Below are 56104 nucleotides of genomic sequence, written 5' to 3'. Positions count from 1 at the left end.
GCACTGGTCGACCAGTTCACGGCCTCCCTGGGCCCCGGGGGCGCCGACGACCTGCTCGACGGCGCGTGCACGCTCATTTACATGTTCATGACGTGGCTGCGCAAGGCGCACGAGGACCACGGCAAGGACGTCATCGAGTACGTGGTCCCCAACCTGGTGGCCACGCTGCGGATGATGCCCAGAAGCGTCCGCCCGGAGGCCGTGCCCACCATGGCCGGTCTCGTCATCGCGGCGGGCACGGGCCTGAGTCCCAACCTCTGGCGGAAGCAGTACGGGGACTGGACCGAGGCGGAGCTGACGCCGCTGGAGGCGACCGCCTTCCTGCTCGCCGAGCACATCAACCGCATCACCGAGGACACCGACTTCGCCACCCGCATGATCAGCGAAGCGCTGACGAGCACGGGCGACGCCTGAGCGGTCACACGTCCTCGCCGGACCCCGGGCCCCCACCTCCGTCCGGCTCCCCACGCACACGCCACTGGTCCATCGGCGGCATCCGCCGGCGTGCCGCGTGCCCTCGCCGTCCGGTCCGCCGTTGACCACGGCGAACGTGACGGCGCGGGTTCGGCGGGTGTGAGGTGGGCGATGGCGGCGGGCTACGGACTGCTGGTGGCGGGCGCGGGATCCCACGGCGGGGCGACGGCCCTGGCGGGCGTGCCGCCGGCCGCGCTGCTGGGCGCGTCCTCAGGACGCGTCGTCCTCCTCGACGCACCGCCGTGTCCCTCGACGGTGGCGGCGGCGCTGCGGACGGCGGCCGCCTGCCCCGGGCTCCTGCTGGTGGGTGTGGCGGGCATGCTGCGCCTGGACGGGCCCGGGGGTAAGCCCTACGTCGCGCTCGGCGGCGCGGCGGGACCGGCCGCGGACCGGGGGCTGCCGTGGGCGTGGCTGGCCTCCGCGTCCGCGTCGCGCCCCTGCGGCTCCACCACCGTCGTCGTGGACCTGGCCGCCGTCGAGGACGGTGTCGAGGCGGCACCGGAGCGGGAGGGCGGACGGCTCGACGTGCCCGGCGCGGCGGTGCTGGGGGTGGTGTGCGGGCCGCGCCGGACGGCCTCGGTGGGTGGGTACAGCGCGGCGCTGGCCGCGATCCTGCGCCGTGACGGCGGCCCCGTGACCGTCGAGGCGCACGAGGCGGCCCTGACCCGGGCCGCACTGGCGGACCGCCCCGGGGTGCGGGTTCTGCGGTCAGCGGCCGTCGCCGCGGAGACCGGGCGCGGCGGCTGGGCAGCGCCTCCCCGGGAGCACGCCGCGCGGCCGACGCCCGCGAGGACCTCGTCCCCGACCGTCCCGGACGCGCAGGCGCGTCGTGCCCTGTACTCCGAGCTGGCGGCGGGCCGGTACAGCGCGGCGGTGGCCATGGCGTCCGCGCAGGAGCGGGCGGCCCTGCGGACGGGCGGTGCGCGCAGCGCGGAGGCCCTGCACTGGCTGGAGGTCAGGGCGGACCTGGCGCGGCTGGCCGGGCGGTGGGCGGATGCCGCCCGGGGGTGGCTGACCTCGGCGGAGCGGCGGTTGCAGGCCGGAGCCGCGCCGGCGGACCCCGCCGTGCGGGACGCGGTGGACCGGGCCCACCACTGCTGGCACCGGTGCGGTGAGGACGGCGGAAGCAGCGGGGACGCCAGGGACACCAAGGACACCAGGGGCGCCAGAGATACGGCCTTTGTCGAACTGGGCCAGGCGCTCGCCGAGATCCGGCGCCGGGTGCCGGGACCGCGCGGAGCGGCGCCCGACATCCGCCGCCGCCTGGCCGACGCCGTCACCGGGTGAACTCCGCGGGGCGGTCGCGTCGCGCACTCCTGAGGACCGACTGTCAGTGGTGGGTGAGACGGTCGGACCATCGATCGCGAAGTCGGGGAGGCCGTCGTGTCCGGGAAGCAGAACTACATCAACCACGTCGCTCTGGTGCTGGACGCCAGTTCTTCCATGTCCCGCCTCAGTCGCAAAGTCGTCGAGGTGGCCGATCAGCAGATCGCCTACCTCGCCCGCAGGTCCGAGGAGTTGGACCAGGAGACGCGGGTCACGGTCTACGTCTTCGCCGACGACGTGCACTGCGTCATCTACGACAAGGACGTCCTGCGGATGCCGTCGTTGGAGCGGCTCTACCGGGCCGGCGGCATGACGGCCCTGTTGGCGGCCGCGCTGAAGTCGCAGCGGGAGCTGGCGCAGACGGCGCAACTGTACGGCGACCACAGCTTCCTGACGTTCGTGCTGACCGACGGGCAGGAGAACGCGAGTCACCGCTGCGCCGACGCGCCCGCCCGGAACCCGCGGGAGATGGTCGAGGCCGTGTCCCGGATGATCGCGACACAGGAGGACAACTGGACGCTGGCCGTCCTCGTGCCGGACCAGCGGGGCAGGCGCGAGGCCATGCAGTGCGGTTTCCCCGACGACAACATCGCCATCTGGGACGCGACGAGCACGCGGGGCCTGGAGGAGGCCGGGCAGGTCATCCGGCAGGCCACGGACAAGTTCATGGAGGGGCGCGCGCAGGGGATCCGGGGTTCGCGCGCGGTGTTCTCCGTGGGGGCGGAAGCGGTGAACCGGGACACCATCGAGGCGGCCGGCCTCACGCCGGTGAATCCCTCGGAGTACGCCCTGATACCCGTGGCCCGTCCCGCGGCGATCCGCGAGTGGGTGGTCGAGAGCGGGCACACCTACCGGACCGGCGGCGCGTTCTACCAGCTCAGCAAGTCGGAGAAGATCCAGGCACGCAAGCGGATCGCCGTGCTGGAGAAGGGGACGGACCGGGTCTACACCGGCCCCGAGGCGCGTGCCCTGCTCGGCCTGCCGGACGTGGAGGTCCGGGTCACGCCGGACCACAACGAGGACTTCACGATCTTCGTGCAGAGCACGAGCGTGAACCGGAAGCTCGTTCCGAACACCCGTCTGCTGCTGATGGGCTGACGCCTGGGGGCGCGAGCCCCGGCCGGCCGTCGCCGCCCCGGGAACCACCCGGCCACCCGCGTCGTCCTGGACAGGACGAGGTCGAGCGGACGGGATTCCAGGTGGGACGGGTGTACGGCGGTGTCGCGTCGAGCGTGCGGGCGTCGGTCGCAGGTGCGCGCCGCCCCAGGGATCGCCGGGATGCGGTCCCCTCGGTGTGGACGAGGGGCCGGGCGACCGCCGCGTGCGCCCTGTCCACGGCGGCGCTCCTGGTCTTCCACGGGCTGGTGCCCAACTCCCCCGGCCGACTCGGGAGCCTGGTGGAGTCGCTCCTGCCGTGGCTCGGCGCGATGGTCGCGGTGCTCTTCGGTGTGGCCTTGCTGCGGCGTTCGGCCGTCGCCCTGCTGGCGCTGCTGCTACCGGCGGCGGCCTGGACCTGGTCGTTCGGCGGGCTCCTCCTCCCGGAGGGAGAGCGGCGGGCGGGCGACCTGCTCGTGGTGCAGCACAACGTCAGTGACGAGAACCCCGACCCCGTGGGCACGGCCCGTGCCCTGGCCGCGGCGGAGCCCGACCTCATCGCACTCCAGGAACTGCTGCCGCGGGCGCTGCCCGCCTACGAGAAGGAGCTGGCCTCCGCCTTCCCGTACCACGCGGTGCGGGGCACGGTGGGGCTGTGGTCGAGGCACCCGTTGGCCGGGGTCCGGACGGTGGACATCAAGCCGACCGGGATCACCGGGCCGTGGAGTCGCGGGCTGCGCGCGGTGGCCGAAGTGCCCGGTGGGGAGGTCGCGGTGTACGTGGCGCACCTGCCGTCGGTCCAGCTCGGCGCGAGCGGCTTCCGCTCCTCGCGGCGCGACGCCGGCGCGGAGTTGCTGGGCAGGGCGGTGGGGGCCGAGCCGGTCGGGCGGGTGGTCCTGCTGGGGGACCTCAACGGGACGGTCGACGACCGCGCGTTGACGCCGCTGACCTCGCGGCTGAACGTGGCCGAGCGCGGCTTCGCGTACAGCTTCCCGGCGGTGTTCCCGGTGGCCCGGATCGACCAGGTCATGGCCCGCTCGGCGACGGTCGCCCACCTGCGCACCCTGCCCGCGACCGGGAGCGACCACCTGCCGGTGGCCGCGAGGATCACCCGCGACTGACGTGCCGTCGGTCATCCGCCCTCGGTGACGTACCGGCCCGCACAGGCGCGGGCGTAGGCCACGGCCGGGGAGCAGGTCAGTTCCCTGGCGACCCGGGCGAGCCACGCGGCCTCCGCGTCGAGGGAGTCGCGGACGACGTCCGTGCGCTGGGCGGGTGGAGCGCCGATGACCTCCTCGGTGCGCGCGTCGGCGGCCCGCCCGCGCAGTCGGGCCGCGGCGCATTCGAGGGCGACCGCGATGGCGGCGGCCTCGACGGCGGCCGCCCGGCGTGCGGTGGGCACGGGGTGGCGGTCGAGCGCCTCGGCGGTCCAGCGGGCCGTCCGGGGATGGAGGTAGGGGCGCAGCGCCAGGTAGCCGTCCCGGATCTCGATGACCCGTCGGTAGCGGGCGAACATCACACCCCGCCTGGGCCCCGCGAGGACGGCGTCCTCCGGGAGCACGGCCCGCAGCGCCGCCCACAGCGGACGCAGCATCAGGTGGTCCTGGTACGCGCGCAGCCACCGGACCGGGCGTGCGGTCAACGGCCGCCAGCTGGCGGCCGTGGCGCCGAGACCGCCGAGCAGCAGGCAGGCGCTGCTGAGCCAGACGGCCACCGGGTCCTGTCCGGCGCTCTGCTGCCCACGGGCGAGCATGCCCGCGACGGAGGTGAAGCCCCACCCGGCCCACAGCAGCCCGACCAGGCCACCGGCGACGATCAGGCGCAGCCCGGTACGCAGCGCTCCCCGTCCCAGCCCGCGGGCGTGGCGGTGGACGACGAGCACGAAGACGCACAGGCACCACAGGCTGTACAGCGTGAAGACGGTGTCGAAGACGGCCACCGCGATCCGTCCGGAGCCCTGGGCGCTCACGTGCTCCCCCGTGGACCGCGCCCGGCCGAGGAGGAAGGTGACCGTGCACAGGGCCAGTGCGGCCGCCGTCAGGCACAGGTGCCGGCGGTGGGTGCGGTGCCGGGTCCAGGAGGGGCTCGGGCCGGGGAGCTCCAGCGCGAGGACGGCGCGGACCAGGAAGAAGAGCGCCAGCATCTCCAGTTCGCGGCCCACGAGGTAGCCGAGCACGCCGGGCCACGGAGAGTGGACCGGGAGCTGGGCGAGCGCCACCCGCGTGGGGGGTGCGAGCAGGGCCGTGGCCGCGCCCATGGCGAGGGCGAAGAGGCACAGGGCCCGTGCGGCGGCGGGCGAGGTGGACGTCCGGTACTGCCGGAACTCGTACGCGCCCACCGCGAGGGCGAGGACGGTGGGCAGGTAGGACAGGGCACTGGTCACCCGGTCGGCCGCTCAGCCGGCGTGCTGCGGTCCGGCGACGGCGCCCACCAGCGGCGCCGCGGCGCACCCCCCTGGCGTGGGGGGTGGGAGTGCGGCGTCGTTGCGCAGCGCGCGGTGGCGCAGGAGGGACGCCAGCAGTTCGGCCTCGCGCTCGAACGGTTCGGGGTAGGCGGTGCGCCCCAGGACGCGGCGGACGAGGTGCGGTGAGAGGTGGCCGATCAGGGTGCGGGGCAGCGGTGTGTCGTGGACGGAGGCCCGGTCGTGGCCGAGGAGCAGGTGGGCGGCCTCGTGGAGCAGGATGTGCTCCCGGTGCAGGGTGGTGGTGTGCGGGGTGTACATGATGTAGTCGGCGCGGTCCGTGGTCACGAGCAGCCCGCACGGGCCGGTGTGCGGCAGTTCGACGGGCAGGATGGTGACGGGGCGGCCGCGCCGTTCGGCCAGGTAGGCGATGAACCGTTCGGCGTCGAACGGGGCGGGAAGGGTGAGCTCGTCCGCGATCCGGCCGGCTCGTCGCCACATCCGTCTGTCCTGCCGAGCGACGAGCACGGCATGCTCCTCTCGGTGCGGGACCGGGCGCCGTGTCGGGGGTGCGGTCCGGAGGCCAGGAGGTCGGTGTCGCCGCACGGCCGCCGTGGGCTCGGGGACGTGTCGGACCATGTGAGCGTATCGGCCGGTCCAGCGGCTGGCGAGGGTGTCGACGGCGTCGCGGGGCGGACCCATCGGGTTTCGGCCACGACGGCGGTCTTTCCGGACGTCGCGTGTGGTGGCGTTCCGCCCCGAGCCTCGGGACGGGGTCGGGAAGCGGGACCGGCTCAGCCCGACGAAGCGGCCGCCGCGGGGTCCGCGGCCTCGGGAGGAGCGGCGGCGCGCATCCGGCGCGCGGCCCGGACGGCCGGTGGAATGGCGACGGCGACGACCCCCAGCCGGAGGAGGTTCAGGGCCCACAACGCCGCGTGGACGCCGATCCACTGCCCCAGCAGCCCGCCGGCCAGCGCGCCCAGGACGTTGGCCCCCGCGACGAAGACCTGTACGGCGGCCATGGCGCGTCCGAGCTCGGCCTCGGGCACGTCGACGGTCAGCACGGAGCCCAGGCCGACGTTGGCGATCGCTCCGAAGAAGACCGGCAGCGAGATGCCGAGTGCGGCGATGGAGGCCGCCAGGGGAACGGGGCCGACGGCCATGGGGAGCAGGAGGGCGCAGCAGGCGGCCAGGGCGAAGCTGAGGGCGGTCACCCGGCGGGCGTCGCCGCCGGGGCGCAGCACCCGGCCGGCGACGAAGGATCCGGCCATCCCGGTGACCCCGGACAGGGCGAACACCAGGCCGTAGGCGGAGTCGGGCAGCCCCACGTCGCGCAGCAGGAAGATGCCGGTGAGCGCGGTGACGCCGGAGAGGCAGACGGCGGAGGAGAGCAGGAAGGTGAGGAGCGAGCGGTGGTAGGTGTGACCGAAGAAGAACCGCAGCCCGGCCGTCGCGCCCCGGGAGCGTTCGCCGGGCTTCCTCCGGCCGGCCGAGGAGCGGTCGGGGGTGCGCATGGCCAGCAGCGCGGCGGCGCTGAGGACGTAGCTTGCGGCGTCGACGGCCAGCGCGGTCGCCCCGCCGAAGACGGCCACGGCGGGCCCGGCCAGCGAGCGGCCGACGAGCGACGCGCCGAACTGCCCGGCCTGCAGGCGGGCCCGTGCCGGTCCGACGCCGTCGGCGCTGACCAGTTCGCGCAGGTGAACGAAGTAGAGGGCTCCGGCCATGCTGCCCAGGGCGGCCCGCACGGCGCTGAGGCAGGCGAGCCAGACGAGGGTGACGGAGCCGGCGGCCAGCCCCAGGGCGACGGTGCCCACGGCCAGGGCGGATGCGGCGTCGAGCGCCACGAGCGTTCTGCGGGGGCGGGTGACGCGGTCGGCGAGGGCGCCCAGGGGCAGCCCGAGCAGGAGTACGGGCAGCATGCCCGCCGCGCTGAGGAGCCCGGCCTCGGCGGCCGTGGCGTCGAGTTGGACGACGGCGATGAGGGGGAAGGCGATGGCGGTGAAGAAGGAGCCGAAGGCGGAGGTGGTCTGCCCCCACCAGTACAGGGTGAGATCGTGTCGCACGGTCGTCCTCCGGGGGCTCAGGCCGGCGTGAGCGCGGAGGGGGCGGCCAGGGCGTCGACGGTGAGGAGCGCGTCGGGCCGGGGGGCGAGCAGCTGGGCGAGGAACAGCAGCACCCCGGCCGAACCGCTGTACAGGTCGGCGCTGTAGCGCAGTGACTGGTCGCCCAGGAACCGGATTCCGCTCTCGTGCGGTATCGCGTACTTGAACAGCCCCCGGGCCGCCCGCACGGCGGCGGCGCGGGACACCGGATCGCCGGTGAGGCGGGCGTGGTCGGCCAGGACGAGGCCGTAGCCGGACAGGCCCTGGTAGAGGCCGGGCATCACGGTGGTCAGCAGGTGCAGGGGCGCGAGCAGCCGGGGCAGCGCGTCGGTCAGGCGCTCGTCGTCCACCAGGCCCAGGTAGCGGTCGAGGGTGTGGGCGAGGCCGGCGGAGCCGGAGAACAGGTAGGCCACGACGCGGCTGTCGGCGGCCGAGACGGGGAAGGTCAGGTCGGGGGCGCCGGGGTCGGTGGCCCGGTCGAGCTCGGCGTGCAGCAGCCGGACGCCTCGGGCGAGGTGTGCGGTGTCGCCGGTGACGGCGGCGAGTTGCTGGAGCAGCAGGGCGACGCCGCAGGGGCCGTGCAGCAGTCCGGTGGCGCCGTCGGGTCCGAGCCGTTCGGCCAGCGCGCCGTCGTCGCGCGGCAGGGCGTGGACGAGTGCGAGGGCCCGGTCGACGTGGTGGGGGTCGCGGGTGTGCCCGTACAGCGCGAGGTGGGCCAGTGCGAGGCCCGCCGAACCGCCGTACAGGGTGGCGCAGTCGGCGGTGAGCGGGTGCCGGTCGGCGGCGGCCAGCAGGTCCGTCGCCTCGGTGAGCATGCCGTGGTCGGCCAGGACCCGGGCGATGCCGGCCGTGCCGACGTAGAGCCCCGGGGCGAGCGCGTCGGCGGCGCCGAGCGCGTCCTCGCGCAGCCGGTGCAGGACGCCCTCGGGCAGGGGCCTGCCCGCGCGGCTGAGCGCGTGGACGACGCCCGCGGTGCCGTAGGCGACGCACAGGGTGTTGGTCTGGTACCCCTCCATGATGGTGGGGAAGACGCGCCCCGGGTGCGCCGGGTCGGCCATCGCGAGCAGCGCGTCGCCGACGCCGTCCCGCAGGGCGGTCAGGTGGGTGAGGGGGTCGGCGGCGACCTCCTCGGGGCCGGGCAGGGGCGATCGTCCCCGCGGACGGTGGTAGCGGGTGACGCGGTCCCACAGCGGTCGGGGGACGGGTGCGCTCCGTGCCAGTTCCGCGTGCTGGTGGGTCAGGGCGTCGGGGTTGCGCCGGGCGACCTGTTGCAGGGGGCCGAGGAGGAGGTGGGTCAGCGCGCAGAGGCCGTAGGTGTCGTAGACGGTCGGGTCGTCACCGCGCAGGGCGGGGGGCGGGCTGTAGCCGGGGGTCCCCAGCGGGGTGAAGGCCGACCCGACGGGCCGGGCCGCCTCGAAGTCGACCAGCCGGACGCGGTCGTCGCGGTCGATCAGGACGTTGCCCGGGCTGACGTCCACGAAGAGGTATCCGGCGGCGTGCAGGTCCGTCAGGGCCCCTTCGATCGCCGCGACGATCCGTTCGCAGCGCTCGTAGTAGGCGAGGACGTCCGCGCGGGTGGCGGTGACGCGCAGGAGGGGACTCGTGCCCGACATCCAGTGGGACAGGGGACGGCCGTCGATGAGCTCCGTGACGAGGAAGTCGTGCTCCCAGACCCGGAAGCGCTCGATCGGCCGGGGTGCGAGTCCGGGGGCGTCGCGGTGGAGACGGCACAGGGTCTCCCACTCGGTGTCCAGCGCCTGCGGTGCCGTGGTGCCGTCGGTGGCCACGCCGCAGTGGGCGCGGGCCTCCTTGATGAACACCGCACGTCCGGTGGCCACGTCCCGGCCGCGGTAGGTGCCGCCGGCGTTGCTGAAGCGGATGGCCTCCTCGAAGGCGAACCCGCCGAAGGTGGGCGGCTGGTCGGTGCGAGCGCTCCCCTCGGGCCGTCGTGCCCGGGCCGCCCGGCGCGGTCCGGTGGGCCGGAAGGGGTCGGTCAGGCCGTCGGGGAGGAAGAACCCGAGGGCGCGGCGGTCTTCGACGAGGGCGCCGTGTCCGTCGCGGACGAGGTACCGCGTGGTGCCGTCGGGGCGGACTCGGCGGCGGGGGACGAAGGCCCCGTAGCGGTAGTGGACGGTCCGGGAGGTGCCGAACCGGCGGTCGGTGAGGATGTACGGCCCCTCCTCGCCCTCCAGTTCCGCGCTCAGGTGCTCCATGAGCCGCCGGGCGGCGGGCGCGTCGGGCGGGTAGGCGGCGACGAACTTGCCGTTCTGGACGCGGGAGGCCTGCTTGGCGTGCGTCCAGTGGTGGAAGGAGCGGCCGGACAGGTGCTTGAAGTGCACCGCGTGGGCGAAGCACACGCGGGCCACGGTGTCGAGGACCGGGACGAGCCGGTCGGGGCGGGCGGAGACGTGGACCTTCCACCCGTCCTCGGCGCCGTGGTGCGCGGCGCGCCGCCACACCGTCCACGGTCCGGACACGGTGCCCTCCCACCCGTCGGGCACCGCCGCGGGCCGCAGGGGATCGCCCGGCTCGGTGGCGCTCTCCAGGGGCGCGTAGAACTCCCGGTCCGCGACGACGTACGCGAAGGGGTTCTTCTTCATGACGTTCCGCCACCTTGTTCGTCGTCGTGGTCCGTCGCCGTGCGAGCGGCCCTCAGGCCCTGGACAGGGGGACGGTGGTGTGCCGCGGCCTCGGGCGCCGGTACGGCACACCACCCCCGTTCTGCGGATCAGCGGGTGTGGCCCGGTGTCAGCAGTCCCCCAGGCTGACGGTGCTGATCAGCGCGTCGTCGGGCGCGTCGGCCGACAGGTCCTGGAGCTCCCTGACGGAGTGGGCCTCGACCTCGGCCTCCTCCTCGCTCTCGACGCCCGGGGTCTCGTCGGGGGTGGGCTCGTTGATCTCCGACATGGTCGCTCTCCTCATCCGCTCGGGGATGGCGGTCACCTGCGGGTTCCGCCTGTGCCTCGACGTTAGGTCGAGGCCGTTCGGCGACGGCTTGGCATCGGTATGGCCTCGGTATCCCGGCCAGGTCCGGGCGGTGAACGGGGGGAGAAGGAGCCGTGCTCCGGCCGTGCGCGCTCCCTGGCGCTCGTCCGGCGGGTGACCTACGCTCCTCCAGGCATCAGCTGAAATGAATGACTTGCACAGTCTCGTTGCTGCTGGCAGGGGCCACGGTCCCGCCCGAGGGGGAACGCTCATGGAAGCTCAGCCCGCCCGGCCCCAGGTGACCTTGCGGTTCACCGTCCTCGGCCCGCTGACCGCCCGCTGCGGCGGGACGTCCTTATCCCTCGGTCCACTCAAGCAGCGTCTGGTTCTGGCCATGCTGCTGTGCAGCCCCAACCGCGCCGTTCCCGTCAGCACGCTCACCGAGGCGGTGTGGGAGGACGCCCCGCCCCGCACCGCGCGGAAGAACCTCCAGGTCTACGTGTCCACCCTGCGGGGGATCCTGGCCGACGCGGGCGCCGGCGACCGGCTGACGCACCAGGCCGGCGGGTACCACCTGAGCCTCCGTCCGGACGAGGTGGACGTGCTGCGCTTCAACGAGCTGGCCCGGGCCGGGAGGAGCGCGGCGGGCCAGGGGGCCCCGGCCGCCGCCGCACGGCTGCTGCGCAGGGCACTGGACCTGTGGCAGGGCCCGCCGCTGGCGGAACTGAGCGGTTCACCGGCCGTCGCCGCCGAGGCCGGACGCCTGGAGGCGCGCAGGGTCCAGGCGCACGAGGACTGGGCGGAGGCCGAGCTGGCCCTGGGCAATGCCGGGGACGTCGCCGACGTCACCGCCGAACTGACCGAAACACACCCCCTGCGCGAGCGGTTGATCGCCGCCCAGATGAACGCGCTGTACGCCACCGGCCGTCAGACGGAGGCGCTCGCCGTCTACGACGGGCTGCGGCAGCGGCTCGCCGCCGAGCTCGGTCTGGAGCCGAGTCCGCCGCTGGCCGCGCTGTACCGGTCCATGCTGTCCGGCGACTGCGCCCCGGCCGGCGCGCGGCCGCAGCGCACCGCCCGGTGCCTGCTCCCCGCGGACCTGCCGGACTTCACCGGACGCCGGGAACTCGTCGAGGAGCTGACGGACGTCCTGACCGGCGGCTGGTGCCGACTGGCCGCGCTGACCGGGCCGGTCGGCGTCGGCAAGACGGCGCTCGCCGTGCACGGGGCCCACCGGCTCGCGCGGCGCTTCCCCGACGGAAGGCTCCTGGTGCGGATGCGCGCGGACGACGGCGCCCGGCGGCCGGCCCGGGACGTGCTCGCCGAAGCGCTGCGGTTCGCCGGGCTCCCCGAACCCCGCCCCGGCCACCCCGAGGAGGCAGCCGCCCGCTGGCGCGAGTGGCTCGCCCAGCACCGCGTCCTGCTGGTGCTCGACGACGCGGCCGACGAGGCCGCGGTGCGCCCCCTGGTGCCCGACGGCGGCGAGAGCGCCGTCCTGGTGACCGCGCGCTGCCGGCTGGCCGGCCTGGCCGGCGCCTACCGCCTGGACGTGCCGCCCTTCACCCGGGGCGAGGCGCTGGAACTCCTCGGGCGCCTCATCGGCCCGTCCCGGGTGTGCGGTGACCCGACGGCCGCCGACACCATCCTGGCCACGGCCGGAAGGCAACCGCTGGCGGTCCGCGCCGCCGGGCTCAAGCTCGCGGTGCTGCGGCATCTGCCGCTGCGCGAGTTCGCCGCCCGGCTCAGCGCCCCGGAGGCCCTGCTGGACGAACTGGCCGCGGGAGACGTCGACGTCCGGCGCCGGGTGGCCGAGAGCTGGCGCGACCTGTCGGAGGCCAACGGGGCGCTGCTGCGCCGCCTCGGCGCGCTGTCCGGCCCGGTCTTCACGCTGCACCAGGCCAGTACCGCGCTGCGGTGCGACGCGGAACCGCTGCGCAGACGGCTGGAGGCGCTCATCGACGCGGGGGCCCTCAGCGTTCCCGACGTCGAGGTCACCGCGCACGCGGTGCGCTACGAACTGCCCTGCCTGACCCGTCTGTACGCCGTGACGAGCAGCGCCCATACCGGTTCCGAACCGTCGGCCGCCGCCGGTTGAACCCGCCCCGGCCACAGTGGGCGGGGCACCGCGCCGAAGGGAGGCCGCCGTGGAACTCGCCGAGCTCATGGCACTGCGCCCCGAGCCCGCCGCCGGGCTGCTGATGATGCTCACCCGGCGCTGCCCGCTGAGCTGCGCGCACTGCTCCACCGACTCCACGATGGCCGCCGGCGGGCCGGACCCGGACCGTCTGCTGCGGTTCGTGGGCTCCTTCACGCCGCAGGACCGGCCCGACGTGCTGATGATGACCGGCGGCGAACCGCTGATGATGCCGGAGCTCAGCGCCGAGCTGGCCGTCCGGGCCCGTCGGGCCGGGACCCGCAGCGCGCTGCTGACCGGCGCCTTCTTCGCCCGTGGCGCGGCCCGCGGCGCGTCCCGGGCCCGGGAGGTGATCCCCACCCGCGTCCGTCGCGCGATCGACGCCGTCGACCACCTGTCGGTGAGCGTGGACGCCTTCCACGAACGGGAGGTGGCCCGGGCGGACGTCTTCCGGGTGGTGCGCGAGGTGCTGGAGTCCGGGACGTCCGTCAGCCTCCACCTGGTCGGCACGGACCCGCTGGACCCCTACCTGGCCGAGACGACGGCCGCCGTGCGGCGGGCGTTCGAGGACCGCGTGCCGATGCTCGTGAACACCGTCCGCCCGGTGGGACGGGCCGCCGGGCGCCCCGGCACCCGCCCCCCGGTCGCGGCCCCGCTCGACCCGCTGCGCTCCGCGCCGTGCTCGATGGCCGCCTGGCCGGTCGTGACGGCCGACGGCACCGTGGTGGCCTGCTGCAACCAGGACGTCGTCGACCGCCGCCCCGTCCCGGCGCACCTGCTGCTCGGCCACGTCGCCGAGGACGACTGGGGCGCGGTGCGGGGGCGGACGCTGGCCTCGCCCGTGCTGCGCTCGGTACGCAGCGGCGGACCGCTGCGGCTGCTGGCCCGCCACGGTGGCCCGGCGGCCCGGGCGGCCGGTGAGGCGGGCACCTGCGCGGGCTGCCGCGCGCTCCCCGAACATCCGGAGGCGCTCGCGGGCGCCGCACGGGTCGCGTCCGGGCCCGCCGGGGCGCTGCTGGACCGCCGGGCCGCCCGGCGGCGGCGGGAGGCCGGTCCGGTGGCGTACGTACGCCGCCACGGGTGCGCGGCCTACGCCGACCTGGTGGCACTCCCCGGGGCCGCGCCGTGACCACGCCCCGGCACCGCCCGGCCGCGGGCGAGGCGTTGCGCGCGCGGCTGCGGCTCACCGAACCGGCGGTGCGCGCGGCCACCGCCGCGCTGTGGGACGCGCCCGGCCTCGCCCAGCGCTACCCGCAGTACCTGCGCGTGATGCACGGGGTGGTGCGCGCCTCGGTACCGCTGATGGAACGGGCCGCCGCCCGCTGCGCCCGGCTCGCGGGGGCGCCCGGGCCCGATCCGGTCGCCGAGCCGCTGGCCCGGTACCTGGCCGGCCACATCGAGGAGGAGCGCGGACACGACGACTGGCTGGCCGACGATCTCGCGTCGCTCGGCCACGACCCCCGAGAAGCCCTCGGCCGGCCACCTCCGCCCGCCGTGGCGGCACTGGTCGGCGCCCAGTACTACTGGATCGAGCACCACCACCCCGTCGCCCTGCTCGGCTACATCGCGGTCCTGGAGGGCAACGCCCCGGCCCCCTGGCTCGCCGACCGGGTGGTCCGGGACGCCGGCGTGCCCGCCGCCGCCCTGCGGACCGTCCGGGCGCACGCCGCGCTGGACACCGGCCACAGCGACGACCTCCACGCCCTGCTCGACGCCCTGGACCTGACTGCCGGTCAGGTGCACACCGTGACGGTGAGCGCCCTGTTCACGGTCGACGCCCTGCTCGGGCTGTTCGGCACCCTCACCCGCACGCCCCGCCCCGGTGCGCCCCACGGCCCCCCGGCAACCGCAGGAGGTACGCCTTGACGGAGCCAACCCGCCCCGCGCCCGACCCCGTCCCCGAGGCGCCCGACGTGCTGGGCGAGCTCCGGGCCCAGGGCTTCGACGTCGCCGCCCTCACCGAGGACCAGCGCACGCTCATCCACGGCCTCAGCGTCGACGAACTCGCCCTGCTGCTGGACATCAAGGCCCGGCTGGAGGACGCCGGGGACGAGGTCCACGCGCACAGCGAGATCGCCGGTGGAGCCCTCTTCTGACGGGACGGGGAACAGCAGTCATGCACTGTGCCTCATGCGGCCACCCCACGCCGGCCGACGCACGCTTCTGCCCGCGGTGCGGCTCCTCCTGCGCCCCGACGGCGCCGCCCGAGGAACGCCGGGTCGTCACCGTCGTCTTCTGCGACCTCGTCGGCTCGACCGCGCTCTCCGGCGCCCTGGATCCGGAGACCCTCCGCGCCGTCACGCTGGACTACTTCGAGGCGGTGCGCGGCTGTGTCGAGGACTTCGGCGGCACGGTGGAGAAGTTCATCGGGGACGCCGTCATGGCCGTCTTCGGCATCCCGGTCATCCACGAGGACGACGCCCGCCGCGCGCTGGGGGCGGCGTTGGCCATGCTGGCGGCCGTCGAGGAGCTCAACACCGGGTTGAACGCGTCGCTCGGCGTCCGGCTGCAGGTGCGCATCGGGGTGAACACCGGTCCCGTGGTGACCAGCTCGGACGTCTCCACCCGGCAGAAGCTCGTCTCGGGCGAGACGGTGAACGTCGCCGCCCGACTGGAGCAGAACGCCGGCCGGGGCGAGATCCTCGTCGGGGAGCCGACCCTGCTGGCGGCCGGATCGGCCGCCCGTGTCGCACCGGTGGGGCCGCTGCGCGTCAAGGGCAAGGAGGACCCGGTCACCGCCCACCGGCTGCTGGCGGTCGAGGAGGACGACCCGGAGCGGCTGCGTCGCTTCGACGTGCCCTACGTGGGGCGGGCCAGGGAGCGGGCCGAGTTGGGCCTGGCCCTGGACGGGGTCGCCGCCGACGAGTCCGCCCAGCTCGTCACCCTCTACGGGGAGGCGGGGGTCGGCAAGACCCGGCTGCTGCGCGAGTGGCACGCGGGGCTCGACACCCCCGTCGCGTTCGGCGCGGGCCGCTGCCGCCCCTACGGCGACCACGGCAGCCTCGCGCCGCTGGCGGAGGCCGTCCGGCAGCTGCTCGACGGGCCGATGTCGCCGGCCTGTACGGCCGAGCGGGCCGAGGTGCGGGGGGCCACCGCGGTGCTGGAGGCGGGTCTGCTGCGCGACGGCACGCCCAGCCCGTCGGTGGAGGACACCTGCTCCGCGCTGGTGGCGCTGCTGGCCGCCCTGGCCCGGGCACGGCCCGTGGTCCTCGTCATCGACGACTGCCACTGGGCCGGTGAGCTGCTCATGGACGTGCTGGACCGGCTGGTGGAGGAACTCGACCTGTCGGCCGTGCTGTTGCTGTGCGCCGCGCGGCTGGACCTGCTGGACCGCCGCCCGGGCTGGGGCAGCGGACGGCCGCGCTCGCGTTCCCTGATGCTGTCCGGGCTGCCGCCCGAGGAGTCGGAGGCCCTGGCCGCCGTGCTCACCGAGGTCAGCGCGCACCGTTCGGCCGTTCCGGCCCGGGCCGTGGAGGCCGCCGGGGGCAACCCGTTCTACCTGGAGCAGCTGATCGCCACAGCCGACGGGCCGGGGCCGGACGGGGACGCCTCGCTGCCGCCCTCCCTCCAGGCGCTCCTCGCGGCCCGCGTCGACGCCCTGGAGCGGCCCGAACGCGCGGTGCTGGACCTCGCGTCGGTGCTGGGCCGGGACTTCACCGCCGACGAGCTGGGCGCGTTGGCCGCCGCCGAGGGGGCGGAGCCCGGACGGGAGGCCCGGGAGGTGCGGCCGGAGGGCACGGCGGCGGCCGACGACGGTTCCGTGCGTCCCGCACTGACCCGGCTCAGCCGGCGCAGGCTCGTGCAGCCGCTGCGCCGGCCCGCCGCCGAGGACCGCCCCTACCGGTTCAGCAGCGGGCTGGTGCAGGAGGTCACGTACCGCTCCCTGGCCAAGCGGGCCAGGGCCCGGCACCACGAGCAGGCCGCCGCGCTCCTGACGGCCCGGCGGGCGGGCGACGCGCGGGTGGCCGACCACCTGCGCCACGCCTACCGCTACCGGGTCGAACTGGGCCTGCGGGACGAGCACACCGAGACGCTGCGGCACCGGGCCGCGGAGCTGCTCACCCGCTCCGGCGCCCTCGCGCTGGCCCGCGCCGACCTCGCCCGGGCCGGCGTCCTGCTGCAGGGGGCCCTGGACCTGTTGACGGAGGGCGAGGACGGTTGGACGCGCGCGGCCCTGCCGCTGGCCGAGGTGCGGCTGGCCACCGGCCGGTCCGAGGAGGGGCTCGACCTGCTGCGCGCGGTGCCGGACCGCGGCTGCGCGCCGGTCGAGGCCGCGCACGCCCGGCTCGCGCTGGCCGTGGCCACCGCCCCTCCGGGCGAGGTCGTGGCGGCCGCCGAGGAGACGCTGCCGGTCTTCGAGTCCGCCGGGGACCACCTGGGCCAGACCCGGGCCCGCGTCCGGATCGCCCAGGAGTTGCAGCTCCAGGGCCGGCACGGGCGGGCCGACGGTCAGCTCACCCGCGCGCTGCGGCACGCGGAACTCACCCGCGCCGAACCCGAACGGGCCGTCGTCCTGGGCGCCATCGGGATCTCGCTGTGGCGTGGACCGGAGCCGGTGGACACCGCCGTGGCGCGGTGCCGGGACCTGCTGGCCGCCCACGGCGGCCCGCGGCCGACCGTCCGGCTGACCCTGGGGTGTCCACTGGCCGTGCTGCTGGCGCTGGGCGAGGACTGGTCGGGAGCCCGCTCCTGCCTGGACGACGTCCGGCGGCTGGCCGAGGGGTTGCACTACGCGGAGAGCAGCGTGGTCGTCCCCCTCTTCGCGGCCTCGGTCGAGTCGCTGGCGGGACGCCCCCTGGAGGCCGCCGCGCTCTTCGCGCGGGCCGCCGCCGCCGCGCGGCGACTCGGCGCCGACGCGCTGCTGGGCGCGGCGCGACGCGAGTCCGCCCGCCTGCTGCTGGACGGCGGCGACGCCCCGGGGGCGGCCGGGCACCTCCCTTCGGAGCGCGCCGGTGGCACGACCGGACCGCTCCCCCGCGCCGACGCGGCGGACCTGGACGGGCTGCGCGCCCGGCTGGCCGTCGCGGCGGGCCGGTCGGGGGAGGCCGCACGGTTGGCGGAACGGGCCCGCGCGGCGGCGGAGGAGACCGACTCACCGGTCGTCCGGGCGACGGCCGCCCTGGACGCGGCCCTGGTGTTCGGGGAGCTGGGCGACTGGGCGCGGGCCGCGCACGCCGCGGGCCGGGCACGCGCCCTGTTCCGGGCCAAGGGCCACCTGCCGGGTGCGCGCCGTGCCGAGGAGCTCCGCGCACGCGCCGCGGCCCGCGGAGCGGAGGTCGCCCGGTGAGCGGGGCGCCTCGGCGGTCGGCGGCCCGGCTCAGCTGGAACCTGCGCGGCAAGGGGCCGGACGACGTGGCCGTCGTCGCCGACGGGGAGCCGGTCACCCCGGCGTGGGCCTTCGAGGGGGGCGCCGGGCGAGGGGTCCGGGTGTGCGTGGTGGACTCCGGAGTCGAGCACGACCATCCGCTGGTCGGCCGGGTGGACGGCTCCTGGGGCGTCGTCACGACGGAGTCGGGGCCCGAGGTCCGCGAGAGCGCCGACGGGGACGCCTGCGGCCACGGCACCGCGTGCGCCGGCATCGTCCGCCGCGTCGCGCCCGAGTGCGAGCTGTACAGCGTGCGGGTCCTGGGCGAACGGTTCACCGGGACCGGGGACATGCTCATGGCCGGTCTGCGCTGGGCGGTCCGGCAGGGGTTCGACGTGGTCAACCTCAGCCTGTCGACCACCCGGGCCCGCTTCGCCGCCGAGCTCCACGCGCTGGCCGACGAGGCGTACTTCCGGCGCACCGTGATCGTGGCCTCCGCGCACAACATGCCGGTGGAGAGCTACCCCTGGCGGTTCGCCTCGGTGATCTCGGTCGGCAGCCACCAGGAGGACGACCAGGACCTCTACCTCTACAACCCCGCGCCGCCGGTCGAGTTCTTCGCCCCCGGCCAGAACGTGACGGCCGCCTGGCTGGGCGGCACGACGATCCGCACGACGGGGAACAGCTTCGCCACCCCGTTCGTCGCCGGACTGTGCGCCCGGGTCCTCTCCAAGCACCCGCGGCTGACCACGTTCCAGCTCAAGAACGCCCTCTACCTGTCCGCCGCCAACGTCCACATCGGCACCGGAGGTGCTCCGTGACCGAACCCCACCCCGACGCGGCGTCCGATCCGCTGTCCCGGGAGCTGCTGCAGTCGGTGGTCGAGGTGGCCCGGGCCATCTTCGGCGCCCAGGCCAGTTCCGTCTTCCTGTACGACGAGGCGGCCCACGAGTTGATCTTCCAGGCCGTGTCAGGTCGGGGCGAGGACCGTCTCGTGGGGCGGCGCTTCCCCGCCGGTCAGGGCATCGCGGGGTGGGTGGTCTCCTCGGGGGAGCCCATGGTGGTCGACGACCTCGCCCACAACACCGTCTTCGACCGGGAGTTCGCGGAGTCGACGGAGTTCGTGCCGGACGCCATCATGGCCGCGCCGCTGCTCCACGGTGACCGTGTCCTCGGGGTTCTGGAGGTCCTGGAGCCGGTGCCGCAGTCCCGCTCCAGCCTCGGTGAGCTCGACCTGCTGGCCCTCTTCGCCGAGCAGGCCGCCACCGCCCTGCGGGTGGTGCTGGAGCGGCGGGTCGACGCGCCGCGCGCCGCGCGGGAACGTGCCGAGGCGCTCGATCTGGTCGGCAGTCTTCAGCGGCTCCTGGAGAGCGGGACGCCGACGTCGTGAGCGTCCGGTCCGCCGGGAGCCGCCCGCGTCCCGTCCGGGCGCGCCGGGGCGCGTCGCCTACCATGAATGCGGGCGCGGCACCGGCCGGTTGACGCGTGCCGGGCGGGGACGCGACGAGGGAGGGCGGGCGGTGACACAGCCGGAGTCCGGAGCTTCGAGCCTGGCCGGGAAGATCGACGCGCTCTTCCGGGTCGTCCGCCGGCCCAACCGCGAGCAGTACAGCCACGAGGAGGTCGCGCGGGCCTGCCGGGAGGCCACCGGGGAGAGCTTCTCTGCCACCTACCTGTGGCAGCTGCGGACCGGGCGACGCGACAACCCGACGAAGCGGCACCTGGAGGCGCTGGCCCAGTTCTTCCAGGTGCCGGTCTCCTACTTCTTCGACGACGCGCAGGGCGCCGAGATCGCCCAGGAGCTGGAGCTCCTCGGCGCGCTGCGTGACGCCGGGGTGCGCAGCGTGGCACTGCGCGCGGTGGACCTCTCCCCGGAGGGCGTGGACACCATCAGCGACATGATCGACGTGATCGCCCGCCGCGAACGGGGCTCGGGCGCACCGCGCTGACCCCACCGGGCAGCCCGCGAACGGGCCCGCGCGCCGACGCCTGCGACGTCCCGCCGGCTCCGTGACCGGCGGGCGCCCGCACGCCCCGCCGCCGACCGCTCGCGCCGGGCGGCGGGGTGCGCGACCACGCGCGGGCGCGGGTCAGGTGCCGGAGGGGGGCGGGGGGTCGGTGCCGGGCCGGGCCTCGGCGTCGAGTTCCGCGTCCAGCGCGGTGAGGAAGCGCAGGACGACCTCGATCTCCTCGGCGGTGAAGCGGCGGCGGACGGCGTCGGTGCGCCGGGCCAGCGGGCGGAACGCCTCCCGGGCGACGGTACGGCCGGCCGGGGCGTAGTGCAGGTGCACGACCCGTCCGTCGGCGGTGTCGCGGGTGCGGGTGATGTGGCCGCCGCGTTCGAGGCGGTCCAGGCAGGCGGTGACGGCGCCGGAGGTGAGGTTCAGGTGGGCGCGGAGGCGGCCCGGCGTCATCGGGCCGCCGTGCCCGTCCCCGTCCAGGATCGCGATGAGGGCCAGCAGGTCGGTGTGGTGCAGGCCGTGGCTCCGGGCGAAGTCCTGTCCGGTGCGCGTGACGCTGGCGGTGATGCCCCGCAGCCGGACGGCCAGGGCGAGCAGGTCGGGTCCGGGTCGGTCGGGTCCGGGTGTCGGTGCCCCGGCGGGGGGCCGCTCGTCGGGTGTGCTCACACCCCCACCCTAAGAGTCTCTTGATGATTGAGATATCTTGGTCGCTGTCCGAGGCGGCGTGTGCCGCGTACCCGACCGAAAGGTGTGCCATGCGACTCACGTCGCGCGCGCCGCGCTGGCTGCTGCCCGTCGCCTTGCTGCTCGTCTGGCTCGTCGTCGGAGGGGTCGCGGGGCCCTACGCGGGGAAGCTGGGCGAGGTCGCCACCAACGACCAGACGGCGTTCCTGCCCCAGGGCGCCGAGTCCACCCGCGTCCTGGAGGCCCAGGAGGGCTTCCGCCAGGACGACACCGTCCCGGCGATCGTGATCTGGACGACGGACGGTGAGGCCGTCTCCTCCGCACAGCGCGAGCAGGTCGAGGCCGCGTCGAGCAGGCTGGCCGGGACGGAGGGCGTCACCGGCCGCCCCTCCCCCGTGCTGCCGTCGCGGGACGGCGAGGCGCTGCAGACCGTCGTGCAACTGAGCGGTGATCTGGGCGAGGAGACGGGTACGGCCGTCGACGCGCTGCGGGAGGCCGCCGGGGGCGTCTCCGGGACGACCGTCCACGTGGCCGGTCCGGCGGCCACGCAGGCCGACCTCGGAGAGGCGTTCGCCGGGATCGACGAGCTCCTGCTGTTCGTCGCCCTCGGCGTGGTGCTGCTGATCCTGCTGCTGGTCTACCGCAGCGTGCTGCTGCCGCTCGTCGTCATGGCGGGGGCCGTCATGGCGCTGTCGGTGGCCAGCGCCGTGGTGTACCAGCTCGCGGAGCGGGACGTCGTGCGGGTGGACGGCCAGGTGCAGGGCATCCTGTCCATCCTCGTCATCGGAGCGGCGACGGACTACGCCCTGCTGCTGTCGGCCCGCTTCCGGGAGGAGCTCGCCGGCGGGCACGACCGGCCGGCGGCGATGACGGCGGCCGTGCGGCGTTCGTCCGGAGCCGTCGTGGCCAGCGCCGCGACCGTCGCGCTCGGCCTGCTCGCCCTGCTGCTCAGCGACCTCACCAACAACCGCGCGCTGGGCCCGGTGGGCGCGATCGGCATCGCCTGCGCCGTGCTCACCACCCTCACCTTCCTGCCCGCGGCCCTGGCGCTGCTGGGACGCGCGGCCTACTGGCCGGCGCGTCCCAAGCAGGCCGGCACGGGTCGGCAGGGCGTCTGGGAGCGGGTCGCCTCCCTGGTCGACCGCCGGCCGCGCCGCGTGGTGGCGGCGACCCTGGTGGCGCTGTGCGCCGCCGCCGCGTTCTCCGGGACGCTGCGCACCGACGGCGCGCCGCTGAGCGAGACGTTCGTGGGGGACGCCCCGTCGGTGGAGGCCCAGGAGCAGCTCAGCGAGCACTACCCCGGTGGCTCCGGCAACCCGGCGGTGATCATCGCCGACGCCGACGCCGCCGAACAGGTGACCGAGGCGGCCCGGGAGACCGAGGGCGTCGCCGAGGCCGGCCTGCTCACCGAGGGGCCGCGCCCGGGCGCCGGTGCCCCCCTGGTCGTCGACGGCCGGGTCCTGGTCAACGCCACCCTGGAGGCGCCCAGCGACAGCGACGCGGCGCAGCGGACGGTGCAGCGGCTGCGGGAGGCCGTCGACGTCGCGGGACCGGACGCCCTGGTCGGCGGGTACACCGCGCAGACCTACGACACCCGCACCACGGCCGAACGGGACCGTGAGGTGATCACCCCGGTGGTACTGGTGATCATCCTGCTCATCCTGACCGTCCTGCTGCGGTCGCTGTTGATGCCCGTGCTCCTGGTGGCCACCGTGGCGCTGAACTTCTTCGCCACCCTCGGCGTCTCGGCGCTCGTCTTCGAGCACCTGCTCGGGTTCACGAGCACCGACCCGTCGGTGCCGCTGTACGGCTTCGTGTTCCTCGTGGCCCTGGGCGTCGACTACAACATCTTCCTGATGACCCGCGTGCGGGAGGAGACGCTCAGGTCCGACACCCGCACGGGCGTGCTCACCGGGCTCACGGCCACCGGCGGCGTCATCACCTCCGCCGGTGTCGTGCTCGCGGCCACGTTCGCCGCGCTCGCGGTCATCCCGCTCTCCTTCCTGGTCCAGATCGCCTTCATCGTCGCCTTCGGCGTCCTGCTGGACACCCTCGTCGTCCGCTCCCTGCTCGTCCCCGCCCTCGTGCGGTGGATCGGACCGGCGGTGTGGTGGCCCAGCCGCCTGCGTACCGACGGTCCGGCGCGCGCACCGGGCGGGTCGGCCGCGAGGACACCGTCGGAGGTGCCGGACGGCGGCTGAGGTCACCCGCGGGGGGACGGCGTCAGGCGGTCCTGGTGAACCGCCAGACGTTGTCCCCCCGCGTTCCCGGTACCCCGTCCGGCGAGGGGTGGTCACGCTTGACCTCTTCGAGCGTCTCCACCCGCCACGTGGCGGGAAGCGCCAGCTCCCCCAGGACGTCCTGGAGGCTCGGGAAGTCGGCCGCGAACGGGTGGTCGTGCTCGCTCTGCCAGGAGGGCCAACTGGCGTGCATGGCCACGAGCAGCGTCCCGCCGGGCGCGACGACGGAGGCCGCCCAGCGCAGGACGCGTTCGCGGTCCAGCTCGACCGGCGACTGGAGGAACTGGGCGCTGACGAGGTCCCAGCTCCCCTCGGGGAACGTCCGCCCCAGTTCGTGCCGCTCCCAGGTGACGCTCTCGCCCACGCCCTCGGCCTCGGCGTGGGCCGCCGCGCGGTCCAGGGCGGTCGTCGAGATGTCCACCCCCGTGACCCGCCAGCCGTGCGCGGCCAGCCAGACGGCGTCGGCGCCCTCCCCGCACCCGAGGTCCAGAGCGCGGCCCGGCTCCAGGCCGGCCACCTCGCGGACGAGCAGGGGGTTCGGGTTGCCGCTCCACACGCGGTCGCTGTCGCGGTAGCGCTCCTCCCAGAACGCGCGGGCGTCCTCGGGCGTACCCGGTGCGGCGGAGTCGGCGGACGTGGTCGGTTCTGCGGACATCGGCACTCCTCGGCGAGGTCTCGGTGGTCTCGCACGCCAGGTTCACGCGGGGCCGCGCGGCGGTCAAAAGAGCTTGCCGGAACCGCAAAACACCGCAGCACGGTGGACGCACTCCTCCACCTGGCGTAGCACCGGCGGTGTGCGCGGGCGGCCGGACGGCGCGGGTGGGACGGTCGTGGGACGACCGCACCGGCGCGGCGGGGCTGCGGCCGCGTGGACGCCCTCGCCGACCCGTTCGCCGAGAACTTTCGAGGAGTGCTTCATGGAGATGCCCGTCGTGCGGGAATGCACGGTCGAGGAGTGCGTCTACAACCGTGACCAGGCCTGCCACGCACAGGCCATCACGGTGGGCGACATGCGCCACCCCCACTGCGACACCTACCTCAACGCACCGGCGAAGGGCGGCGACCCCAACTCCACGGGCCGCGTCGGCGCGTGCAAGGTGGCCAACTGCCGGCACAACGAGCAGTTCGAGTGCCGCGCCCCGGGCATCACCGTGGGGCACGTCGAGTCCGCCGTGGACTGCATGACGTACGCGCCGGCCTGAGCCGGGGCCGCGCGACCGCCGCGTGGCACCGCCCGGACCACCACGAGCCCTGCCGGGTGAACCCGGCAGGGCTCGTCGGCCGCTGCGGCGGGACCGCCGAGGACCGCCTCGGCGCCGGTGGCCCCCGCGCGCGACCGTGCGCCGGTCACCCCGGGCGGCCGGGCGGGCACGCGACGAAACCTCGGCGCGGACCGGGAGTCCGGTGGCGCGCCACGGTCGGCCCGCGAAGCGTATGGTCCTGGTATGGGCGACAGGTACGGCGCCGGGTGCCGCGCCGCACGGCCACACGGGACCGCGAGGCGGCGGGCCCGAGCCGTCGTGACGGGCCGCGGCGAGGAGCCGGCCCGCAGTGGGACGCCCTCCGTGGGTCGGCCGGGGGGCCACGGTGCCCGGCCGTGATGAGGGGCTGAGCGGGCCCGGGCTCCTGGGCGACGCGCTGGCCGACACCGTGCGGCGTACCGGGGCCTCCTCCGGCGCCCTCTACCTTCTGGACGACGCCACCCGGACGCTGTGCCTGGCCGTGATATGCGGGATCCCCGAGGACGTGACCTCGCCGTGGCGGCGCATCCCCCTGGCCGCCCCCGCACCGGTGACCGACGCCGTCCGCGACGGGCGTCTGGTGTGGATGGGCTCCCAGGACGCGATGGCCCGCGCCTACCCGCGCGCGGCGGCGACCCTGCCGTACCGCCTGACGCTGGCCGCCGCCCCGCTGACCGGCCGGTCCCGCCGCTGGGGCGCGCTGCTCCTGCTGTGGCCGGCCTCCCACCCGGACACCGCGAGCGACCGGGAGCGCGCCAACATCACCTCGGCGGCCCGGCGCATCACCCGCGCGCTGGAGGAGGCCCCCCAGCCGCCGCTCGTTCCCGAGCACCCCTTCCACATCCCGGTCACCGGTTCCCGCCCACGTCGCGAGCGACCCAACCAGGCCGCTGCCGACTACGCCGAGCGGCTGCCGGAGGGCGCCGTGGCCCTCGACCTCGAAGGGCGGATCACGTTCCTCTCCACCACGGCCGCCGAGCTGCTCGGCCTCGACGCCGGCCAGCTGCTCGGCACCCGGCCCTGGCAGTCGCTGCCCTGGCTGGAGGATCCGGTCATCGAAGACCACTACCGCAGCTCCGTCGTCAGCCGCGAGCCCGTGGCCTTCAGCGCGCTGCGCCCCCCGGACCGCCCGCTGCGCTTCCAGCTCTTCCCCGACGTCAGCGGCATCAGCGTGCGCATCACCCCCGAGACGGGCCCCGGCCGCCCCGGCGACGACCCGCCCGCCGCGGCGGCCGGCCGTACCGCGCAGGCGGGACGGCTCTACCAACTGGTGCACCTGGCGGCGGGGCTGACCGAGACCGTCGCCGTGCGCGACGTGGTCGAACTCCTCGCCGACCAGGTGCTGCCCGCCTTCGGGGCCGACGGCCTGGTGCTGTCCACGGCCGACGCGGGCCGACTGCGGATCACCGGTCACCACGGCTACCCGCAGGAGATCGTCGACCGCCTCGACGGCCTGGCCCTGGACACCGCCCTCACCCCGGCGGGGCAGGTCCTGGCCACGGGCGCGCCGCTCTTCTTCGCCGACCGCGCCGAGATGGCCCGCGGCTACCCGAAGGCCCCGAAGATCAGCGACAAGGCCGCCTGGGCCTTCCTGCCGCTGGTCGTCTCGGGACGCCCGGTGGGCTGCTGCGTCCTGTCCTACGCCCGTCCGCACGTCTTCGCCGCCGACGAACGCGCCGTCCTCACCTCACTGGCCGGGCTCGTCGCCCAGGCGCTGGACCGGGCCCGTCTCTACGACGCCGCGCACGACCTCGCCCACGGCCTCCAGCAGGCCCTGCTCCCCCGGAGCCTGCCGAGGCTGCCCGGGCTGGAGATCGCCGCACGCTACCTGCCGGCCAGTCACGGCATGGACATCGGCGGCGACTTCTACGACATCATCCGTCTCGACGCCACCACCGCCGCCGCCGTCATCGGCGACGTGCAGGGGCACCACGTCGCGGCCGCCGCCCTGATGGGCCAGGTGCGCACCGCCATCCACGCCACCGCCGGGGCGCCGCCCGCCCAGGTGCTCCACCGAACGAACCGGGTGCTCGCCGACCTGGAGAGCGATCTGCTGGTCTCGTGCCTGTACGCGCACCTCGACCTGAGCCGCCACCAGGTCACCATCGCCAGTGCGGGCCACCCGCCGCCGCTCCTGCACCACCCGGGGTGTGCGGCCGAGGTCGTCTCGCTCGACCCCGCCCCGCTGCTCGGCATCGACCTGGGCAGTCCCTACCCCGTCACCCGGCTGACGCTGGAACCGGGCAGCACCCTGGCCCTCTACACCGACGGGCTCGTCGAGGCGCCCGGAACGGACATCGACCGCACCACGGCCGACCTCGTGCGGCACCTGGCCGCCCACGGTGGCGAGGGCCTCGACCTCCTCGTCGACGGGCTGATCCGTCGGGTGTGGCCCACCGGCCGGTACACCGACGACATCGCCATGCTGCTGCTGAGGACCGACGCCGCCGCCTGACGGCCGCCGCGCCAAACGACGGAGGCGCTGTGCCTCGTCCGGGCCTCACTCAGCGGATGGTGGGGGCGTGCGGCCGGGCCCGGTCGAGGACGGCGGCGACGTCCACGCCGGTGGGCAGGGTGCCGAAGGCGACGCCCCAGTCGGCCCCCAGCCGGGAGGCGCAGAAGGCGTCGGCGACGGCCGGGTCCCCGTGGCGCTGGAGGAGCGAACCCTGCAGGACGAGCGCCATCGTCTCGACCGTGCGCCGGGCCCGGTAGGAGGCGTCCTCGGGACGGGCGAGGTCCTTGCGCAGCCGGGCGACGGCCGCGTCCAGGTGGCGGTCGGCTCCGGCCGCGAGGTCGACCTCGGCGACGTACGCCTCCACGGTCTCGGGCTGGCGGGTCATCGCGCGCAGGGCGTCGAGCGCCGCGACGTTGCCGGAACCCTCCCAGATGCCCGCCAGGGGCGCCTCGCGGTAGAGGCGGGGCATCCCGGAGTCCTCGACGTAGCCGTTGCCGCCCAGGCACTCCAGCGCTTCGGCGGCGTGGGCGGCGGCCCGCTTGCACACCCAGTACTTGCTGACGGCCAGAGCGATCCGGCGGAACGGCTCCTCGGAGGGGTCGCCGCAGGCCGCCCGGTCCACGGCACCGGCCAGCCGCATCGCCACGACCGTCGCCGCCTCCGACTCCACGGCGAGGTCGGCCAGCACGTTGCGCATGAGCGGCTGGTCGAGGAGCCGGTCGCCGAACGCCCTGCGGTGCGTGGCGTGGTGGACGGCCTCCACCACGCCGCGCCGCATGCCGGAGGCGGAGGCGAGGGTGCAGTCCAGCCGCGTCATGTTGACCATCCGGATGATGGTCGCGACCCCGCGCCCCTCCTCCCCGACCAGTTGGCCGAGAGCGCCCTCGTACTCGATCTCGGAGGAGGCGTTGGAGCGGTTGCCGAGCTTGTTCTTGAGCCGCTGCAGCCGCAGCGCGTTGCGTTCGCCGTCCGGCAGGACGCGCGGCACGAGGAAGCAGGAGAGCCCGCCGGGCGCCTGCGCGAGGGTGAGGAAGACGTCCGACATCGGGGCGGAGGTGAACCACTTGTGCCCCGTCAGGGCGTACCAGCCCTCCCCGGCGGGCTCGGCGCGGGTGGTGTTGGCGCGCACGTCCGAGCCGCCCTGCTTCTCGGTCATGGACATCCCCGCGATGAGCCCGCTCTTGGCGGTCGGAACGCGCAGCCCGAAGTCGTACACGGAGGACGTCAGCAGGGGCTCGTAGACCGCGGCCAGCTCCGGTTGCGCGCGGAGGGCGGGCACGGCGGCGTAGGTCATGGAGATCGGGCACAGGTGGCCCGGGTCGGTCTGGCCCCAGACGACCATCTTGGCGGCGCGGGCGACGTGTGCGCCGGGACGCTCCTGCCGCCAGGGTGCGGCGTGCACGCCGTGGGCGGTGGCGACCGTCATCAGGTCGTGCCAGTGCGGGTGGTACTCCACTTCGTCCACGCGGTGGCCGTAGCGGTCGTGGGTGTGCAGGACGGGCGGGTGCTCCTCCACGAGCCGGGCCCGGTCCTGGGTGGCGCGTTCCCCGGCCAGGGTGCCGAGCTCGTGCAGTTCCTCCTCGGCCCAGCCGGCGCCTTCGCGGTGCAGCGCCGCCAGCAGCGCGGGGTCCGCGGCGACATCGTGGCCGGTGAGGGGCGGGACCTGGTTGACGACGTCATGGGTGGCCGGCATCGGGGACTCCCAGGGCTCGGGTGACGAACGCGGTCAGTGCGGACAGGGTGGCGGGGCCGGCGTCCTCCCCGCAGAGCGGCCCGACGAGGGCCTCCGCACCGGCGCCGACGAGTGCGGAGGCGGTCAGCCGGGCGTCCTGCGGGGGCAGCACGCCAAGACGTACGCCGACGGCGATCCGCTCGGCGAACACGTCGCGGAACGCGGTGCGGAACAGGAGCCGCTCCCGGTCGACGGCGGGGTCCACCGGCTCGGCGAGGAGGGCGTAGGCCAGCCGCGGGGCCCTCAGGGCGCGGGAGGCGAAGGTCTCCACGACGGCCACCACGGCGGCGACGGGGTCGGGGTGCGCGGCGGCGGCCTCCGTGACCGCCGCGACCTCCCGCCGCACGACGGTGCGGAAGAGTTCGGCGGCGAGGTCGGCCTTGGAGGGGAAGTGCCGGTACACGGTGCCGGTGGCGACGCCGGCGCGGGCTGCGACGGCGGACATCGAGCAGCCGCCGTACCCCTGCTCACGCAGGAGTCCGACGGCCGCTGCGAGGACGTCGGCCCGCTGGGCGTCCAGGCGGGCCTGGACGGCGGGCGTACGGCGGTACGGCACGTCAAGAAGTGAAGCAGCGGTTCACTTCTTCGACAAGAGCCCGTGGGCACCGGCCCGGCTACTTGACCGATCCGGCCGTCAGACCCGACACCACGTGCCGTTCGATGAGGGCGAAGAGGACCACCACGGGCACGATGGCGACGACCGACGCGGCGAACAGGTAGTTCCACTGCACCGAGTAGTTGCCGATGAAGCCGTTGATCCCGACCGTCAGCGGCTGGCTCTCCGGGGTGGTCGCGAGGGTCAGGCCCATGACGAACTCGTTCCAGGCCGTGATGAAGGTGAAGATCAGGGCCGTGACCACACCGGGCACGGCCAGCGGCAGCGTGACGCGGACCAGGGCGCCGAAACGGCCCGTCCCGTCGATCATCGCGGCCTCCTCCAGCTGGACGGGGATCGAGCCGATGTAGGCGGTCAGGATCCACACCGCGAAGGCGAGGTTGAACGCCGCGTTGCACAGGATCAGCGTCCACACCGAGTTGAGCATGTCCAGCTGGTGGAACTGCCGGTAGAGGCCGACGAGCAGGGAGGTGGGCTGGAACATCTGCGTGACCAGCACCAGCAGGAGGAACGCCTTGCGACCGCGGAAGCGGGTGCGTGCCGTGTAGTAGGCGGCGGGCAGGGCGACCAGCAGGACGAGCAGGGTCGAACCGCCGGCGACGAGCAGGCTGACCTTCAGGTTCTGCCCCAGCTCCGACTCCCGCCAGACGTCGACGAAGTTGGACCAGGCGAGCTCGCCCGGGAGGTAGGTCGCGTCGCGCAGCTCGTCGGCGGGGCGCAGGGCCGTGATGACCATCTCCGCGTACGGGAGGAGGAACACCACCGCGAGCGACCAGGCCACCGCGGCGATGAGCAGGGTGCGCGGGGAGAACCGGCGGGGACGGCGGGGCGGCGCGGCCGGGACGGCGGGCTCGGTCGCGCCGCGGGTGCGGCCCGCACCGGGCGGAGCGGTGGTCGTGCGGGGGCTCATCGCGCCTCCTCCTTGCTGTCCGCGTTCCAGCGGCTGACCTTGAGGAACGCCACGACCATGAGCACCACGAGCGCGAAGTTCACCACCGACATGGCCGCCGAGAGGCCGATGTCGGAACTCTTGAGCTGGTACATGAACACGGTGCTGGTGGCGGTGTCGCTGGCCGGCCCGCCCCGCGTCATGGCCCAGATGATGGGGAACGAGTTGAAGACGTTGATGAGGTTGATCACCACACCGACGAGGAAGGCGGGCCGCAGCAGCGGGAGCGTGACCAGCCGGTAGGTCTGCCAGGTGGACGTGCCGTCGACCCGGGCCGCCTCGTAGACCTCGCCGGGGATCGTCTGGAGCCCGGCGAGCAGGGTGTAGGTGGTGAACGGCAGGGAGACGAACACCGCGACGCACATCATCCAGGGCCAGGCCGTGGCGGGCGAGCCCAGCCAGTCCCGGGGGGCGTCGATGAGGCCGAGGTCCGTCATGAGGGTGTTGAGTACGCCCGCCGTGCGGTCGAGCATCCAGGAGAAGCCGATGGCCGTCATCAGCACGGACGCCGCCCACGGGGCGATGAGCGCCCAGCGGGTGAGGCGGCGTCCGGGGAAGCGCTGGTTGAACAGCTGGGCCAGGGCCAGGGAGAGGGCCATGGTGACGCCGACGACGGCGACGGTCCACACGACGGTCGCCGTCAGCACGCCGGCGAGGTCGGGTTCGTCGAAGAGCCGGCGGTACTGCTCCAGTCCGGCCGAGCCGCGGACGAAGCCGCTGATGCTGATGTTCAGGAAGGAGGTGCGGACCATCTCGTAGACGGGCCAGAGCACGACGAGCACGATGAGGGCGACGGCCGGGCCGATCCAGGGCAGGGGGCCGAGCCGAGCCGCGATGCCCGACGGGCGGCGCGGGGCGGCGCTGCGGGCCGCGCGCGGGGGACGCGGGGTGGTGTGGGTGGACACGGGGTGCCTTCCGGGTGCTGGCGGTCCTGGCCGCCGAGGTGAACCGGGTGGGGCCGCGGTGGGCGTGTGGGGCCGGCCGCGCCCCGCCCCGGTGCGCCGCCCCGGACGCCGCTGCGGGACGGGCGTCCGGGTGCGGGCGGGCCGGTGCGTCAGCGCTGGTCGGAGACGATGTCCTCGGCTTTGCGCTGGAGGTCCCCGAGGACCTCGGCGGGGTCGCCGGCGACGGCCGTCCCGCCGCTCTGCTTGATCTCGGCGGAGACCGCGTCCCAGGTGACGTCACCGAGAGGGTAGAAGGAGGCTTCGGGCAGGAGTTCGAAGAAGAGCTCCAGGTCCGGGTGGTCGCCGCCGGTCCGCATCCGCTCCAGGGTGTCGTCCGTGACGGGCATCAGGTTGTACCGCTCCATGAAGGAGAGCGTGTGCTCCTCGGCGTAGGCGAAGTCGAGGAACTCCCTGATCTGCTCCTGGTGACCGTTGTCCTTGAAGGCCATCATCCAGTCCGCGACGCCGAGGGTGGACTCCAGCGCGCCGTCCCGGCCGGGGATGGGGGCGACACCGTAGTCGACACCGCCGTCCTTGGACATCTGGATGAGCGAGGGGTGCCCGTTGAGCATGGCGGCCTTGCCCGCCGCGAAGTCGGCGAACGCCGTCTTGCGTTCCGTGCTCTCGGGGTTCGCGTACGTGAGTCCCGGGTCGACGAGGTTGGTCTTCAGCCACCGGAAGGTCTCGACGTTGGCCTCGCTGTCCAAGGTGTAGGCGCCGTCGGCGTCGGTGTAGCCACCGCCGTTGCCCAGCTCCCAGATCAGGGTCTCCCCCTGGGCCTCCTCCGGGCCGAGCGGCAGCGCGTAGGGCGTGACGCCGGGGACCTCGGACTTGATCCGCTCGGCCGCCTCCCTGACGTCGTCCCAGGTGGCGGGCGGTTCGCTGAGCCCCGCCTCGGAGAAGACCTCCTTGTTGTAGAAGAGCACGCGGGAGGAGGAGACGAAGGGGATGCCGTACTGCACGCCGTCGACCTCACCCGCCCGCGCGAAGCTGTCGACCAGGTTCTCGCGGGTCGTGGGCGAGAGCACGTCCTTCGCCGGGTGGAGCAGGTCGTCGGCGACCTTGTCCGCGAAGCCGCCGGTCTGGAGGAGGTCGGGGACGTTCCCGCTCTGGATCATGGTCTTGACCTGCGAGTCGATGTCGTTCCAGTTGATGACGCGGACGTCGACCCGGATGCCGGGATGGTCGGCCTCGAAGGCCTCGGCGACCTCCTCCCAGTACACCGAGGTGCTGTTGGACGCCTTGTTGCCGTAGTCGGCAGCGACGAGCTTGAGGGTGACGGAGCCGTCGTCCGCACCGCCACCGCCGCACGCCGTGAGGGCGAGGGCGCCGGCCAGGCAGGCCGCCGGGAATCTGAGCGTTCGCTTCTTCACTGCCGATACCGCCTTCGCACTGCGGACCCGCTGCCGCGTCGGGCCCGGTCACCCCGGAGAAGCCTCAGTCGGGGTGGCTGACTGGAAAAGCTACTTCATTGCGTGATGATGCGTGTAACAGTTTCTCCATGAGCAGTTTCACGCATCACGTCTGCTTGGAAGGGAGTATCCACGACCCGGTGGCCGGGGTCCAGGCTCTGTTACGGGTCCGTTGTCGACGCACCCTCAGGGCCGCCCCCCTGTGGCCGGGCGCGGCCGCGTCTGGGCGGAAACTGCTGACGGCGGCCGGATCTGGCATCGTGACGGGCGCGTGATCGCTCGGTGGCCGTGCCGTGCCACCGGCTTCGCGGCGCGGCCACCGGCCGTACGCAGGAATGACACGACGCCAGTGGAGGTCCAACGCATGTCCAAGCATGAGCGGTGGAGCACGTTGCTCGAACTGCTCGCCGCGAAGGGGCGCGTCGAGGTCGAGGAGGCCGCGTCCGCCCTGGAGGTCTCCGCCGCGACCATCCGCCGGGACCTCGACGAGCTGGCGGAACAGCAGATGCTGCAGCGCACCCGAGGAGGCGCCGTCGCACACGGCGTGTCCTACGAGTTGCCGCTGCGGTACAAGTCCTCCCGCCGGGCACCGGAGAAGCAGCGCATCGCCGCGGCCGTGTCGGACCTGATCAGCGAGGGCGAGGTCGTCGGCCTCAACGGGGGCACGACGACCACGGAGGTCGCGCGGACCCTCGGGCTGCGCACCGGAGGCGGTGCCCGCGAAGGGGCGCCCGGGAGCGCCACGGCGCCGCTGCTCACCATCGTGACGAACGCGCTGAACATCGCCGGGGAACTGGCCGTGCGGCCGCAGATAAAGATCGTCACCACCGGGGGCGTGGTCCGGCCGCAGACCTTCGAACTGGTCGGCCCGCTGACCGTGGGCGTCCTGAACGAGGTGGTGCTCGACGCGGTCGTGCTCGGCGTGGACGGCGTGGACCCGGGGCTGGGGATCATGACCCACCAGGAGGAGGAGGCGAGCATCAGCCGGCTGTTCGCGGAGCGCTCCCAGCGCGTCATCGTCGCCGCCGACTCCTCCAAGATGGGCAAGCGCGCCTTCGCCAGGATCTGCGGGCTGGAGCGGATCGACGTGCTGGTGACCGACTCGGCAATCCCCGACCCCGTGGTGGCCGGCCTCACCGAGGCGGGCGTGGAGGTGGTGGCGGTCTGAGCCGCGGCCCGTCCCGGTGCCCGCGGGCGCCGGGACGGGCCGCGCCGTCAGCCGGCCTTCGGCATGGCGGTGGGTCGGGAGTCCAGCCCGGGGCGGTGGTTCACCCAGGCGCCGCGGGTGAAGTCGGGGACGTCCACCGGACGGCCCCCGCGCCGCAGGGACTCGACGCTCAGGGGCACCGGCGCGCACCAGGCGGCCGAGTCGTAGACGTCGATGTCCGGGACGAGCCCGGCGCGCATCTGCTGGACGGTGCGCCACTGGAGGATGTAGTCCATCCCGCCGTGGCCGCCGTTCTCCTCGGCGTCGTCGCCCACCTCCCGCCAGAGCCAGTGGTCGAACTCCTTGCGGTAGCCGTCGAAGTCGCGCCAGGCGTGGCCGCTGTGGTCGGGTTCCAGGTAGACCCGGCCGCCGGTGGCCGAGGTACCGGCGTAGTCCTCGAAGATGCCCCGGCTGCCGGCGATGCTGTTGATGCGGCTGTAGGGGCGCGGGGAGCTGACGTCGTGTTCGGCCCGCACGAGGCGGCCCCGGGCGGTCTCGATCAGGCAGGTGACGCGGTCGCCGTTGACGTAGGTCTCCCGCCACGAGGGGTGTGAGGCCGGCACGAAGCGCTCCCGGTAGTCGGCCAGCCCTCTCGGCTCCGTGGCGGTGGCGGCGAGGCCGACCATGCGGTCGCCACGGTTGACGTCCATGGCGGCGGCGATGGGAGCGAGGCCGTGCATGGGATAGAGGGAGCCGGTGCTGCGGGTGTGCCACTTCCGCCGCCAGGCGTCGGTGTAGTAGGTGTCGGAGAAGAGCAGGGCGCGCAGGTCGTGCAGGTAGCCGCCGTGTCCGTTGGTGATGTCACCGAACAGGCCCTCGTGGGCCATCCTCAGCATCGCCAGCTCGTTGCGGCCGTAGCTGCAGTTCTCGGCCAGGAAGAGGTGCCTGCGGGTTCGTTCGGAGGTGTCGACGAGGTCCCACAGTTCGCGCACCTCGGTGGCCACGGGGAGCTCGACGATCGCGTGGCTGCCCGCCCGCAGTGCGGCCCGGCCCTGCTCGTGGTGGAACTCCCAGGGCGTGGCGATGTAGACGAGGTCGAGTTCCTCGTCGCGCAGCATGCGCGCGTAGGAGTCCTCCGAGCCCCCGTACTCCCGGGGCCGGTCCCGGCCCTCGGCCACGAGCGCGTCGGCGACCCGCGTCGCCCGGTCCGCCCGGACGTCGCAGACGGCGGCCACCGTGCAGCCGGGCACCGCGGCCCAGCCCGGGGCCATGCCGCGGCCCCGGTTCCCGAGCCCGACGATGCCGAGCCGCACGGTGCGGCGCGCCTCGAAGGGCACGTTGATCATCGACTTCTGGCCGGGCCCGCGGCGGGGCGCGGACGGGGCGAGCGGGGTGGCCGGGTGCGGGGACGCGGCATCGGCCGCGCCGGCACCGGCCGCGAGCGCCCCCGTGGCGAGGGCACCTCCCAGCACCAGACGACGCGAGACCTCCGACATTTCAGGCATGAAGCGGCGCTCCTCGGAACTGGGGAGTCATCACTGGCGGAACGACTGTGGCCGCACTGACACTTGCATGTCAACAGTTGAGTGTTTCTCGCCTTGTTCACGCATGATCAAGCACTCCACGTGACGTATCCCGACCAGGGCCCGTCCACGGCCCGGGAACGCATCGCCCCGATGGCGGGACGGTTCATACGGGTGCTGGTCGGCGGGGGCGGGTCTGGCGCGCCGAGGAGCGGGAAGAGGCTCCTACGTGTCCTACGTCGTCCCCGAACCCATGATCAAACTGGCCCAGCGCCGCAACGAGCCGGTGGTCGTGCAGACCGTGCGCTCCGCCACGGCCGCCACACTGGCCTACATCGCGGCGCTGTGGCTGCTCGGCTCCCGACCGCCGCCCCTGCTGGCGCCCCTGACGGCGCTGCTGGTCGTTCAGGTCACCCTCTACGCGACCCTGACCAGCGGCATCCGCCGGGTCAACGCCGTGGTGGCGGGGGTGCTGATCGCCGTCGGCTTCAGCTCGCTCGTGGGGCTGACCTGGTGGAGCCTGGGGCTGCTGATCATCTCCGCGCTGGTGCTGGGGCACGTGGTGCGGGCGGGCGAGTTCGTCCCCGAGGTGGCGATCTCCGCCATGCTCGTCCTCGGGGTGTCGCACGCGACGGACCTGGCGCTGAGCCGGGTCCTGGAGACGCTGATCGGCGCCGTGGTCGGGCTGCTCTTCAACATGGTGTTCCTGCCGCCCGTGTGGGTCGAGACGGCGGGCGAGGCCATCGAGGAGCTGGCCGGGCGGATGCGGGCGCTGCTGGAGGACATCGGCGAGGAGATCGGCGGCCACCAGCCGGTGGAGCGGGCGGCACGAAGGCTGCACGAGGCACGGCGGCTGGACCACGACATCGTCCGGGTGGACGCGTCGCTCGTACGCGCCGAGGAGAGCGTCCGGTTCAATCCGCGGGTCAAGGAGGGGTTGCTGTCCCGGATCGTGCTGCGCACCGGGTTGGACACGCTGGAGATCTGCGCGGTGGTGCTCCGGGTGACGGCGCGTAGCCTCACCGACCTCGCCAAGCAGCGCACCGAGGAGGAGCTCTTCCCACCCGACGTGGCCACGGCCCTCAGAGAACTGTTCATGCACATGGCCGGAGCCGTGGAGAGCTACGCGGTGCTCATCACGACCCAGATCAGCACCAGCGCCGAGGAGGCGGAGGCCTTCCTGGAGACGGAGCTGGCCGCCGCGCGTGCCAGCCGCGAGCACGTCGCGCACCTGCTGCTGGCCACCGTCCGCGAGCACCCCCGGCAGTGGCAGCTGCACGGCGCCCTCCTCGCGGAGATCGACCGGGTCCTGGACGAGTTGGACACGGAGAAGCGGGCCACGCGGCTCGCGGAGGAGCTCGACCGGTACTCCCAGGAGCGGCGGGACCGGTACCCACGGCTCGATCGCTTCGTCCGCGCGGTGCGGCGGCGGACGGCGCGGCTGCGTGCGCGGCGCTCCTGAGACGCGGCACCGCGGCCGCGCGACGCGGGGCCGCCGGCGCAGGAGGAGCCCGACGTCGAGCCGCACGGCACGCGCGCGTTCAAGGAGTGACGCGCGGGCTCAGGCGTCGGCACGGCGGCCGGGGCCGGACCCCCGGCCGCTCCCGGTGGTACCCGGCACCGAGCCGGAGTTCTCCGGAGGGTCGAGCAGCAGGGCCTCCAGGATGCGGCGGGCGTCCAAGACGAGGGCGCCGAAGAGCACCATCGTCTCCGCGCCCCGCGCGCCCTCCCGCTCGGCCAGGTCGCGCAGCGCGTCGTGCACGCGCCGCGCCTCCTCCACGGCCTCGCGCAGCTCGGTCCGGTCGGCCTCGGGGTCGTCCCCGGAGACCAGGCGGCCGTGGGCGGCGCAGGCGTCGGCGACCCGGTGCAGGAAGGTCGCGTAGAGGGTGGTGGCCTCGGAGTCGGGGCGGCCGCTGATGCGTTCCTCGTCCGCCGCCTCGGTGAGGGTGCGGGTGAGATCGCCGAGGTGGTCGCTGACGCGCTCCAGCACCCACACGGTGTGCTGCCGCGGGCCCTCCGGCCGGCCCCGCCGGGCCCGGCGGCGGGGATTGAACCACCGGCTCTCCCGGTCCCAGGCGAGGGTGGACCGCACATCGGTGATGAGGCCGGGGACGCGGCGGGCCCGCTCGTCCCAGTGCCGGGCCTCGCGGTGCGTCCACGCCTCCTCGGCCAGTCCGTCCGCGACGGTCTCCAGCACCTCCCGCACTTCCCGCACGACGCCCTGCACCGCGCTCTGGGCGCTGCGCAGGTACATCGGCGGGAACACGAAGAGGTTGACGGCCACGGCGATGGCCGCGCCGAGCAGCGCCTCCAGGACACGGGCTCCCGCCGCGTAGGCGCTGGGCTCGCCGTAGCTGAGGGTGAACAGGGCCGCGGTGGCTCCGTAGACGCCCTGCGAGCCGAGCCGCGGCCAGTTGCCGAGGACCAGCAGGACGGGCAGCACGATCGCCATGGCCAGCAGTTGGCTCGGGACGGCCTCCCCGACGAGTGTGGCCAGTACCGTGCCCAGGGTGATGGCGAAGAGCTGCTGCCACCCGTGGGTGAGGGACCGGTAGACGGTCGACTGGCTGAGGACGACGGCGACCCAGGGCGCGATGACCGGCATCGGCAGTCCCAGGCCGTCGGCGACGCCCCAGGCGAGCAGGGCGGCCAGCGCGGCCTTCAGGGACTGGACCAGCAGGTCGCGCTCGCGCCCCGGCCCCGTCGCGGCCCGCCGCGCCGCCCGGCCGACCGCCAGGACCTCGCCACGGACCGACGCGGTGATCAGACGTGCTCGTGTCATGGGGACCGGGTTGCCCGTCCGGCCGATCGCACGCCTGCCGGACCGCGGCCGGTCCCCGGGCGTCAGGGCCCGCCCTCTCCTGCCGGGGGCGGACGGCACCGGTACCGGCATCCCCCGTCGCGCCCCGGGGGACGTCGTGGTCGGGGGTGACGCAGGGGCCGGTGGCGATACCCCGGTTCAGCGGCCGCCGGTGGCGGAGGCGGACTCACGGGCGGGGGTGTCGTGCAGTCCGAGGCGCAGGTGCTCGACGTGGTAGAGCGCCTGGTCGAGGAGTTCGGCGACGTGGTGGTCGTAGAGGGAGTAGACGATGCTGCGGCCCTGGCGTTCGCCGGTGACCAGGCCGAGGTTGCGCAGGAGGCGGAGCTGGTGGGAGCAGGCCGAGTTCTCCATGCCGACGGCTGCGGCGAGGTCGCCGACCGAGCAGGGCCCTTCCTGGAGGCGGGCGAGGATGTGGAGCCGGGAGGGTGTGGCCAGGGCCTGGAGGGTGGCGGCGACGTCGGCGGTGCCGACCGCGTCAAGGCGTTCGCGGGTGCTGGCACTGCCCGTGGTGTCGCGTCCGTGGCCCATGCGCTCCATCATAGCGACGACACATGAAGACCTATTCAGATATTCCTGTACGGTGGGGGCGTCGTCCTCGTCCCGCCCGTGAAGGGTTGTTCTGCCATGTCCTTCGTCCTGGACCAGCGGTCCGCGCCGCCCGCCGACGGGCGGCCTCCGTCCCGGCCCCGGCGCCGCACCCGTCTGCTCGCGCTGCCGGAGGCGCGGTGGGCGCTCGCCTCACTGGTGCTGTTCCTGCTCGCCCTGCCGATCCACCTGCTGGACGGCCCGGGCTGGTTGTCGGGGGCACTGTTCGCCGCGACGTACGCCACGGGCGGGTGGGGGCCCGGGTGGGAGGGGCTGAAGGCCCTCCGGGGCAGGACACTGGACGTGGACCTGCTGATGGTGGTGGCCGCCCTGGGGGCCGCCGCCATCGGCCAGGTCCTCGACGGTGCGTTGCTGATCGTCATCTTCGCCACCTCCGGTGCCCTGGAGGCGGTCGCCACCGCGCGGACCGCGGACTCCGTCCGCGGCCTGCTCGACCTCGCCCCCACCACCGCGACCCGCCTGCCGTCCGGCGGCGGCGAGGAGACGGTGAACACCGGGGACCTGGCGGTCGGCGACATGATCCTGGTCCGTCCGGGCGAGCGCGTCGGCGCCGACGGACAGGTCGTCGACGGCGCGGGCGACGTGGACCAGGCCACGATCACCGGTGAGCCGCTGCCGGTGGCCAAACAGATCGGTGACGAGGTGTTCGCCGGTACCGTCAACGGCACCGGCGCCCTGCGGGTACGGGTGGAGCGGGACCCGTCGGACTCGGTGATCGCGCGGATCGTGAAGATGGTCGAGGAAGCCTCCGAGACGAAGGCGCCCACCCAACTCTTCGTCGAGAAGATCGAGCAGCGCTATTCGATCGGCATGGTCATCGCCGCCCTCGCCGTCTTCGGCATCCCCCTCGCCTTCGGTGACACGCTCGACGCGGCGCTCCTGCGGGCCATGACGTTCATGATCGTCGCCTCGCCGTGTGCGGTGGTGCTGTCCACCATGCCGCCGCTGCTGTCCGCCATCGCCCATGCCGGGCGCCGGGGCGTGCTGGCGAAGTCCGCCGTCGTGATGGAGCGCCTCGGCCAGATCGACACCGTCGCCCTGGACAAGACCGGCACCCTGACCGAAGGCACCCCCTACGTCACCGACATCCGCCCGCTGCCCGGGAGCGGTCTCGACGCCACCGCGCTGTTGACCCTGGCCGCCTCGGCCGAGCACCCCAGCGAACACCCGCTCGCCCGCGCGATCGTCGCGGCCGCCCGCGACCGCGGCCTGCGACCGTCCGGCGCCGCCGACTTCACCTCCACGCCCGGCCACGGCGTCACCGCCACCGTCGACGGCCACACGGTCACGGTCGGCGCCCCCGGCCGCCTCCTCACCGACGCCTCCCACACCCCGCACCGTGCGGCCGTGGCCGCTCTGGAGGACGCGGGACGCACCGCCGTGACCGTCCTGTCCGACGGCACGCCGGTCGGCGTGCTCGGCATCGCCGACCGGCTCCGGCCCGACGCGGCGGCCACCGTCGCCGCCCTCACCCGCCTGACCGGGCGCACTCCCGTCCTGCTCACCGGCGACAACGAGCGCGCCGCGGCGCATCTGGCCGCCGAGGTCGGCATCACCGAGGTCCGCGCCCACCTGCTGCCCCAGGACAAGGCCGCCGCCGTCAGGCAGTGGGAGGCCCAGGGCCGCTCTGTGCTGGTCGTCGGCGACGGCGTCAACGACGCCCCCGCGCTGGCCGCCGCGCACTGCGGCATCGCCATGGGACGCGCCGGCTCCGACCTCGCCCTGGAGACCGCCGACGCCGTCGTCGTCCGCGACGACCTGGCCGCCATCCCCTCCGTGGTCCGGCTCTCGCGCATCGCCCGCCGTCTGGTCATCCAGAACCTGGTCATCGCCGGGACCTTCATCGCCGCCCTCGTCGCCTGGGACCTGATCGGCACCCTCCCCCTCCCGCTCGGCGTGGCCGGCCACGAGGGCTCCACCGTCATCGTCGGCCTCAACGGCCTGCGCCTGCTGCGCGAAGCCGCCTGGCCCCGCCTCACCGAGGACACCGCATGAGCGGCGACCGCCGCACCGGGTCGGGCTCCGCGACGCACAGCGCCCGCGCCGCTCCCCGCCGGTCGTCCGCCGATGGCGGGACCAGAGGCGGGCAGGCATCCCGGGAGCCGACCGGCACCGCGCTCCGGCGGGCTCGGTGCCGCCCGGACGAGCGCCGGGTCAGCGGGCTCATGTCCGGGGCCGTGATCGTTCAGCCGTGCCGACGTTCCCCGAGGCCGTGGACCTCCACGGAGAGGTCGCCGGCGCCGGTGTAGGCGAACGCGGCGGTGCGGTTCCGGGCGACCCGCACCGCCGGGTAGCGGTAGACAGCGCGCTTGTCGGGGACGTCGTCCAGGATGCGGGCGAGGCGGACGGCGTCGGCGCGGCCCCCCGCGCCGTCCGGGCGCAGCCACAGCTCCCACTCGGTGCGGTCCCGCTCCGCGGGCTGGCGACCGGCGAGGTCCGCGAGGTCCAGCCGGGCGGTGACGTGCGGGCCCTCCCGCGTGACCGGCACGGTCAGCGCGGGGGCGTCCAGAGCACGTGCGCGAGCCTCCAGGCAGGCGGCGTCGGTGAGTTCGGCGCCCAGGAGCAGCGCCTCCACCGTGCCGGTGTGGTCGCGGAGATGGATGCGGCCGGCCTCGGCGTGGGGCCAGCGCAGCCAGGTGCGCACGGAGAGGTTGCCGTACTTGGTGGTGTAGGGCAGGCACACCGCCCCCTCGGTCCGCCGGGCGCGGCCCGCGTCGTCGGCGAGCGTCCGCAGGTCGTTCACCCCGGGCCGCAACCGGATCCGCTGGGACTCGCCCCGCGTGACGTGGGCGTCCCAGCGGCCTTCCGCCAGGCGCAGGGCCAGCGGGAGGGTCCCGGTGAGGGAGCCCCCGCCGGGGGATTCGGTGAGGGGCAGGTGCACGCTGTCGGCGGCCGTGTCGCCGCCGCGCCGCTGCAGCAGGAGCGTCTCCCACCGGCCGCCGGCGGGCGGCACGGCGACGGTGAACGTGATGTCGCCCGCCTCGTCGGACACGCAGTCGGCGTGCGGGGCGGGCGGGGAGCCGGGGTCCGCGGAGCGCCCCGGCTCGCGGCCCGTGTCGTCGTCGGTGGTCAGCGAGAGGGTCATGCGGCGGATCCTTTGCTGCGGGTGGCGGCGCGGGCCCTGCGCAGGCCGTCCCGGGCGGTGAACGCGGTACTGAGCAGGGCCCCGCGGGCGCGGTGCGCGGTGGTGCGCGCGGTGCCCAGCCGGGCGCCGCGTCCCCGGCGGGAGGCCAGTTCGGTGAAGAGGTCGGTGTAGCGCTCGGCCACGAGCGCGGGGTCGTAGCGGCGGGCGTTGTCCCGGGCCGCCGCGCCCATGCGGCGGCGCAGGTCGTCGTCGTCGATGAGTTCGAGCAGCCCCTCGGCGATGGCGCCCACGTCGTTCATGGTGACGAGACGGCCGTCGACGCCGTCCTTGATGATCTCGGCCGGGCCGTGCGGGCAGCGGGTGGCCACGACGGGCAGGCCGCAGCGCATGGCTTCGACGATGGTCATGCCGAAGGCCTCCAGGCTGGAGGTGGACGCGGCGATGGAGCCCTTGCACCACTCGGACTCGATGGGGTGCGCTGCGCCCATCAGGAAGGCGTGGTTGTAGAGGCCGAGGCTGTCGATGCAGTCGCGCAGCCGATCGCGCTGCGGTCCTGCGCCGTAGATGCGCAACCGCCAGTCGGGACGCTCGGCGACGACCCGGGCGAAGGCCCGCAGCAGCAGGTCGTAGCGCTTGGCGGGGGCCAGCCGCCCCGCCGCGACGACCCACTTGGCCCCGGGGTCGGCGGGTGCGACGGCCGGTTCCGGCACGCCGTTGGGCACCGCCTCCACCCGGACGCCGGGCAGCCGCATCCGGCTGCGGTAGTCGGCGGCGTCGGTCTCGGTCACGGTGGTGAGGGCGTCCAGCCGGGGGTAGGCGTCGCGAAGCGTCAGTCGGAGCCTGCGGGAGTGGCAGGCCAGCGTGAGGTGTTCCTGGCCGACGAGTACGGGTCCGCGCGGCGCCCGCAGGGCGAGCAGGGTGTTGAGCCCGGGACGGGTGCCGACGATGACGTCGGCGTCGCAGGTGCGCAGGTACTCCTCGATGCGGGCGTCGGTGAGGGCGCTGTAGCGGGTGTAGTGGCCGTCGGCCCTCGGGTAGTGCCGGGAGGGCCTCTGGTGGTCGGGGTGGTCGTGGTCGGGGCTGTCGGGGCGCAGGTCGACGAGGTGGCGCAGCCGCACTCCGGGGCCGGGGTCGAAGACGGTGCGGTCGCGGTGCCGGAAGACCGAGACGACCTCCACGTCGTGCCGGCCGGAGAGGGCCTGCGCGGAGTTCAGCGTCGTGCGGATCGTCCCGCCGATGCCATAGGCGTGGTGGATGAGAATGGCGATGCGCATGGGTCGGTGTCCTCATGTCCTCGGGGCACGGGGACGTGCGGCGCGTCCTCGCGCCGGACGTCCCGGCCGCCGCTCGGCGGGGCTGCGGGCACCGGCGGCGCGGACGGCCTGCCGCGACATGCCCGATAAGTGCCTTAAGCCCCTTTTCAGACTGTAATGCTCAGGACGTCATCCGTCCGGTTGCCCGGCGGGGCGTGTCCGGGAGCGGTCCGTCGCGGAGGCGGTGCGGCGGGGCGCGGCGGCGCGGGGCATGAGGATCCTTCCCTCGGTGTTCGGCGGTCCGCCCCGGGTGTCCCGGAGGCGGCGGCCCGGGGCGGGTACCCGGAAACGCCGAGGTATGCCCGCCGTCCCCCGCCCGCGTGCGGAGGAACGCGGCGCACGACGAGCGGTCAGCCGCGCACCGCCCGGCGGACGGCCGTCGTGGCCTTGCGCGCGGCGACGAGGACCGGGTCCCACACCGGGGAGAAGGGCGGCGCGTATCCGAGATCGAGCGCCGTCATCTGTTCCACGGTCAGTCCGGCCGTCAGCGCCACCGCCGCGACGTCCACCCGCTTCCCCGCCCCCTCCCGGCCGACGATCTGGACGCCCAGCAGTCGGCCCGTGCGGTGCTCGGCGAGCATCTTGACGTGCATCGGGGCGGCGCCGGGGAAGTAGCCTGCGCGGCTCGTGGACTCCACGGTGACCGCCACGTGGCGCAGCCCGAGGTCACTCGCCTGCCGCTCCAGCAGCCCGGTGCGGGCGATCTCCAGGTCGCAGACCTTGCTCACGGCGGTCCCGACGACCCCGGGGAACGTCGCGTAGTCGCCGCCGACGTTGGCCCCGATGACCTGGCCGTGCTTGTTGGCGTGCGTGCCCAGGGCGACGTGCCGGGTGCGCCCGGCGACGAGGTCGAGCACCTCCACGCAGTCCCCGCCGGCCCAGATGTCGCGGTGGCCGCGGACCCGCTGGGTGAGGTCGGTGAGCAGCCCGCCGGAGTCGCCGACCGGAAGACCCGCCGCACGGGCGAGCGCGGTCTCCGGGCGCACCCCGAGGCCGAGGACGACGACGTCGGCCGGGTACGCGGTGCCGTCACCGGTGACGACCTCGGTGACGTGCCCGTCCGCCGAGGCGCGCAGAGCGGTGACGTCGGCGCCCGTGACCGTGGTGATGCCCATGCCCTCCATCGCCTCGCGGACCAACACGCCCATGTCGGGATCCAGGGTGTTCATGGGCTGCTCGGCCTGGTCCAGCACGGTGACCGCGTACCCGCGGCGGACGAGCGCCTCGGACATCTCCACCCCGATGTAGCCCGCCCCGATGACGACGGCCTCCCGCCGCCGACCGGAGGCGTGCCCGGCCCGGCCCCCCTCAGGTCCCTCGGCCTCCGCCGCCTCCTCGGCCTCCAGGGCGTGAAGGAGGGCGCGCCCTTCGTCGAGGGTCTGCACGCCGTGCACCCCGGCGGCGTCGACGCCGGGCAGGGAGGGGCGCACGGGACGGGCTCCGGTGGCCAGCACGAGGTGGTCGTAGCCCAGCCACTCCTCCCCGGAGGGGTCCGCCTCGGCGCCGGACGGGCGCAGCCGCACCCGCCGCCGCTCGACGTCCAGCGCGGTGGCCTCGGTCCGCATGCGCACCTCCAGACCCCGCCGGCGGTGCTCCTGGGGCGTGCGCACGACGAGGTCCTCGGCCCGACCGACGTCACCGGCCACCCAGTACGGAATGCCACAGGAGGAGTAGGACGTGAAGTCCCCGCGCTCCAGGACGACGATCTCCAGTTCGTCCGGGGCGCGGAGCCTGCGGGCGTGGGAGGCGGCCGCCATGCCCGTCGCGTTCCCGCCGATGACCACCATGCGCTGCGCGTCCGCCATGCCGTCCGTTCCCTCCGTAGCGTCGCCGACCTGCGCGGTAACCTGCCCGCCGGGGCCACGGGCATGCCCGTACCGCCCCGGACGGCCGTAGAGTCGGGGTATGGCGGCAGACGAGGGACCCGTGCGGGTCGACAGCTGGATCTGGTCCGTGCGGCTGGTCAAGACGCGGTCCCTGGCGGCCTCCGCCTGCCGGGCGGGGCACGTCAAGGTCAACGGGGAGCGGGCGAAACCGGCGCAACCGGTGCGCCCCGGCGACGAGGTACGGGTGTGGCACGCGGGCCGGGAGCGCGTCGTGGAGGTGGTGCGGGTGGTGCGCAAACGGGTCGGGGCTCCCGTCGCCGTACAGGCCTACGTGGACAACACACCCGCACCGCCGCCCATGGAGCAGTTCGTGGCCGCACCCCGGAGGGACCGGGGCGCCGGGCGGCCGACCAAGCGGGACCGCCGCGAACTCGACCGGCTGCGGGGCACGTGATCGCGGACCCCGTGTCAGCCGCGCCGGGTCCCGGTGACGCCCGGGGCGGCGTCGCCCGCCGGCGCGGACGGCGTCACCTCGGCCTCGACCTCGCGGCGGATGCGCTGGCAGGTGGAACTGATCAGGCGGGAGACGTGCATCTGCGAGATGCCGACCTCGGCGGCGATCCGGCTCTGTGACATGTCGCAGAAGAAGCGCAGGTAGAGGATGCGGCGTTCGCGCTCCGGGAGCTTGCGCAACCTCGGCTTGACCGACTCGCGGTAGATGACGCGGTCGTACCCGGGCTCGCAGTCGCCGAGGGTGTCGGCGCGGGTGAAGGCGTCCTCGGCGTGCGGGTAGGGCGAGTCCAGGGAGAGCGTGCGATAGCTCTCCAGGGCCTCCATGCCCAGTTGCACGTCCTCCTCGCTCAGCCCGGTGTGCTCGGCGATCTGGGCGACGGTGGGGCTGCGCCGGTCGAGGGTGAGGCTCAGCTCCCGTCGGCTGGCCCGCACCTTGTTGCGCAGTTCCTGCACCCGCCGGGGGACGTGGAGGTCCCAGAGGTTGTCCCGGAAGTGCCGGCGCAGTTCGCCGACGATCGTCGGCACGGCGTAGCTCTCGAAGGCGCAGCCCCGTCCCGGGTCGTAGCGGTCGACCGCCTTGACGAGGCCGAGGGCGGCGACCTGCTGGAGGTCCTCCAGGCTTTCGCTCCGGTTGCGATAGCGATGGGCCAGGCGGTAGGCCATGGGCACCCAGGCCCGCACGATCTCCTGCTGCAGCCGCTCGCGCTCCGGGCCGGGCGGCAGGGAGGCGAGCCGCTCCAGGTCACCCGCCGTGTCGGGCGCGTCGTCATGAGGGTGGCGGGCGCGCTTCGTTCGGGGAACTACGGTGCTCATCTGCTTCGCTCTCCCAGTGACACGCTTGGCGACGGTGGTGGGCGGGTGACCGCGGGAGCAGGCACGCGCAGGTCGTTGTCGGCGGAGTCCGGGCAGATCGCGGACGACCGAGGGCGGTCACCCCGCGTGGCGACGGGCGGGCCTCCGGGCCGAAGCCCATTCCGTCGTTCCTGCACGCTCTGTGACCGGACCGTGCCGCCGGCCGTCTCCTCTTCAACTCTGCGTCGGGGTCCTGGCGACCGCAAACGCAGGTAGCGCGTCGCGGTCGAGTCCCGGACCGCACCACCCGGACGGCGGCGCCGTCCGGGGCGCCGGCCGGGGCGCCGGCCCGGCCGCATCGTCGGCCCGATCGGAAGACGGCCGGAATTCGACGTATCCGATCAGGTGTGGAACCCGTCGGAGGCGGTAAGAAGAACAGTGCCCGTCCGGTGTGCATCCCCCGTCGCACCGGGCGGGTTTCCCGCGTCCGGAGCCGCCCGGCGACGCGGTGCGACCAAGGCCGGGGCACGGGTGGACGACCGGGGCGCGGATACCACAGCGACCACTCCCGGGGGCGGCGAACCGTCCCAGGTCACTCGTGGGTGCGAGCCCTTCCCCGAGCCCACTCCCCCGCCGCACGGCGTGACTAGCATGACTGCACAGCGTGGTGCCCGGATCACGTTCGGTCGCGGTGGTGACCGTCCCCTCCGCACCGCGCGCGGACCCCGCGACACCGCTGCGCGTTCCGCCGTTCCAGCTACCGAGGACCGAGCATGTCAGTGCCAGTGACCACCCGTCAGCAGCTCGAACCCGCGCGGCCGGGGCTCCTCGCCGGGGTCGGGGCGCTGGCGGTGACCGCCGTGCTGGGCACGGCGGCCACCCTCGCCGCGCCCGAGTCCGCCCGGCCGTGGACGGCGGGAACGGCGGTCGTCGCCGGGGCCGCCGTCGCGGTGCTGGCGTGCGTGGCGGCCGTGACGGCCCACCGGTCGGGCCGGGCGGCCGCGACGGCGGCGGCGGAGATCGAGCGGCTGCGCGGGCGGCTGGCCCAGGCGGGCGCCAGGGCCGCACGGGCCTCGGACGACGTGGCGGAGCTCGCCGACGTCATGCTCCCGGCGGTGGTGCGGCAGGTACGTGACGGTGCGTCGGCGGGCACCGCGCTGCACCGGGTGCCCGGGCCCGGCAGCCCGCAGCTGGACCGGCTGCTGAAGCGGTGCGCCGAGGAGATCGCCGTCGGCGAGCGCCGCAGCGCGGCGGCCATGGCCGCCGCGGTGAAGGCCGTCGACCGGGTGCAGGCCCAGGCCAACACGATCCTCGCCCAGCTGAGGGACATGCAGGATCGTTACGACGAGGACGTCCTGGGCGACCTCATGACGGTCGACCACCACACCTCGCAGCTCAGTCTGCTCGCGGACCGGCTGGCCGTCCTCATGGGCGGCACGTCCAGCCGGCAGTGGAACAAGCCGATCGCCATGGAACGCATCCTGCGCGGCGCGGTGGGCCGCATCGCCGCCTACCCGCGCGTGCGGCTGCACTGCACGAGCACGACCGCGATCGCCGGGTACGCGGCGGAGGGCGTGATGCACGCTTTGGCCGAACTGATGGACAACGCGACGAACTTCTCACCCCCGACCGACGAGGTGCACGTCTACGTGGAGGAGCGGACGGCGGGGCTCGTCGTGACCATCGAGGACAGCGGCCTGACGATGGCCGACGCGGCGCTGCGCCGTGCCGAGGAGTCCGTCTCGGGCGGCTGCACGGATCTCGCCGCGCTCCAGGGCACCCGCCTCGGCCTCGCCGTGGTCGGCCGCCTCGCGGCCAAGCACCGGCTCACCGTCAGCTTCCGGCCGTCCTCACGCGGCGGCACCGGTGTCGTCGTGCTGGTCCCCCAGGAACTCATCGCCCAGCCGCCCCTTCCCGGACCGGCCGCCACCGTGCCGGCCCCGGCGGCGGCTCCCGCGGGCGAGTGGGACGCGGACCCCGCACCGGGGCGACCGCGCCCGCCGGGCCCGCCGAGCACGCCGTCCGCACCGGCCGACGGAGGCGACGGGGGCGCGGGCACCGTACTGCCCAAACGGCAGCGGGGCCGGACGCTCGCGGCCTCACCCGGCGCCCCGGCACCGCAGTCGGGCTCCCCGCCCCCCGCGATCCCCCCGGCCTCGCCGACCCCCCACCGGCGACCGCACGCCGACGCGGGAAGCCGCTTCAGCGCCTTCCGCGACGCCGGACGGCCCCCCTCGTCCCCCCTGACCGGATTGGAGGCACGGGACGCGTCGCCGCACCACCGAAGCGACCGCCCCGGGAACCACGATGCAGACGACTGACCGCGGCCTGGACTGGCTGCTGGAGAACCTCCTCACCCGTACGCCCGGTGCCCGACACGCCCTGGTCCTCAGCCGGGACGGCCTGAAGCTGTGCTGGAGCGATCAGCTGACCGTCGACAAGGCCGACCAGCTCGCCGCGATCGCGTCGGGCATCCAGAGCCTGGCGCACGGTGCGTCGATCGAGTTCGGCGACGGCACCGGCGGGGTCCGGCAGTCGATGACGGAGTTCCACGGCGGGCTGCTGTTCATCGTCGAGGCCGGTGCGGGCGCCCACCTGGCGGTGCTGGCCGCCGACGACGCCGATCCGGGCGTCGTCGGGCACCAGATGAGCGAGCTGGTGGAACAGCTGGGCGCGCATCTCAGTGCCGCGCCCCGGCGGGCCGACGAGGAGATCCGGACGGTATGACCGGACGGCCCGTCGACCTCGGTGAGCCCGACCGGCTGTACACGCTCACCGGTGGGCGCCACCGGTCGGACGACGCGTGCCTCGACCTCGTCACCCTCGTGGTCAGCGAAAGCGATCCGGCCCCCGGGATGACCTCCGAGCACGTCCGCATCCTGGAACTGTGCCGACGGCCGACAGCGGTCGTCGAGGTCTCCGCCGACCTGCGCCTGCCGGTGACGGTCACCCGCATCCTGCTCGGCGACCTCCTCGCGACGCGTCGGGTCACCGCCCGTCACCCACGACCGGTGCCCCGCGCCACGCTGCCGGACTCCACACTGCTGAAACAGGTGCTCGATGGACTCCACCACCTCTGACCCGGCCCTGCGGGCACCCCTGGGCCCGGCGGCCGACACGGGGCTGAAGATCGTCGTGGTCGGCGGTTTCGGCGTGGGCAAGACCACGCTCGTGCGTTCGGTGAGCGAGATCAGGCCGCTGAACACCGAGGAGGTGCTGACCCAGGCCGGGGTCGGCGTCGACGACCCCTCCGGGGCGGCGGGCAAGAACACGACCACCGTGGCGTTCGACTTCGGCCGCATCACCCTCGACGCGCGCCTGGTGCTGTACGTCTTCGGCGCGCCCGGCCAGAAGCGCTTCTGGTTCCTCTGGGAGCGGCTGTTCGGCGGCACGCTGGGGGCCGTCGTCCTCGTCGACACCCGGCGCCTGGCCGACTCCTGGTACGCCATCGACCGCCTCGAACACCACGGGACGCCGTTCGTGGTGGCCGTGAACCGCTTCGCGGAGGCGGTGCCGCACGGCCTGGCGGACGTGCGCGAGGCGCTGTCCCTCTCCGCCGACGTGCCGATGCTCGACTGCGACGCCCGGGAGCGGGCGTCGGCCACGTCCGTGCTCATCGGGCTCGTCAACCACCTGTACGACCTGTCCACGGCCCGGGAGACGACGTGACCGACCCCAAGACCGCCGAGCCCGCCGCGGCTCGACCCCAGTGCCCGGCCCGGTCGGAGGCGACGCGCCTGAGCGGCCTGGAGTACCGGCAGTCGCCCGCCGAGCTGTACCGGGGGCTGCGGCGGCGGCACGGCCCGGTGGCCCCGATCCTGCTGGACGGCGACGTGCCGGCCTGGCTCGTCCTCGGATACCGGGAGGTGCGCCACGTCACCAGCCACGACGAGCTGTTCGCGCGCGACTCCCGGCGCTGGAACGCCTGGCCGGCCATCCCGGCCGACTGGCCGCTGCTGCCGTTCGTCGGCCACCAGCCCTCGGTGCTGTTCACCGAGGGCGCGGAGCACCAGCGCCGCGCGGGCGTCCTCAGTGACGCGCTGGGCGGAGTCGACCAGTTCGAGCTGCGCACCACCTGTCGACGGATCGCCGACACCCTGATCGACGTGTTCGCCGGGCGCGGCGCGGCGGACCTCAAGGCGGCCTTCGCGCACCCGCTGCCGATGCTGGCCGCCGTCCAGATGTGCGGGATGCCACCGGGCGGCGCGGACACCGCCGGTCTGGCCGAGGACCTGCGCATCTCTCTGGACGCCGCCGAGGACGACGACCCGGTGGCCGCCTTCGGGCGGGTGCGGGAGCGCATCCAAACGCTGGTGCGGGCCAAGCGGGCCGCACCGGGCGCGGACGTCACCTCGCGGATGCTCGGGCACCCGGCGGGCCTCGCCGAGGAGGAGATCGTCCAGGACCTCGTCTCGGTCATCGCGGCAGCGCAGCAGCCGACGGCGAACTGGATCGGCAACGCGTTGCGGCTGATGCTCACCGACGACCGCTTCGCGCTCGACCTGACCGGAGGCCGGCTGAGCATCGATCAGGCGCTGACGGAGGTGCTGTGGCTGGACACCCCGACGCAGAACTTCATCGGGCGCTGGGCGGTGCGGGACACCCAGCTCGGCGGCCGGCTGATCCGCGAGGGGGACTGCCTGGTGCTCGGCTTCGCCGCGGCCAACACCGACCCGCGGATCTGGCCGCAGGGCCACGTGGGGGCGGCCGGCAACTCCGCCCACCTCTCCTTCAGTCACGGCGAGCACCGCTGCCCCTACCCGGCCCCCCAGTTGGCCGAGGTGATCGCCCGCAGCGCGATCGAGGCGCTGCTGGAGCGGTTGCCCGACGTCGTCCTCGCGGTGGGGCCCGGTGAACTGCGCTGGCGGCCGTCGGTGTGGATGCGCGGACTGACCGCCCTGCCCGTGCGGTTCACTCCCGCGCCGTCCGCGCGGATCGGCTCGCCGGGGTGAAGCGGACGGGGAGCCGCGCGGGACCCCGCGTGAAGACGCCCCGCTCCTGCGGCGTGTGGCCGGGAGCGAGGCGCAGGTCGGGGAGCGCGTCGAGGAGGAGGTTGACGCCGGTCTCCACCTCCGCCCGGGCCAGCAGGGCTCCGACGCAGAAGTGGCGGCCGAGGGCGAAGGCGAGGTGGTCGGCGGCGGCCGAGAAGGCGCGGGTGGTGGTCAGGTCGTCGCGGAAGATGTCGAAGGTGTCCGGGTGCGCGTAGCGGTCGGCGTCCCGGTTCGCCGCACCGATGAGGCAGGTGACGGTGGAGCCCCCGGGTATGGTGCCGCCGGCGATGTCGACGTCGGCCGCCGTCTGCCGCATGATCATGTGGACCGGCGGGGTGTAGCGCAGGGTCTCGGCGAACGCGCGGTCCACCAGGGTGCGGTCGGCCCGGACGGCGGCGAGTTGTTCGGGGTGGGCGAGCAGGTTCGCGAACAGGGAGGCGACGGCCTTGTCGGTGGTCTCGCCCCCGGCGGCCAGCAGCAGGCTGCAGAACGCCTTGATGTCCTCGTCGCTCATGCGGGTGCCGTCGACCTCGGCGGCGCAGAGGGCGGAGAGCAGGTCGTCACCGGGGTTCTCCCGGCGGGCGGCGATGACCGGGAACAGGTACTCGGCGAACTCGACGCGGGTCCGCTCCCCCGCCGCCGTGACCTCCGGGTCGCCGGAGAGGTTGCCCAGGAACGCGATCACCGAGGTGTACCAGCCGTGGAACCGGGCGTGGTCGGCCCGGTCGAGGCCGAGCATGTCGGCGATGACGCCCACGGGGAAGCGGGTCGCGAACTGGCCGACCAGGTCCGCCTCCCCGTCCTCGCGGAAGCCGTCCAGGAGCTCGCGGGCGTTGCGTTCGATGACGGGGAGGAACCTCTCCCGCAGGTCGACGCCTCGGAACGCCGGGGCCACCAGGGCGCGGCGCACGGCGTGCTCCCGGCCGCTGAGCTGGAGGATCGTCCGTCCGTGCACGGGCTCGACCTGCCAGCCGTAGTTGTCCGTGGTGAAGACGGGGTCCTTGAAGGCCCGTTCCACGTCGGCGTAGCGCGAGAGGAGGTAACTGCCGGTCGCCTCGTGCCGGATGAGCGGTGCGTGCTCCCGCATGAGCCGGTAGGCGGAGTAGGGGTCGGCCGCGAAGGCGGGCGACAGGATGTCGGGGACCTGCGGTGCGCTGTCCATCGTGCTCCCCACGTCGAACGGGCCCTTCGTGCAAGGCTATTGACGCGTGCCCACCGCGAACAGGGCGCGTGCGGGCCTCCCCGGTCCGGCCGGTGTGGTCCCATGGCGGGGTGGGCGCGCGGCGGTGCGCGTACCCGTCCGGCACAGCAGGGAGGCGTCATGAGCACAGCGGGGCACCACGGGGGCACCACGGGCGGCGGGCATCGCATCCGCGTGGAGCGGGGCGACCGGCACGTGCGCGTCGAACTGGGCGGGCGGGTCGTCGCGGAGAGCCGGCGCCCCGTGCTGCTGCACGAGACGGGGCTGCCGGTGCGCTACTACCTGCCGCCGCAGGACGTCCGGACCGAGCTGCTGGAGACGTCCACCACCCGCACCGTGTGCCCCTTCAAGGGGACGGCGTCCTACTGGTCGCTGCCCGGCGGGGAGCGCGACGTCGCGTGGGCCTATCCGGAGCCGCTGCCCGAGGTGGCGGACATCGCGGGCCTGCTGTGCTTCTACGCCGCCGAGGTGGTCGGGGACTGAGCACGGCCGCCCGGCCTCCCGGCCTCCCGGCCGGGCGGCGTGGCCTGTTTCCGGACAAACGGCACGCCGCCGGGGACGCGTCCCTGGCCGAAGCGGCCGCGCCCGTCTACCGTGGACCGGTCAGTACGTCCTCCCACGACCGAGGAGGGCACGGTGAACTGTACGAATTGCGGGGCTGTGGTGATTCAGGGACCGGACGGGGGATGGGCGTGCAACAACTGCGGAGCCAGCGGATGAACAGCCCGCTGCCCGCGCCGTCCATGCACTGCGCGCACTGCGGCAGCGTCGTGTTCGAGGGGCCGAGCGGCGGCTACGTGTGCGGGCAGTGCTACCACACGGTCGAGCCGCCGCCCCACCCCGAGCGCGGCGCCGTCGGCCGGAACGGCTCGCGGGGGCGGTAGCCCTCGCGAGCCGTTCCGGCGGTGGGGACCTCAGCCGGTCCGCTCCTCGAAGGCCGGGCCGGTCGCCGTCGTCTTCGCCTCCGGCGTGGGGGCGGTGCCCCGCGTCCCCGGTCGGCGGCGGTGCGGGGGCAGGAAGGGCACCGCCGTGGCCGCTGCCACGGCGCCGCCGAAGAGCCAGCCCGCGATGACGTCGGCCGGCCAGTGGACGCCGAGGTAGACGCGGGTGAACCCGACGCCGAGCACGGAGACCGCGGCGAGCGCCCAGAGCACCGCCCGCGGCCCCCGGCGTCCGGCCCGGGGCCCCCGCAGGGCGAGGACGAGCAGGACGGCGCAGACGATCGTCGCCGTCATGACGTGCCCGGAGGGGAAGGCGTGGAAGTGGGCGCTGTCCACGGGGTCGGGGAAGACGGGTCGGTCCCGGCCGACGAGGGCCTTGAGCGCGTTCTGCGCCGCGAAACCGGCCAGGGTGGCGGTCGCGACCCAGGCGGCGGCCCTGATCCTGCGGCGCACCAGCAGCACGGCGGCGGACGCGGCGGCGAGCAGTCGCATCGTGACCGGATCCCAGACCCAGTCGGTGAGGACGCGGTTGGCGTGCGTCCAGCCCGGCTCACCGACGGCCGTGCGGTGCAGGGCGGTCACGACCGCCCGCTCGGCGTCCCACAGGGGACGCCAGCCGGTCAGGACGAGCAGGAGCAGCACCAAGCCGGCGAGGGTGAGGGCCGCGGCGTACCGCAGGAGACGTCGGGGGCGCACGGGTTGCTCCTCCCGTTGGTCGCGTCGGGGACGGACTGACCGTCGATGGTAACTCCGTGTCGCGGAGTTTTCACCCTTCGCTGTGGCTCCTCGTGCGCCCGGGGTCGTGGGCGCCGTCGGCCCGGGCGGGACACGGGCGGGGGCGCGGGTCAGCCGAGCGGCGCATCCGGATTGCGGCGGCCCGCCGCGCCCGCAAGCCTGAGGATGCCTCGGCACGGCCGCCCCGTCGTCGTGCTCGATCCTCCCGCCCGCCGCACCTGGAGCTCCGCATGGCCCTGTCCGTCTCAAGCGTCGTCCTGCTCGGCATCGCGATCTTCCTGCTGACCCGCAAGGGCGGGCTGAAGGTGTCCCACGCGCTGGTCTGCGCGCTCTTCGGCTTCTACCTGGCCGGGACGACGATGGCCCCGGGGATCGAGGCGGGCGGCAACATGATCGCCTCCCTCGTCTCGGGGCTGACGCTGTAGACAGCCCCGCCGGTGGGGCATGGTCCACCCTTATGCGATCTTACGATCCGTTAAATCACCTGATTGCCTGTATCGCCCGCTCCGTCCCTCTGTGATGCTGGTGTGACGCATGGTGACCGCACCCTCACACCAGGAGCGTTCATGGTCCTGTCGATCTCCGGCGTCGTCCTCTTCGGGGTGATCGGCTTCCTGCTCTTCCGCAAGGGCGAGCTGAAGCCGTCGCACGCCGCCGTCTGCGCCCTCTTCGGTTTCTACCTGTCCGGAACGGCCGTCGGGCCCGGCATCCAGGCGGGCAGCGACAAACTGGCCAGCCTGCTGGGCGGGATCACCCTCTAGTGGCCTGGCGCACCCTCACACAGGGACGCCTCGCGGTCCGCACGCTCGGGTACGGCGCGGCCGACGTGGCCCACCCGCTGATCGTGCTGGGACGCGGAGCCGCCCGGCTCACCGCCGCCGGCCGGCGCTGGTGGGAGGGCACCGCGCGGGAGCAGCGCGGCCCGGCCCTGTTCCTGGCCGGCGCCTGCGCCGCGCTGCTGTGGGTCGTGCCGTACGGCCCCTGGCTCGCGGCGGCGGGCGCCGTGGGCGCGTGCGCCTGGTTCGGGCGTCCGCCCAAGGAGGCCGAGGAGGCCGAGCCCGGGCCGGACGCGGAGGAGCGGGCCGCCCGCCTCCAGACGCTGTACGAGGCGCTGGTGCCCTGCCTGGCCGTCCCCGACGACCCGCACCCGGAGCCCCTGTACGCGCCCGACGGTTCCTGGGAGCGCGCCTTCACCTCGTACGCGTTCGACGGCGACGGCCGGCCGACCCGGCTGGTGCTGCGCTATCCGCCCTGCTTCCCGGACGGCGAGACGGAGCCGCGCCTGCGCGTGCAGCGGCTGCTGTGCGCCAAGATCGGCCGCTCCCGGGAGCTGCGCTTCGACTGGGACGAGGAGGGCAACGAGCTGCGGGTCACCGCGCTGGACCCGCTCCCCCCGGACCTGGTCGTCCAGCGTTTCGTCGTCACGCCCGGCGAGATGGTGCTGGGGTTCACCGACGCGGAGGCCGTGCAGCGAACGCTGCCGGTGCTGGACGGCGCCGAGTCCCTGGACGTCCCCCCGGTCGTGTGGCGGACCGGGCCCCGGTCGACCGAGCCCCACCTGCTGGCGCTCGGGCAGCCCGGCGCCGGTACGACGACGCTGCTGCGGTCGGTGGCGCTGCAGGCCCTCCAGCACGGCGACGTCCTGGTCGTCGACGGTTCGGGCAGTGGTGAGTACGCCTGCCTGACGGGCCGGCGCGGGGTGCTCTCGGTGGAGACGACCCTCGTGGGGGCCCTCGCCTCCCTGCAGTGGGCCGCCCACGAGACCGAGCGCCGGCTGCTGGCGGCGGTGCACGCCCGGGAGGGCGGCCGGCCCGTGCCCGACACGGTGCGCCGACCGCTGTGGGTGCTGGTGGACCGCCCGGCGGTGCTCAGCCACCTGGCTCGCGGGGAGGGCCGGGGCGACCCGCAGGAACTGCTGCAGGTGGCGCTGCGGCACGGCCGTTCGGCCCGGGTGTCGGTGGCGCTGGCGGAGCAGTTCGAGGGGGCCGAGGCGCTGGCCCAGGTGGTGCGCGCCTACACCCGCGCCCGGGTCGTGCTGGGCCCGGCCACCCCGGAGCAGGTACGGGCCGTGCTGGGCGAGCCGCCGCAGACGACGCCGGTGCGGGACGTCCCCCCGGGCCGGGGGTACGCCCGGCTGGGTTCCGGCCCGGTGCTGCGCCTCCAGGTCCCGGCGGCCCCGGACCCGTACGACGAGCTCGCCGCCGAGGCGCATCGCGAGGCCGTGCGGGAGCTGCTGCCCCCGCCCGTGGTCGGGGTGGAGGAGATCGACGCCTCCGCGCGGGAACCGCGCCCCGAGGACGCCGTTCCGCAGCAGGGCGAGCAGCGTTCCGACACGCGGGTGGACGGCTGACGCGGCCCCGGCGCGGACGTCAGGCGACGAAGCTGCGGGGAATCTCCGGTGCGGTGTGCGGCAGCCCGGCGACCAGACGGGTGGCGGCGGCCAAGCGCTGGGCGGCCTCGTTCGCCAGGGCTCCGGAGACCGTGAACGGCAGCCGCACGTACCCCTCGAACGCGCCGTCCACGCCGAACCGGGGCCCGGAGGGCACGCGCACGCCGAGCCGCTCCCCCGCCTCGGCGATGCGGGAGCCGGAGAGCCCGCCGGTGCGCACCCACA

General features: G+C 74.7%; 51 protein-coding genes (2 of these 51 only partly in view). 29 read left to right on the top strand and 22 right to left on the bottom strand.

Features of this window, described 5'->3' with window-relative positions; translation table 11 throughout:
• From IF129_RS09525 to IF129_RS09510, 4 genes are all read left to right on the top strand, one after another.
• Positions 1 to 414, top strand: partial view of a hypothetical protein gene (locus tag IF129_RS09525; RefSeq protein WP_191209080.1) — the 3' portion only. 123 nt of this gene lie to the left of the window's left edge; 414 of the gene's 537 nt are visible here — the last part of the coding sequence; its start codon lies beyond the left edge, outside the window; it ends in the stop codon at positions 412 to 414.
• A gap of 171 nt (positions 415 to 585) precedes the next feature.
• Positions 586 to 1761, top strand: coding sequence for a hypothetical protein (locus tag IF129_RS09520; protein ID WP_191209079.1), 1176 nt, complete (start codon positions 586 to 588; stop codon positions 1759 to 1761).
• Positions 1762 to 1857: 96 nt separating this feature from the next.
• Positions 1858 to 2898, top strand: a complete 1041-nt coding sequence (locus IF129_RS09515; RefSeq protein WP_191209078.1) for a vWA domain-containing protein — start codon at positions 1858 to 1860, stop codon at positions 2896 to 2898.
• 194 nt (positions 2899 to 3092) lie between these two features.
• On the top strand, positions 3093 to 4016 hold the full coding sequence (locus IF129_RS09510; protein WP_191209077.1) for an endonuclease/exonuclease/phosphatase family protein: 924 nt from the start codon (positions 3093 to 3095) through the stop codon (positions 4014 to 4016).
• Between the two features lie 11 nt (positions 4017 to 4027).
• On the opposite strand, the gene IF129_RS09505 is transcribed toward IF129_RS09510, so the two are convergent.
• The 5 genes from IF129_RS09505 to IF129_RS09485 form a co-directional block, all read right to left on the bottom strand.
• Entirely contained in the window at positions 4028 to 5278 is a 1251-nt protein-coding gene (locus IF129_RS09505; RefSeq protein ID WP_191209076.1) for an MAB_1171c family putative transporter, read from the bottom strand.
• A gap of 12 nt (positions 5279 to 5290) precedes the next feature.
• Positions 5291 to 5797 (bottom strand): ParH-like protein, encoded by a 507-nt coding sequence (locus IF129_RS09500; protein WP_191209075.1) that lies wholly within the window; start codon positions 5795 to 5797, stop codon positions 5291 to 5293.
• A gap of 293 nt (positions 5798 to 6090) precedes the next feature.
• Positions 6091 to 7359, bottom strand: coding sequence for an MFS transporter (locus IF129_RS09495; RefSeq protein ID WP_191209074.1), 1269 nt, complete (start codon positions 7357 to 7359; stop codon positions 6091 to 6093).
• A 17-nt stretch (positions 7360 to 7376) separates the two neighbouring features.
• Entirely contained in the window at positions 7377 to 9998 is a 2622-nt protein-coding gene (gene lanKC / locus IF129_RS09490; protein ID WP_191209073.1) for a class III lanthionine synthetase LanKC, read from the bottom strand.
• Between the two features lie 148 nt (positions 9999 to 10146).
• Complete coding sequence (locus IF129_RS09485; RefSeq protein ID WP_191209072.1) at positions 10147 to 10305, bottom strand: hypothetical protein; 159 nt, start codon at positions 10303 to 10305, stop codon at positions 10147 to 10149.
• Positions 10306 to 10594: 289 nt separating this feature from the next.
• On the opposite strand from IF129_RS09485, the gene IF129_RS09480 reads away from it, so the two are divergent.
• The 8 genes from IF129_RS09480 to IF129_RS09445 all read left to right on the top strand — a co-directional run bounded on the left by IF129_RS09480 (position 10595) and on the right by IF129_RS09445 (position 19711).
• Positions 10595 to 12418 carry an AfsR/SARP family transcriptional regulator gene (locus tag IF129_RS09480; protein ID WP_191209071.1) on the top strand — a complete coding sequence of 608 codons (1824 nt, stop codon included), beginning with the start codon at positions 10595 to 10597 and terminating at the stop codon, positions 12416 to 12418.
• Positions 12419 to 12467: 49 nt separating this feature from the next.
• Complete coding sequence (locus IF129_RS09475; RefSeq protein ID WP_191209070.1) at positions 12468 to 13586, top strand: radical SAM protein; 1119 nt, start codon at positions 12468 to 12470, stop codon at positions 13584 to 13586.
• Positions 13583 to 14323 carry an iron-containing redox enzyme family protein gene (locus tag IF129_RS09470; RefSeq protein ID WP_191209069.1) on the top strand — a complete coding sequence of 247 codons (741 nt, stop codon included), beginning with the start codon at positions 13583 to 13585 and terminating at the stop codon, positions 14321 to 14323. The genes IF129_RS09475 and IF129_RS09470 overlap by 4 nt, the downstream gene beginning before the upstream one ends.
• Positions 14320 to 14553: an aroma-sacti cluster domain-containing protein gene (locus IF129_RS09465; protein WP_191209068.1), complete on the top strand. Its 234-nt coding sequence runs from the start codon at positions 14320 to 14322 to the stop codon at positions 14551 to 14553. Before IF129_RS09470 ends, IF129_RS09465 begins: the two co-directional genes overlap by 4 nt.
• A gap of 20 nt (positions 14554 to 14573) precedes the next feature.
• Positions 14574 to 17744: an adenylate/guanylate cyclase domain-containing protein gene (locus IF129_RS26700; RefSeq protein WP_191209067.1), complete on the top strand. Its 3171-nt coding sequence runs from the start codon at positions 14574 to 14576 to the stop codon at positions 17742 to 17744.
• On the top strand, positions 17741 to 18583 hold the full coding sequence (locus tag IF129_RS09455) for a S8 family peptidase (RefSeq protein WP_191209066.1): 843 nt from the start codon (positions 17741 to 17743) through the stop codon (positions 18581 to 18583). Before IF129_RS26700 ends, IF129_RS09455 begins: the two co-directional genes overlap by 4 nt.
• Entirely contained in the window at positions 18580 to 19152 is a 573-nt protein-coding gene (locus IF129_RS09450; protein ID WP_191209065.1) for a GAF domain-containing protein, read from the top strand. The genes IF129_RS09455 and IF129_RS09450 overlap by 4 nt, the downstream gene beginning before the upstream one ends.
• 130 nt (positions 19153 to 19282) lie before the next feature.
• On the top strand, positions 19283 to 19711 hold the full coding sequence (locus tag IF129_RS09445; RefSeq protein ID WP_191209064.1) for a helix-turn-helix domain-containing protein: 429 nt from the start codon (positions 19283 to 19285) through the stop codon (positions 19709 to 19711).
• A gap of 141 nt (positions 19712 to 19852) precedes the next feature.
• Here IF129_RS09445 and IF129_RS09440 read toward each other — a convergent pair whose 3' ends face one another.
• Entirely contained in the window at positions 19853 to 20389 is a 537-nt protein-coding gene (locus IF129_RS09440) for a MarR family winged helix-turn-helix transcriptional regulator (RefSeq protein WP_381480386.1), read from the bottom strand.
• Between the two features lie 89 nt (positions 20390 to 20478).
• Here IF129_RS09440 and IF129_RS09435 point away from each other — a divergent pair, with 89 nt between their 5' ends.
• On the top strand, positions 20479 to 22608 hold the full coding sequence (locus IF129_RS09435) for an MMPL family transporter (protein ID WP_191209063.1): 2130 nt from the start codon (positions 20479 to 20481) through the stop codon (positions 22606 to 22608).
• A 22-nt stretch (positions 22609 to 22630) separates the two neighbouring features.
• On the opposite strand, the gene IF129_RS09430 is transcribed toward IF129_RS09435, so the two are convergent.
• Positions 22631 to 23302 carry a class I SAM-dependent methyltransferase gene (locus tag IF129_RS09430; protein WP_191209062.1) on the bottom strand — a complete coding sequence of 224 codons (672 nt, stop codon included), beginning with the start codon at positions 23300 to 23302 and terminating at the stop codon, positions 22631 to 22633.
• Between the two features lie 262 nt (positions 23303 to 23564).
• Here IF129_RS09430 and IF129_RS09425 point away from each other — a divergent pair, with 262 nt between their 5' ends.
• Both IF129_RS09425 and IF129_RS09420 read left to right on the top strand, forming a co-directional pair.
• Positions 23565 to 23849, top strand: coding sequence for a DUF1540 domain-containing protein (locus IF129_RS09425; RefSeq protein WP_191209061.1), 285 nt, complete (start codon positions 23565 to 23567; stop codon positions 23847 to 23849).
• Positions 23850 to 24234: 385 nt separating this feature from the next.
• A complete protein-coding gene (locus IF129_RS09420) occupies positions 24235 to 26343 on the top strand; it encodes a PP2C family protein-serine/threonine phosphatase (RefSeq protein WP_318153642.1) in 2109 nt (702 codons plus the stop codon).
• Between the two features lie 49 nt (positions 26344 to 26392).
• Here IF129_RS09420 and IF129_RS09415 read toward each other — a convergent pair whose 3' ends face one another.
• From IF129_RS09415 to IF129_RS09395, 5 genes are all read right to left on the bottom strand, one after another.
• Positions 26393 to 28036, bottom strand: coding sequence for an acyl-CoA dehydrogenase family protein (locus IF129_RS09415; protein WP_191209060.1), 1644 nt, complete (start codon positions 28034 to 28036; stop codon positions 26393 to 26395).
• Complete coding sequence (locus tag IF129_RS09410) at positions 28020 to 28631, bottom strand: TetR/AcrR family transcriptional regulator (protein ID WP_191209059.1); 612 nt, start codon at positions 28629 to 28631, stop codon at positions 28020 to 28022. The genes IF129_RS09415 and IF129_RS09410 overlap by 17 nt, the downstream gene beginning before the upstream one ends.
• 58 nt (positions 28632 to 28689) lie before the next feature.
• Entirely contained in the window at positions 28690 to 29601 is a 912-nt protein-coding gene (locus IF129_RS09405; RefSeq protein WP_191209058.1) for a carbohydrate ABC transporter permease, read from the bottom strand.
• A complete protein-coding gene (locus tag IF129_RS09400) occupies positions 29598 to 30545 on the bottom strand; it encodes a carbohydrate ABC transporter permease (RefSeq protein ID WP_191209057.1) in 948 nt (315 codons plus the stop codon). Before IF129_RS09400 ends, IF129_RS09405 begins: the two co-directional genes overlap by 4 nt.
• Before the next feature lie 149 nt (positions 30546 to 30694).
• The gene (locus IF129_RS09395) at positions 30695 to 31957 is read right to left on the bottom strand and encodes an extracellular solute-binding protein (protein WP_191209056.1); all 1263 of its coding nucleotides are present in this window, start codon (positions 31955 to 31957) and stop codon (positions 30695 to 30697) included.
• 403 nt (positions 31958 to 32360) lie between these two features.
• On the opposite strand from IF129_RS09395, the gene IF129_RS09390 reads away from it, so the two are divergent.
• Positions 32361 to 33164: a DeoR/GlpR family DNA-binding transcription regulator gene (locus IF129_RS09390; RefSeq protein WP_191209055.1), complete on the top strand. Its 804-nt coding sequence runs from the start codon at positions 32361 to 32363 to the stop codon at positions 33162 to 33164.
• A 47-nt stretch (positions 33165 to 33211) separates the two neighbouring features.
• Here IF129_RS09390 and IF129_RS09385 read toward each other — a convergent pair whose 3' ends face one another.
• Positions 33212 to 34648 (bottom strand): Gfo/Idh/MocA family protein, encoded by a 1437-nt coding sequence (locus tag IF129_RS09385; RefSeq protein ID WP_191209054.1) that lies wholly within the window; start codon positions 34646 to 34648, stop codon positions 33212 to 33214.
• A 271-nt stretch (positions 34649 to 34919) separates the two neighbouring features.
• Between IF129_RS09385 and IF129_RS09380 the strand changes: the two genes are divergently transcribed.
• On the top strand, positions 34920 to 36128 hold the full coding sequence (locus IF129_RS09380) for an FUSC family protein (RefSeq protein ID WP_191209159.1): 1209 nt from the start codon (positions 34920 to 34922) through the stop codon (positions 36126 to 36128).
• 99 nt (positions 36129 to 36227) lie between these two features.
• Here IF129_RS09380 and IF129_RS09375 read toward each other — a convergent pair whose 3' ends face one another.
• Positions 36228 to 37448 (bottom strand): FUSC family protein, encoded by a 1221-nt coding sequence (locus IF129_RS09375; protein ID WP_191209053.1) that lies wholly within the window; start codon positions 37446 to 37448, stop codon positions 36228 to 36230.
• A gap of 177 nt (positions 37449 to 37625) precedes the next feature.
• Positions 37626 to 38015, bottom strand: coding sequence for an ArsR/SmtB family transcription factor (locus tag IF129_RS09370; protein WP_191209052.1), 390 nt, complete (start codon positions 38013 to 38015; stop codon positions 37626 to 37628).
• Between the two features lie 96 nt (positions 38016 to 38111).
• Between IF129_RS09370 and IF129_RS09365 the strand changes: the two genes are divergently transcribed.
• The gene (locus tag IF129_RS09365) at positions 38112 to 40088 is read left to right on the top strand and encodes a heavy metal translocating P-type ATPase (protein WP_191209051.1); all 1977 of its coding nucleotides are present in this window, start codon (positions 38112 to 38114) and stop codon (positions 40086 to 40088) included.
• Between the two features lie 190 nt (positions 40089 to 40278).
• Here the strand turns inward: IF129_RS09365 and IF129_RS09360 are convergent, their stop codons facing one another.
• The 3 genes from IF129_RS09360 to IF129_RS09350 all read right to left on the bottom strand — a co-directional run bounded on the left by IF129_RS09360 (position 40279) and on the right by IF129_RS09350 (position 44296).
• Positions 40279 to 41178, bottom strand: a complete 900-nt coding sequence (locus IF129_RS09360) for a hypothetical protein (RefSeq protein ID WP_191209050.1) — start codon at positions 41176 to 41178, stop codon at positions 40279 to 40281.
• A complete protein-coding gene (locus IF129_RS09355) occupies positions 41175 to 42452 on the bottom strand; it encodes a glycosyltransferase family 4 protein (RefSeq protein WP_191209049.1) in 1278 nt (425 codons plus the stop codon). The genes IF129_RS09360 and IF129_RS09355 overlap by 4 nt, the downstream gene beginning before the upstream one ends.
• Before the next feature lie 389 nt (positions 42453 to 42841).
• Positions 42842 to 44296, bottom strand: coding sequence for an FAD-dependent oxidoreductase (locus IF129_RS09350; RefSeq protein WP_191209048.1), 1455 nt, complete (start codon positions 44294 to 44296; stop codon positions 42842 to 42844).
• A 100-nt stretch (positions 44297 to 44396) separates the two neighbouring features.
• Between IF129_RS09350 and IF129_RS09345 the strand changes: the two genes are divergently transcribed.
• Positions 44397 to 44771 carry an RNA-binding S4 domain-containing protein gene (locus tag IF129_RS09345; RefSeq protein ID WP_191209047.1) on the top strand — a complete coding sequence of 125 codons (375 nt, stop codon included), beginning with the start codon at positions 44397 to 44399 and terminating at the stop codon, positions 44769 to 44771.
• A 14-nt stretch (positions 44772 to 44785) separates the two neighbouring features.
• Here the strand turns inward: IF129_RS09345 and IF129_RS09340 are convergent, their stop codons facing one another.
• Positions 44786 to 45643 (bottom strand): SigB/SigF/SigG family RNA polymerase sigma factor, encoded by an 858-nt coding sequence (locus tag IF129_RS09340; RefSeq protein WP_191209046.1) that lies wholly within the window; start codon positions 45641 to 45643, stop codon positions 44786 to 44788.
• A gap of 752 nt (positions 45644 to 46395) precedes the next feature.
• Between IF129_RS09340 and IF129_RS09335 the strand changes: the two genes are divergently transcribed.
• The 5 genes from IF129_RS09335 to IF129_RS09315 are packed head-to-tail and all read left to right on the top strand — an operon-like array spanning position 46396 to position 50574.
• Positions 46396 to 47943: a sensor histidine kinase gene (locus IF129_RS09335; RefSeq protein WP_191209045.1), complete on the top strand. Its 1548-nt coding sequence runs from the start codon at positions 46396 to 46398 to the stop codon at positions 47941 to 47943.
• Positions 47930 to 48349, top strand: a complete 420-nt coding sequence (locus tag IF129_RS09330; RefSeq protein ID WP_191209044.1) for a roadblock/LC7 domain-containing protein — start codon at positions 47930 to 47932, stop codon at positions 48347 to 48349. The genes IF129_RS09335 and IF129_RS09330 overlap by 14 nt, the downstream gene beginning before the upstream one ends.
• Positions 48346 to 48702, top strand: coding sequence for a DUF742 domain-containing protein (locus tag IF129_RS09325; protein ID WP_191209043.1), 357 nt, complete (start codon positions 48346 to 48348; stop codon positions 48700 to 48702). The genes IF129_RS09330 and IF129_RS09325 overlap by 4 nt, the downstream gene beginning before the upstream one ends.
• Positions 48683 to 49291, top strand: coding sequence for a GTP-binding protein (locus IF129_RS09320; RefSeq protein WP_191209042.1), 609 nt, complete (start codon positions 48683 to 48685; stop codon positions 49289 to 49291). Before IF129_RS09325 ends, IF129_RS09320 begins: the two co-directional genes overlap by 20 nt.
• Positions 49288 to 50574, top strand: coding sequence for a cytochrome P450 (locus IF129_RS09315; RefSeq protein WP_191209041.1), 1287 nt, complete (start codon positions 49288 to 49290; stop codon positions 50572 to 50574). Before IF129_RS09320 ends, IF129_RS09315 begins: the two co-directional genes overlap by 4 nt.
• Here IF129_RS09315 and IF129_RS09310 read toward each other — a convergent pair.
• Positions 50534 to 51775, bottom strand: coding sequence for a cytochrome P450 (locus IF129_RS09310; protein WP_191209040.1), 1242 nt, complete (start codon positions 51773 to 51775; stop codon positions 50534 to 50536). The genes IF129_RS09315 and IF129_RS09310 overlap by 41 nt on opposite strands.
• A 159-nt stretch (positions 51776 to 51934) precedes the next feature.
• Here IF129_RS09310 and IF129_RS09305 point away from each other — a divergent pair, with 159 nt between their 5' ends.
• Together IF129_RS09305 and IF129_RS09300 are read left to right on the top strand one after the other, a co-directional pair.
• Positions 51935 to 52297 (top strand): DUF427 domain-containing protein, encoded by a 363-nt coding sequence (locus tag IF129_RS09305; RefSeq protein ID WP_191209039.1) that lies wholly within the window; start codon positions 51935 to 51937, stop codon positions 52295 to 52297.
• Between the two features lie 233 nt (positions 52298 to 52530).
• On the top strand, positions 52531 to 52698 hold the full coding sequence (locus IF129_RS09300; RefSeq protein ID WP_191209038.1) for a hypothetical protein: 168 nt from the start codon (positions 52531 to 52533) through the stop codon (positions 52696 to 52698).
• A gap of 30 nt (positions 52699 to 52728) precedes the next feature.
• On the opposite strand, the gene IF129_RS09295 is transcribed toward IF129_RS09300, so the two are convergent.
• The gene (locus IF129_RS09295) at positions 52729 to 53451 is read right to left on the bottom strand and encodes a phosphatase PAP2 family protein (RefSeq protein ID WP_318153641.1); all 723 of its coding nucleotides are present in this window, start codon (positions 53449 to 53451) and stop codon (positions 52729 to 52731) included.
• A gap of 269 nt (positions 53452 to 53720) precedes the next feature.
• On the opposite strand from IF129_RS09295, the gene IF129_RS09290 reads away from it, so the two are divergent.
• The 3 genes from IF129_RS09290 to IF129_RS09280 all read left to right on the top strand — a co-directional run bounded on the left by IF129_RS09290 (position 53721) and on the right by IF129_RS09280 (position 55840).
• Positions 53721 to 53915 carry a hypothetical protein gene (locus tag IF129_RS09290; protein ID WP_191209037.1) on the top strand — a complete coding sequence of 65 codons (195 nt, stop codon included), beginning with the start codon at positions 53721 to 53723 and terminating at the stop codon, positions 53913 to 53915.
• Positions 53916 to 54056: 141 nt separating this feature from the next.
• Positions 54057 to 54251, top strand: a complete 195-nt coding sequence (locus IF129_RS09285; RefSeq protein WP_191209036.1) for a hypothetical protein — start codon at positions 54057 to 54059, stop codon at positions 54249 to 54251.
• A complete protein-coding gene (locus IF129_RS09280) occupies positions 54251 to 55840 on the top strand; it encodes a hypothetical protein (RefSeq protein WP_191209035.1) in 1590 nt (529 codons plus the stop codon). The genes IF129_RS09285 and IF129_RS09280 overlap by 1 nt, the downstream gene beginning before the upstream one ends.
• Positions 55841 to 55859: 19 nt before the next feature.
• Here the strand turns inward: IF129_RS09280 and IF129_RS09275 are convergent, their stop codons facing one another.
• Positions 55860 to 56104: the end of an SCO1417 family MocR-like transcription factor gene (locus tag IF129_RS09275; RefSeq protein WP_191209157.1), read on the bottom strand. It continues 1258 nt past the right edge of the window; only the last 245 of its 1503 coding nucleotides appear in the window; the start codon falls outside the window, past its right edge; its stop codon occupies positions 55860 to 55862.

The organism is Streptomyces chumphonensis (genome assembly GCF_014779715.1).
In the GTDB taxonomy this organism is placed as follows: domain Bacteria; phylum Actinomycetota; class Actinomycetes; order Streptomycetales; family Streptomycetaceae; genus Streptomyces; species Streptomyces chumphonensis.
Note: the sequence above shows the minus strand (reverse complement) of the source record. Positions and strands in the feature narration are given on the sequence as shown.

Excerpts from the sequence above, each read along its gene's own strand:
- IF129_RS09285 (WP_191209036.1), top strand. The coding sequence starts at position 54,057 with ATGGTCCTGTCGATCTCCGGCGTCGTCCTCTTCGGGGTGATCGGCTTC.
- IF129_RS09485 (WP_191209072.1), bottom strand. The coding sequence starts at position 10,305 with ATGTCGGAGATCAACGAGCCCACCCCCGACGAGACCCCGGGCGTCGAG.
- IF129_RS09480 (WP_191209071.1), top strand. The coding sequence starts at position 10,595 with ATGGAAGCTCAGCCCGCCCGGCCCCAGGTGACCTTGCGGTTCACCGTC.
- IF129_RS09435 (WP_191209063.1), top strand. The coding sequence starts at position 20,479 with ATGCGACTCACGTCGCGCGCGCCGCGCTGGCTGCTGCCCGTCGCCTTG.
- IF129_RS09500 (WP_191209075.1), bottom strand. The coding sequence starts at position 5,797 with ATGTGGCGACGAGCCGGCCGGATCGCGGACGAGCTCACCCTTCCCGCC.
- IF129_RS09370 (WP_191209052.1), bottom strand. The coding sequence starts at position 38,015 with ATGGGCCACGGACGCGACACCACGGGCAGTGCCAGCACCCGCGAACGC.
- IF129_RS09340 (WP_191209046.1), bottom strand. The coding sequence starts at position 45,643 with ATGAGCACCGTAGTTCCCCGAACGAAGCGCGCCCGCCACCCTCATGAC.
- IF129_RS09335 (WP_191209045.1), top strand. The coding sequence starts at position 46,396 with ATGTCAGTGCCAGTGACCACCCGTCAGCAGCTCGAACCCGCGCGGCCG.
- IF129_RS09300 (WP_191209038.1), top strand. The coding sequence starts at position 52,531 with ATGAACAGCCCGCTGCCCGCGCCGTCCATGCACTGCGCGCACTGCGGC.
- IF129_RS09320 (WP_191209042.1), top strand. The coding sequence starts at position 48,683 with ATGGACTCCACCACCTCTGACCCGGCCCTGCGGGCACCCCTGGGCCCG.
- IF129_RS09415 (WP_191209060.1), bottom strand. The coding sequence starts at position 28,036 with ATGCCGGCCACCCATGACGTCGTCAACCAGGTCCCGCCCCTCACCGGC.
- IF129_RS09355 (WP_191209049.1), bottom strand. The coding sequence starts at position 42,452 with ATGCGCATCGCCATTCTCATCCACCACGCCTATGGCATCGGCGGGACG.
- IF129_RS09365 (WP_191209051.1), top strand. The coding sequence starts at position 38,112 with ATGTCCTTCGTCCTGGACCAGCGGTCCGCGCCGCCCGCCGACGGGCGG.
- IF129_RS09345 (WP_191209047.1), top strand. The coding sequence starts at position 44,397 with ATGGCGGCAGACGAGGGACCCGTGCGGGTCGACAGCTGGATCTGGTCC.
- IF129_RS09425 (WP_191209061.1), top strand. The coding sequence starts at position 23,565 with ATGGAGATGCCCGTCGTGCGGGAATGCACGGTCGAGGAGTGCGTCTAC.
- IF129_RS09385 (WP_191209054.1), bottom strand. The coding sequence starts at position 34,648 with ATGCCTGAAATGTCGGAGGTCTCGCGTCGTCTGGTGCTGGGAGGTGCC.
- IF129_RS09310 (WP_191209040.1), bottom strand. The coding sequence starts at position 51,775 with ATGGACAGCGCACCGCAGGTCCCCGACATCCTGTCGCCCGCCTTCGCG.
- IF129_RS09350 (WP_191209048.1), bottom strand. The coding sequence starts at position 44,296 with ATGGCGGACGCGCAGCGCATGGTGGTCATCGGCGGGAACGCGACGGGC.
- IF129_RS09375 (WP_191209053.1), bottom strand. The coding sequence starts at position 37,448 with ATGACACGAGCACGTCTGATCACCGCGTCGGTCCGTGGCGAGGTCCTG.
- IF129_RS09380 (WP_191209159.1), top strand. The coding sequence starts at position 34,920 with ATGATCAAACTGGCCCAGCGCCGCAACGAGCCGGTGGTCGTGCAGACC.
- IF129_RS09405 (WP_191209058.1), bottom strand. The coding sequence starts at position 29,601 with ATGAGCCCCCGCACGACCACCGCTCCGCCCGGTGCGGGCCGCACCCGC.
- lanKC (WP_191209073.1), bottom strand. The coding sequence starts at position 9,998 with ATGAAGAAGAACCCCTTCGCGTACGTCGTCGCGGACCGGGAGTTCTAC.
- IF129_RS09430 (WP_191209062.1), bottom strand. The coding sequence starts at position 23,302 with ATGTCCGCAGAACCGACCACGTCCGCCGACTCCGCCGCACCGGGTACG.
- IF129_RS09325 (WP_191209043.1), top strand. The coding sequence starts at position 48,346 with ATGACCGGACGGCCCGTCGACCTCGGTGAGCCCGACCGGCTGTACACG.
- IF129_RS09390 (WP_191209055.1), top strand. The coding sequence starts at position 32,361 with ATGTCCAAGCATGAGCGGTGGAGCACGTTGCTCGAACTGCTCGCCGCG.
- IF129_RS09305 (WP_191209039.1), top strand. The coding sequence starts at position 51,935 with ATGAGCACAGCGGGGCACCACGGGGGCACCACGGGCGGCGGGCATCGC.
- IF129_RS09360 (WP_191209050.1), bottom strand. The coding sequence starts at position 41,178 with ATGACCCTCTCGCTGACCACCGACGACGACACGGGCCGCGAGCCGGGG.
- IF129_RS26700 (WP_191209067.1), top strand. The coding sequence starts at position 14,574 with ATGCACTGTGCCTCATGCGGCCACCCCACGCCGGCCGACGCACGCTTC.
- IF129_RS09290 (WP_191209037.1), top strand. The coding sequence starts at position 53,721 with ATGGCCCTGTCCGTCTCAAGCGTCGTCCTGCTCGGCATCGCGATCTTC.
- IF129_RS09330 (WP_191209044.1), top strand. The coding sequence starts at position 47,930 with ATGCAGACGACTGACCGCGGCCTGGACTGGCTGCTGGAGAACCTCCTC.
- IF129_RS09520 (WP_191209079.1), top strand. The coding sequence starts at position 586 with ATGGCGGCGGGCTACGGACTGCTGGTGGCGGGCGCGGGATCCCACGGC.